The following is a 42,238-nucleotide window of genomic DNA, read 5'->3' on the forward strand; positions in this document are numbered from 1 at the left end:
AAACATCTACAACAGATTCACAAATGAACCGTATGGAATTCGGCGGGATTGACTTCGCTCCAGGAGCAGACTTCAATTTACTTAAGAAAGCATATGAAGTCGGCGAAACTCGTGGTTTAAACTTAAGAGTCGGTAACGTCTTTACAAGTGACAGTTTCTATCGTGAAAATGCGATGGACTTATTCCAAAAGCTTGCAGATTACAATGTGCTTGCAGTTGAAATGGAAACAACAGCACTATACACATTAGCTGCTAAATATGACCGTAACGCTTTATCTGTCTTAACGGTTAGTGACCACATCTTAACTGGTGAAGAAACAACTTCTGAAGAACGTCAAACAACATTTAACGATATGATTGAAGTGGCACTAGAAGCTACGACGAAATAATGAATAGTTGAGGAGGGCACCGAACGTGATCGGTGCTCTTTTTTATGGGTCGATAAATGGCGAAAAAGCTCCGTCATTCTATGGCGTTAGATAAATCCATTTAAGGGGTAGATAAAATAACTTTTTTTACCCCGTCGACCAATTTCGGGGTAGATATTTTCCGAAATGGGGTAGATATATTGGAATCTGGGGTTGATAAATCCCCACCAAGTTTATTCCGAAGCGATGATTGTCCGTAATGGTACTTCTTCACCATTTTCAAACACTATATCCTGTCATATGCCTAATCAATCCATAAAGTAGAATTCAGGCTCTGCGTTCTCTAAATCAAAACCCATCTTTCCATTACGAAAGTTTACAAAAGGATCCTCACTTTCTATAATCCACGCCTTGCCATTCCACTCATCTATGGTTTCGCTTACTTCATGCTCTTGACCGTCCACCTCAAACGTAAGGATCATCTCAGCAAATGACGTGTGTCCATCTTCTTTTCTAATGTTAATGATGTCGTAATCTTTTAATTTATAATGATATTCTTTTAACTTATTGATTTTTTCTAGATAAAATGATTTGGCTTCCTCTTCCTTCAAAACTGTACCTTCTGTTGGAGTTTTTTCATCATATTTGTACAAAAGTTCAAAAGCTTCCTCGTAATCTTGATCCATCATCGCCTTATAATAATCTACTGCAATACGTTTTACCTTTTGTTCTGGACTATTAGTAAAAATATAATAAAAGCCGATGCCAACGGCTATTAATGCCAATAAGGCCATGATATTTTTATATGTTTCTGACATTCAAATCACCCTTTTAAATACTTCTACATTTTTATCATCTACCCTCTAAATAATTGTTCACTTTTTTAAAATGATAGTTGACAATACTATTTTAATTGTTTACCATATTTTCAGAAAGGGGCGACAATTGATGAATTCAAAATTTAAAACACTTGATTTAACATTAGGCGCAGTATTCGTTGTACTGATGATGATCGGAGCGAACATCGCTTTTTGGTTCCCAGCATTTAAAATTACATATGCGAGCGGAGAGGTTCCAATTACATTACAAACTCTTTTCGCGATTTTAGCAGGATTGATTTTAGGTAAAAAATTAGGCGCTTTTTCCATGATTGTCTATTTACTCGTTGGGATTGCAGGTGTTCCGGTGTTTGCTGAGATGAGTGCTGGAGCAACAGCGTTAATTTCACCAACTGGCGGATTTTTACTTTCATTTATTTTCGTTGCATTTATTTCTGGTCTTATTATTGAAAAAGCAAAAGAACCCAAGGTCGGAGTTTATTTAATCGCAACTTTTGCGGGACTTATGACTAATTATGTAATTGGCACGCCTATTATGTATTTATCACTTAATTATATAGCTGAGATTGCCATCTCAATGAAGGCATCAGTCATTACGATGATTCCTTTCTTTATTAAGGATTTTATTATTACAATGGGAGTCGCCATTGTTTTACCACAGTTTATGATTAGATTGTTTAAAGCTGTCCCAACTTTAGCATCTAGAACATAGTATAGATTTTCCTTTTCACAAATTACAGTTACCTTAAGCCATTTCGATCTCTCGAAATGGCTTTTACTTTGTAATCAGATTTAGAGCCCTGCTGTTAGATTCAGGTGTATACTATTTACGTTCATACTCGTTCTATTTTCATTTTCTTGATTTCTAACGATGTTAAACAAGTATCTAACGACATTCAGTACCATTCAAACGTAAAAAAAGCCGATGGGATCTTGATCTCCATCGGCTTGCCAAAAGCAAAAGCTACATTATTTCAAATTCATAATTGTTTTAGCTAATGTGCGGGACATGACGCCTGTTGGACCTTTAGGGCCGAGGTCATGCTCACTTTCTGCCATGGCGGTTCCTGCGATATCTAAATGAACCCATGGTGTGTCTTCTACAAACTCGCCGATAAAGCATCCGGCAAGCACAGCGTGTCCTTTTCGCCCAGGGGAGTTATTTAAGTCAGCAATATGACTTGAGCGCACTTTATTTTTGAACACGTCATGATATGGTAATTCCCAAACGAGCTCTCCCTCTTCCTCTGATGCTTCAAATACCTGATCAAACCATTCCCCATTATTGGTCATGGCGCCTGTCATTTCATCACCTAAAGCGACCACAACACCGCCTGTTAACGTTGCAACATCAATAATTTTTGATGCGCCTTGTTGATTCGCATATGTGACGGCATCCGCAAGGGCTAAGCGACCTTCTGCATCGGTATTACGTACTTCAATCGTTTTCCCGCTCATCGATACAATCACATCGTCAGGTTTAAATGCATCTCCGCTGATCATGTTATCAGTTGACGGCACCAAGCATAATACGTTTTCTTCAGGTTTTATTTGTCCAATCGCGTCCATTGCGCCTAATACGGCTGCAGCACCGCCCATATCCATTTTCATGCCGATGATACCTTCTTTACCTTTCAGTGAATAACCACCTGTATCAAAGGTGATGCCTTTCCCAACTAAGGCTACGGGATTGCTCCATTCTGCTTTTCCTTGATACTTCATAACGATAAAACGAGGTGGTTCCTTAGACCCTTGGTTCACTGCTAATAAAGCACCCATGCCAAGTTCTTCAATTTGGTCTTTATCGAAAATGTCAATCTCCATTCCATGTTTTTCGGCGATATTCTCAGCATAAGATGCGAGCTCAGTGGCCGTTAATAAGTTACCTGGCATGTTGACAAAATGTCTAGCCGAATTCGTTCCTTGTCCAAGTGCTACTCCAACTTCTACAGCTCCCTGGATGCCCTCTTCATCTGCGATTAGTGATAGATTTGTTAAATAAGTCTCATTCTCTCTCGATGTATGATACGTCTCTAATTGATAAGTTGCCATAACAAAAGCTTCACCCAGTGCTTCAGCAAATGTTAAATCTTCCGTGAAACTTTTTAGTGCAAGTGTCACTTCCCTTATTTTGTCTTTATTTAATTGCTTAAACGATTTGCCGATTACATTTCGGAATTTATTAACCGTTAATTCATCTTTTTTACCTAAACCAACAAAATAAATTCTTTTAGCATTAACTTGTCCAAATGTATGTACTTTCGAAATTGCTCCAAAACTGTTTTTCACATCATCCTGTTTAACTAATTCGTCTAGATGATGATTCAGTTCATCATTTAATGATTGATAAACATCTTGGTTTTCTTTGTTCTCTTCGTATAGACCGACTACTAGTGCTTCAGCTTCTACTTGTGTTACTTCTTGATTGATTACGTTTACCATTTCGACACCTCCATTTATTATCATTATCTTATCAAACATTCTCTTAATTCGTAAATTTAATTGTAAGTTTTTTATCATTCATATTTAGGGTATGATGTATATAGATTAGATAAAGAACACAACTAAAGGTGGCGTCTCAATGGATATTCTTCACAACACACCGTTAATTTTAGCTCTATTTGCAGTTGTATTCGCTCAAGTTGTTAAAATTCCTATTCACTTTATTGCGGATCGAAAGTTAGTTTTAGGACTCGCATTTAGTACTGGCGGGATGCCGAGCAGTCACTCTGCAGCCGTAACAGCTTTAACCACTTCGGTTGGCATTGAACACGGTCTTGATTCCCCTTACTTCGCCATTGCCTGTGTGCTCAGTATTATTGTCATGTATGATGCTACTGGTATTAGAAGACATGCCGGACAGCATGCAACGATTCTAAATCAGTTAGTAAAAGATTTTCATCGTTTCGTTGATGAGGCTAAACAGTGGCAGGAAAAAGAAGAACGTGAAAAACAACGAGAGTTAAAAGAATTACTTGGGCATCAGCCTATTGAAGTTTTCTTCGGTGCTTTAACTGGAATTATTATTGCTGTTATATATTATTCAATATAAGAAAGAGCCGCTGCAATCTGCAAGCGGCTCTTTTACTTGTCCACTATTTTTGATTAAAAGCAGGAAGTGCTTGGGAGCTAATTTGGTCTTCCCAATAAGCTAAATCCTTTTTCGAAACGGATCCGTCTCCCTCTTCAATAACGTACACATCTGTGCTTTTTTTACCCCAATCGTTATAAACTTCATCAACGGTTTCATAATATAAATCTATTTTATGGCCTTTAATAGCGCCTCCTGTATCCATTACGATTCCATAACCGTAGTCCGGTACGTACAAAACGGTACCAAGCGGAAAGACACTTGGATCAGCGGCAATGGTTGATAAAATACCTCTTTGAACCGTTAAACCTGAAAATGTAATCCCGTATAGCGGATGATCCTTCGTTTTGCCAGTCGATTCGTACCCAGCTGTGTAGCCAGTTGCGACAACCGTTCTAACAGGATACTGTTTAAACGCAACTTCAGCAGTCATAGATACCTGTTCAACATTTTTAGCTTTCGTAGACTGTTGTTCGTCATTTGATTTTTTCTCAGTTTCCTTTTCCTTCACTTCATCTCTAACGCCTGCTACTAAAATTTGTTCCCCATCTTCCAAATTCCCTTCTGCCTCTCCCCATTTATTAGATTTATGAGTTAAAGAGATCTGATGCCCTTCATAGTTTTCAGTTTGAATAGATGGTGCGCCATCATCCGCTGCCTTCATAGTCAGGTTAACGGTTAGCAGCAGTGAAGTCATGCTTACTAATAAAATAGCAAAAAAGAAAAAGCTCCTTAATTGATTACGCATGTTTAACACCTCTTTGTCATGAAGCGTAACCAAATTAAGAAGCTTTTATACATTTAACTGAATTTTTTGAATAAACCTTAAAACATTTGATAGCCTTTATTTCTGAGGATTTTAATAACATATCCTGCCACAATCGTTCCAGCTAGCCCGGCCAATAAAACGATTAAGTCAAAAGGCTCTAGGCTCGTAATGCGATCTGGTAACCTAGAAAATGAATCAATCGGAGATGAGAAATAACTCCAAAAAGAGACATCGTCAATAATTAAAATCACGACAACCGGATAAACCAGCGCCATTAACCAGGTCGATCTAAGTAACATGTTTAAGATAAATGCTATTCCAAAAAACAAGACAAAAAATAATAGCGATGCAACAAAGCCAAATAATATACCCACAATTGTTCCCTACCTTTTTCTCGTTCGTTAAACCTCTATCAGTTTAACATAAAAGAAAAGCAAAGACCTATGCCTTTGCTTTTCAAATCTTTACAATTTAGTGATACATGTCAAGTTTACCTTTTTTAAGTAGAAGGCCAACGCCGCCAAGCTTCATAAGGTAACGGTTGTCGATAGCTTTTTTCATAATGGATGCTGAACGTCCGAATAGTTTTTTATCATCAAATACAACACCAATGGCATCTGTGTGACCAAGTGAAGCGACTGTCCCTTGAATGTGTGGTTCAAATGACTGTAGCTTTTCCCCGCCGCTAACCATTTGTTTCAAGTTGTGAGCCACCGTGTCTGCCATTTGAATCGCAATTTGAGCTGTTGGTGGATAAGGACGTTCTGTATCAGGGTTCATAATCACAGCACAATCCCCAACTACAAATACATCATCATAATCTGGTGTACGTAGGTCCGGTCTAACTGGAACGCGGCCACGGTTCGTCTCGAAACCAGATTCTTGAACGATTGAGTTACCTGTCACACCTGCAGCCCAGATGAAGTTTTTCGTTTTAATTTCTTCACGTTCTTCATCTTTTTCAACAATAATGCTATCTTCAGTTACTTTCTTAATCATCGTACCTAATTTGAATTCAACGCCTTTTTCCTCAAGACGATTCATCGCGTATTCAACAAGTTCAGGGTCAAATCCAGCAAGTGCAGTAGGACCTGCCTCAACGTTGATTAAGCGAACTTTCTCTCTTGGGACATCGTATTCTTGGCAAAGTTCAGGAATACGGTTAGCTAGTTCTGCTACGAATTCAATTCCTGTAAAACCAGCTCCACCTACACCGATTGTAATAAGGTCCTCACGCTCTCCACGCTCAAGATTATACTGAGCAAAATTATACTCAATATGATCACGAATCTTACGTGCACTATTAATGTTTTGGATCGTTAAGGCATGCTCTTCAATACCATCAATTCCAAATGTTGCCGATTCAAAACCTAAGCCGATCACTAAATAATCGTAATTAAGTTCTCCGTCCTCAAGTTTCACTGTTTTCGATTTAGGATCAATCGATTTAACTGTATCTTGTACGAAATTTATTTTGTTAAAATCGACGACATCATTAATCGCGAGTCTTGTGCGATCATGATGTAACGTACCTGCTGCATTTTCGTGTAGCCAAGTTGTTTGATAGTGATAGTCATGCTTATTAACCAATGTAATTTTGGCCTCTTCAGATGACATGCTCTTTTGGAGGTTTACCGCTGTCATGATTCCACCGTAACCTGCACCCAAAATGACAATGTTTGGTCTGTTCATATTAATCCCTTCCATCCTTAAAATTTTTACCTAGGAAAATGCTCACAAACAACTTTGTGATTTTTTTCACAGATTAAAATAAAATATTGTCATAATTTCGTAAAACATTACCTAAAGTCAATCATAGAACTTTTTATGTCCATTTTCAACCCTCATAATATTTTCTAATGTTTCTGATAATTTATAAGGAAAAAAAGTTCTCATAAAACCCTGTATAATGTTATAATGTTCAATGGTGCGTATTGAAATTCATAAAAGGTGGGGAAAATTTATGAGTGATCATGTTAGAGACATAACGATCATTGGCGCCGGTCCGGTTGGCCTATTCACTGCATTTTACGGTGGCTTACGTCAGGCTGATGTACAAATCATTGAAAGCCTTCCTCACATCGGTGGTCAATTATCTGCATTATATCCTGAAAAATATATATTCGATGTTGCCGGTTTTCCAAAAATCCGAGCACAAGAATTAGTTGATAACTTATATGAGCAGGTTAAACCTTTCAATCCTGAAATCACATTAGATCATGCGGTTCAAGAGGTTGAAAAAGTAGACGAAAACTTATTTAAGTTAACAACAGATAAAGATACGTTCTATACTAAAACGATCATTATCACTGCGGGTAATGGCGCATTCGAACCACGGAAGCTTAAAGTCGAAGGTTGCGATAAATATGAAAGTACCAACCTTCATTATTACATCAAAGACTTAGAAGCTTTTAGAGATAAAAAAGTACTCGTTTGCGGTGGTGGTGACTCTGCTGTCGATTGGTCATTAATGTTAGAACCAATTGCGGAAAAAGTAACGATTGTTCACCGCCGCGATCAGTTCAGAGCTCACGAACATAGCGTTGAGCAATTAAAAGATTCTTCAGTTGATATATTAACACCTTATGTTCCTTATGACCTAGAAGGCGAAGACGATATCAACAAGGTTATACTACAAAAAACAAAATCTGAAGAAACAGTTGAAGTGGATGTTGATGATGTCATTATTAACTACGGTTTCATCTCTTCACTAGGTCCGATTAAGGATTGGGGTTTAGAGCTTGAGAAAAACAATATTGTCGTGAACTCCAGAATGGAAACAAACATTCCTGGTATTTACTCAGCTGGTGACATTTGCACCTACCCAGGTAAAGTTAAACTCATCGCATCAGGTTTCGGCGAGGGACCAACAGCTGTAAACAATGCGAAAGTTCGCATCGACCCAGATTCGAAAGTACAACCAAAACACTCAACTTCGATGAAAATCTTTGAAGACAAGTAATGGATTCAAAGGGGAGTAGCTTTTACAATAAAAGTCGTCATTTCAGAGGGGTATCCTCTCGGCTTTATTGGCAATGATTAAATTGTTAGCGAGACCTTTGCTTACCTATTTTAGGTGGGCATTGGTCTCTTTTTTTATCTTAAAAGGGGGAATTAGAAAATGGATTTTTTCACAGTAGAATTTTTTACAGCACTTATTTCGATCATTCTAATTGATTTAGTACTTGCAGGTGATAATGCCGTAGTAATAGCACTCGCCTCTAGAAATTTACCGAAACACCTTCAAAAAAGAGCGATTATATGGGGGACAGCTGGGGCAATCTTCATTCGAATTATTGCGACGATCTTCGTTGTTTGGTTACTGAAGGTCCCTGGTCTTTTACTCATCGGTGGTGTGGTATTAGTTTGGATTGCTTATAAGTTATTAACTGAGGAAGAAGAAGTAAATGTTGCAGCTGGCGGAAGCTTATGGGCTGCAATTAAAACAATTATCATAGCAGATGCTATGATGGGTCTAGATAACGTCCTTGCAGTCGCTGGTGCTGCTCATGGTAGTATCTTACTTGTTGTCATTGGATTATTAATCTCGATTCCAATCATTGTATTCGGAAGTCAGCTCGTTTTAAAATTAATGGAACGCTTCCCAATCATCATCTATATCGGTGGTGGTGTTCTAGCTTGGACGGCTTCTAAGATGATTGTAAAAGAGCCATTTGTTGCGGACTTTTTTGCAAATGAGTGGCTGAAATACGGATTTGAAATTGTAGTCGTTGCAGCTGTCATCGGCCTTGGTGTTATGAAAAAACGAGCTACCCACACTGAAGCAACTGGACAAGCATAGGAAATCCCCCTTCTCACTTTTCGTGAGGAGGGGAATTGATTTTTTACGGCCGGTTTTGGAATTCTTTCGGCCTCTTTTTAAAATCTTTCGGCCCGTTTTCTAAGTTTTACGGCCTCTTTCAGAAATTTATCGGCCTGTTTTTGAATTTTATCGGCCCCTTTTTAAAAGTTTTCGGCCGGTTTATTCCATCTTACTAATTGATTCAATAAAAAGCTCTAACCTCGGTCCGACTCCGTCTCCGCCTTCAATTCCGTATTCATACTGTACATATAAAACATCATCATTAACCTGATAAGCATAATAACCTGTTACTTGCTCACCACTTTGATGGCTCTGAATCCCTTCAAATGGATTTTTATTAGGATCTACTGGTGTTTGATCCCCTTCTAATCCTTCAGCAAATTCCTCTAATTGAGTATCATTAATCACTTCTACTATAACCGTGGCAAAGCCAGTATCGGTTGTATGTGTAATCTTATTTTCATTAATATCATAATTTCCTAAAAATTGATCCATTTGATAACTGATTTGATGGGGTGTGATTAGAAATTCCATGACTTGTGTCGGTTCTTCCATCCCTTCTAACATAATCGTCTCGTCAAATGGTCCTTCTACCTCAACATTAAATTCAGGCTGCTCTTCTGAGTTATTTTCCGGATCCTCAACTGGATCATTTTCTGGATCTTCACCTTGAACTGGCTGCTCGTCTGCTGGAGTCGGATTAGGATCGTCGACGGTTTCTGTTTGTTGATTCATAATACTCATTACGATAACACCGAACAATACTACGGCGGCTGCAGTTGAAGCCCAAATAAATTGCTGTTTACGTTTCCGCTGTGCTTTTTTCTTTTTGGCGAATTTGGCTATATTTAATCTCATTTCATCTTTTTTCTCTGGACTTATGGACTTATTCATTTTTAACTCCTTTAGTTCATCCAAGAATTGATCGTCATGTTTACTCATAGTTGACCCTCCCTACCTGTGTCTTCAGCGCTTTTAATGCTCTGTAAAATGTCACCCTTACTTTGTTTTCTGTCCAATTTAAAATATCAGCCGCTTCTGCATTCGTTAATTCTTCAATTCCTCTTAAAATAATGACGTCTCGGTAGTTTGGTTTTAATTCATGAATAGCCTCATGTAATTGTGCCTTCGATTCCGTCACTTGATAGACGTCTTCTGGCGACTCCTCGTTTTCCGTTTGATAAGTATCGATTAGCTTGCGCCAGTCTTGACGTTTTCTCTTTCTAGCTTCATCAATTGCTAAGTTTCTAGCTATTGAAATCAACCATGTTTTCGGGCTAGAATTTCCTTTGAATTTATCAAAATTATTGATCGCTTTGATAAATACATCCTGAACCATATCTTCTACATCTGGTGAAGATGTGTAATAAGCTAAAAATCGGTATATGTCATCAGCATAGCGATCGAACCATTCTGTGATGAGTTCTTCATCCATGGCTTTACCCCCTAAGTTGTTTTCTAATTAATAGACGTTAATAGTTTTATCTTATTACAAAAATCTTTAAAAAGGGCAAAAAAATAGCTTTTGCGTGTGTTACGCAAAAGCTACTTATTAATTATTAACAATTCTCTGGAGTTCCTTCACGGTCTTTTGCTTTAAACGAAGACCCACAGCCACATGATACAATCGCGTTCGGGTTATCAATCGTAAACCCGCCGCCCATCATGTTCTGTTTAAAATCAATCGTCGTTCCTTCGATAATTGGACGGTCCATCTTTGCGATGATCACAGGAACATCATAATCTTCATATAATTCATCGGTTTCTTTCACTTCGTAATCAAAACCTAATTTATAAGAAAGACCGCTGCATCCTCCACCTTTTACACCAAATCGTAAGTACACAGTGTCTGCCGAATCACCTTTACGCATTTCATTAATTTGATACTGCGCTTGTTCTGTTATATTAATCGTCATACCGAACTACCTCCTTAACCACATTATACTGATGAATACATTGTCATTCAAATTTTCTGCCAATAATATTCACCTGAAGCGACTGTAACAGCCGGCCCTTTCATCATCACATGGCCATCTTCTTTCCAAGTGATCATTAAATCACCGCCATCAAGATGTACGGTCACTTCATCACCTTTTGGTACATAGTCATTTAACACGGATGAAACAACAGCTGCACAAGCCCCAGTCCCGCAAGCTTGAGTAATACCAGAACCTCTCTCCCAAACGCGGAAGTTAATTTCGCTGTCGTTAACCACTTCAACAAACTCAACGTTTACCCCTTCAGGAAAGCGCTGATCATCTGTTACGGCCGGGCCTACTGTTTGAATTGGCGCATCCGCAATATCATCAACATAAAAGACTACATGAGGATTCCCCATCGAAACCGCCGTCGCATACAAGTCTTCTTCTCCAACTAAAAACGGTTCCTGTATGACATGATCTTCTTCAGCACCTGTTAAAGTTTTCATAGGAATTTGACTGCGTTCTAAAATAGGTTGCCCCATATCAATGGTCACGTTTTTAACAAGTCCTTGTTCAAGTTCAACCTCAGCATCCACAACACCTGATTTGGCTTCCACTTTAAACGTTTGAGTTTTAACATAACCAAGATCGTAAGCGAGCTTTGCCACACAGCGAAGTCCGTTTCCACAGTTCATTGCTTCCGAACCATCTTTATTAAAAATTCTCATGCGAACATCTGCAAAATCTGACGGCAACATTAAAATAAGTCCATCAGAGCCAATTCCGGTAAACACGTTGGAGACGTCCTTTGCTAGATTAGGAAGATGTTCCTCTTTTAAGTCCACTTTAAAACCATCTATATAAATGTAATTATTGCCTAAGCCATGCATTTTTGTAAATGGAATGTTCATATACTTAACTCCTATATACTTGGTTCGTCTTCTTCTAGTTGTTTATATATATTATCAACGAGCTGCTCAGGTGATGATGCTGTCACACAAACGCCCTCAACCAAAGCAAATAGCGTCATGGAACATAATGCGCAGTGGCTTGTACACCCAAGCTCCACAACATCGATATCAGGATCTCTAGAAAGCTTATCAAAAGCTTCTTGCGACCCGCTCATCAAGTTATTAATACAGAACTCAACAATTGGGTTCATACATACACTCCCTTAATTCTCAGTTGATTGAACCCGTTTTAGTTTAAGCTTGAGGTTCTAATCCTCTTTCTTCAAGCGCTTTATAAACGGTTTTTAATTTAGGGTTGCCTTCCCCAACAATTTCATCATCAATCAATACAACTGGATAAAACATGTCTTCTTCAACCACCCGCTCAGCGAACTCCTTATATTGACTTTCTTCAGGCGGTTTAAAAATATCTATATATTTATATTGAATGGCATCTTCCCCAAATTTTCGGCCAATCGCAGCTTGTAGCCATTCATATTGTTCCTTTGAACTCGGCAAATTTACACAGCTTGGGCACAATACTTCTGCTCCATAGACTGTAAGTTGTATATTTTTCCCCATAGTTCCCCTCCTAGTCGAATCGTTCAGTTATTTTTATTTTACACCATAAGATTTTCTAGGTACAATGATAATGATTCTCAATAATTTTGTATTAACGGTTAGAAAAATATCCAATTCGTGATATAATATGATTAAGAAAGGGGAAGATGAACGATGTTTGAACAAGTACAAGAAGTCATTGGAAAACTACGCCCTTTTTTACTTCGTGACGGAGGCGACGTAGAGTTAGTCGATGTGGATGATGAAGGCATTGTCTTACTACGTTTGAAAGGCGCTTGCGGCAACTGCCCAAGTTCAGCGATCACATTAAAAGCCGGCATTGAACGTGCTCTACGTGCAGAAGTACCTGGCGTTAGAGAAGTAGAACAAATTTTCTAAGACTATTAATAAAAGCGCATGCGTCCGTTTAACCACGCAGTGATAGACCGAGATAAAGGAAACACGATGAGTACAGCGAATCGATGTTGACTTATCGTAGATTTAGACGAGAAGTCACCCAGTGGTTGGACGCATTGCGCTAGATAACTCTGTACAAAAACAACAATCAACGTTTAAAAGATAATTTTATACGTTCTCAGCTATTCAATTATAGAAATCGCATGTGATTCACCTTGATCACATGCGATTTTTTTGTTTGTCATATTAGATTTAATATACAGGCGTGACTGGCTCTTCTCCATTCAACACGCGCGAGATATTATCAACCGCAAGCTCAATCATTTTCATGCGTGTATCGACGCTGGCTGATCCGATATGTGGAAGAGCCACTACCTGACTAAGCTCCAGTAATGGATGGTCGCTACTGATTGGCTCATCCTTAAATACATCAAGTCCTGCCGCTTTAATATCCCCATTTATTAACGCTTGGTAAAGATCTTCTTCCACCACTACGCCGCCTCGAGACGAATTGATAAATATCGCCGCATCTTTCATCTTTTTAAAAACATCATCATTAAACATATTCTTCGTCTCATCGGTCAGCGGGGTCATGCAAACAACAAAATCTGATTGCTTAATCAGGTCATCAAATTCTGCGTACTGGACGCCTAGTTCTTGCTCTGCTTCTCTTTTCCTTGAACGATTGTGATATAAAATATTCATATTAAATCCTGTCGCTCGCTTAGCAACCGCCTGTCCGATATTCCCCATCCCCACGATTCCAAGTGTTTTATGGTGAACATCTGATCCAGCCATTAAAAACGGTGACCACGTGGACCACTTGTTTTCTTTAACAAAATCCACAGCTTCTGGAATCCTTCTTGCTGTTGCCAAAAGCAGCGCAAACGTTAAATCTGCCGTTGTTTCATTTAAGACTTCTGGTGTATTCGTCACGATGACATTATGTTTTTTAGCCGCTTCAACATCAATATTATCGAAGCCAACCGCCATATTGGCAACAACCTTTAATTGCTTTCCTTTAAGAAAGACTTCTTCATCAATGGTTTCTGTTAACATACTTAAGATCGCATCAGCAGACTCTACTCTATTCAAAAGCTCACCCTTTGGGATAGGCTGATCTTCATATGGCCACATATCCACTTCAAATGAATCCCTTAGTTTAGCAATTGCTGATTCGGGTAATTGACGAGTGATAAATATTTTTGGCATGAATAGCCAACCTCCTTTATATTATTTAATCAATGAAGTAAAATAAAGAAAACAAAATTGGGTAGGTGTATTGAAATGGATTTAGAAAAAATGGCATTAAAAGCACTCGAAGTTCGAAATGTCGACTTAGATGAAATTGCTGATCTTGTTTATTATTTACAAGAAAAATATCATGATGACTTATCAAGAGAAGAATGCCTTTCAAATGTGAAAAAGGTATTGCAAAAACGCGAGGTTCAAAACGCGATTTTAACAGGCATTCAATTAGATAAATTGGCAGAGCAAAACAAGCTTGATGAGCCCTTACAACAAATCGTCGAACAAGATGAAGGATTATATGGCATTGATGAAATCATTGCCTTATCCATTGTCAACGTGTACGGCTCGATTGGATTTACCAACTATGGTTATATCGACAAAGTTAAACCTGGTGTGTTAAATCGTCTAAATGATAAACGTTATGGCTGTAACACCTTCTTAGATGATATCGTTGGTGCCATAGCCGCAGCTGCGTCTAGTCGATTAGCTCACAGTCAATCAGATGGTATGAGCTCTATCGATGATTAATTAATAAAATCCTATCATAGATGAGTTAAACTTTCATTTAAACATCAAAGATTTCAAAAAGCCGAATGTTAGAGCTTAACATTCGGCTTTATTATTCTAAAACCAATCCTTCAACGTTTCGATTGTGTAAGTTGGCTTTATTCCAAATTGAGTTAATTCATCTTTGGTTGTAACACCCGTTTGTACGTGCAAAGTATCCATCCCTGCATGAATGCCAGCTAGTATATCAGTATGGTAATTATCCCCCACCATTATAGCCTCTTCCTGACTAATCCCTAAATAGTCTAAAGCAATTTGTAGCATCAGGCCAGATGGTTTTCCAACAATTTCAGGCTTGACCCCTGTTACATTTTCAACTAAATTAACGTAAGCACCGTTTCCAGGAACCAACCCTTTTTCAGTTGGCACTTTTATATCAGGGTTAGTCGCGACAAACTTAGCTCCTTCTTGCACATAAAGACAAGCATCTCTAAGCTTACGGTATGTATTCTCACGGTCAATTCCCATGACGACATAGTCAGCATCACCATCAACAACCTGCACGCCTTTTTCTTTAAGCGCCTCAGTTAAGCCGACTTCACCAATGACATAAGCCGTCGCATTCGGCTTTTCGTCGTGAATATGAATGGCTGTTGCAAGTGATGCTGTCATCACTTGATGAGACTCTGCTTCAATGCCGAACTGTTTTAATTTCTCAGCTGTTGCTCCTGGTGTGCGAGATGAATTATTCGTCACGAACATGAAAGGGATATTTCGCAACTGTAATTCTCGAATAAATTCTTTTGCTTCTGGAATTTCCGATTTCCCTTTATACATCGTTCCGTCTAGGTCAATTAAGTACCCTTTGTAATCTGTTTTCATGATGACTACTCCTCACGTTTTGTAAAAGTTGTGACAGGCCCCATCTCTTTTTCTAGATAGTCCAAAACATTGGGTCTGAAATTTTCTAACGTTTTAACGTGTTTTGACAGAATATCATCGATTTCTTTATGGTTAATATTTGTGTATTCGCGAACTAGCATTTTTCTAAGTTCAATCGTTTCTTTATAAGCTTGTTCATCTTCTTTTGGAATGACTTGCTCGTCCACTAAAATATCAATAATATCTTCATAACTACCTGGGTCACGCATAATGAAGCCATCAATCATCATATTGCCTACATCAATGATGGATTCAATGACCATTTGAGCTAATCGCTCCGTTCCCAATTTTTCTAAAAAGGATTCACTTGTCTTCTGTTCATATGTTTCTAATAATCCACTCATATATAGTAAGGTTTGTTCAATTTGATCTCGGTCAACAAAATACACAATTAACACTCCTTAATTATTTGTTCTTAAGCTATATTATCACATTATAAACATGAATCGTATTCACATACAGTTATATTATGACATAAGGAAAAAGTTTTGCTAAAATAATGGCAACACAAGTTGAGGGGGCTGTAATGTTGGATTTTGAAATTATCTCGGATAAAAAAGAATCAGCTGGAATCCGTTACGTTTGTGCTAAAACTAACACACGACGTTATGATTTAATCATCCTAACTAGCGAAAGCTTAGAAGAAAAAGGGGAAGTTGTCATTATCGATGATCAAGGCTCACGATATACAAAAGTACGGAAAAATAAAATTCAAGATAGTGAATATTTAGCTCATGCTTTTAATGTTAATGAGTACGAATCAGATGAGATCTATCAGTTTCTAAAACAGGTTCTAGAATAAGATGTCGCCTCCTGCACAAACTATACATACAGGAGGCGTTTGAATGAAAAAAAACCGACGAATTAAAGACCAACAAGATGATTTTACACCTGTTGAAGTGCAAGATAATTATCAAGTGCCGGAAGAGTTTCCTGAGGGTAATTATGGTAATCCGATTAATAAAGACGAACCACTTAAACCTTATCCAGAAAAAGAATCTAAACGACACCATTCAGCTTTTGCCTATGAAAATAAAGAGCTTCACGCAGACTTACCTAGACAATTCCCAGGAGCTCATGTTCCGCAGGATTACCCGAATGATGAAGGAATTACAAGAGACGAAAAAGAATGACCTCAAGTTTGTGAGGTCATTCTTTTTATGTATCGACACGTTTCATTACAAAATAAGCACAACCGAAGTTGCAGTACTCATATAGATAATCTTCTAACGTTGAAATTTTCGTATCAAATGTTGCTTTTTGATTCTGATCATCGTAAAAACCTTTTAAACGGAGTTGTCCAAATCCCCAATCTCCTACTATAAAATCATATTTTGTCAGTATATCACTAAAACGTTCACTAATCGCTTCTTCTTGAAAACCTTCTTTATGATCAACGATTACTTCGTACTGTTGTCCTAAGAATTCCATTTCGATCACCTCTGATACAAATAGTGTACCATATTTTCCTATTACAAAGAGTACATTTTTTTCAAATAAATGAACAGTATAACAAGCAAGTACAACTAACTAAAGGAGATTTTAACATGGAACGTCTACATAGGCGAATAGTTGCAATTATATTACTAACAATCATTTTTACTCCAATTACTCTGGCCTCTGCAGCCGAAAAGAACGAAGAGAATGAAGAAAATAAAGAGCTTGATGAAGCGACCCTTCGTAAAGGTCTCTATCAAAAGACCGAGGCATTAACACAAGTGCCCTGGTATCTTATCGCTGCGATGGATCAATATGAACGAAATATTAAAAAGACGAATGATGAAGACCGGATAACGGGTATACAAATACCAAATGAAGAATGGTACGGAATTCTACCACCACATGCGAACCATAATGAGAAAGAATCCACATTAAACCTTTTCGAAGGCATTGGAAAGGATGGAAACGGTGATGACATTGCAGATCCGACAAATGATGAAGATGTTCTTTATACGCTTGCTATGGAAATACAGCAAAATCTCGCCGAGGATCAAAAATTGGAATCGGCGCTTACTTCTTATTACGAACGAGAAAAAGCCTCTCAAATCATTACAAAAATAGCAAGGATGTTTAAACACTTTAACACGGTTGATTTAAGTGAGCGCGCTTTTCCGATTCCGAAATGGAATAACTACAGTTATCGTTCAACTTGGGGAGATACCCGAGGTTATGGTGGACGCAGAATTCATGAAGGCACCGATATATTTGCAGGATATGGGACTCCTGTTCGTAGTACTTCTTATGGCGTTGTTGAAATTAAGGGATGGAACCGTTTTGGTGGCTGGCGAATTGGTATTCGTGACTCGTACAATATCTATCATTATTATGCGCACTTAAATGCGTTTGCTGAAGACATTAAAGAAGGAGACATTGTAGAGCCAGGTGATGTCATTGGGTATGTTGGTGCATCAGGGTATGGGCCAGAAGGTACATCAGGTAAATTCCCTCCCCACCTTCATTATGGAATGTATAAAGATAACGGGAAAAATGAATGGGCATACGACCCATATCCGTATTTAAAACGCTGGGAACGTAATCGGTAACTTGATTTTCCGCTTCATTACTGAAAAAATATAAGGAGAGATTATTTTTGGAGTGGAAAACCGTGAAGAAAATTGTAGGAAGCAGGGTGTTAAAAACAGGAGTCGCCATCTTTATTACAGCTTTGATTTGTGAATGGTTAGATTGGCCTCCTGTTTTTGCCGTCATCACAGCTATCGTGACCATTGAACCAACTGTATCACAGTCGATTAAAAAGGGAATCGTTCGCTTTCCAGCATCAGCGATCGGTTCTTTTTATGCTGTCTTATTCATTTCGTTGTTTGGTCATGCACCAATCACCTATGCATTAGCAGCAGTTTTTACGATTATCACAACTTATCGGCTTAAATTATATGCAGGCTTACTAGTCGCAACCCTTACGGCCGTTGCCATGATTGAGGTTATTCACACGAATGTCTTTTTATCGTTTTTCATTAGGTTAGGAACAACGACGATTGGACTAGTTGTATCAACATTGATTAATTTATTTGTTCTACCACCTGATTATACAAAAGATATTTACACTAAATTAAGAACGATCACTCAGCGCACTGGTGAAGCTGTCGAAATGGTATTTTGTCAATATTTATTAAATCGAACGAATCAGCCAAAATGCCAAAATGAATTAGATGAACTTGACGAAGACGTACATAAAATCGAATCTCTTATTCAATTTCAAAAAGATGAAACTCAATATCATCCATTAACCGCTTCAGAACAAAAAGCTTTTCAACATGCCCAAAGACAACTCGTGCGCGTTAAATTAATGATTTATCACTTAGATAATGTGTTAAACACGCCATTATCGGAGCTTCAATTAAGCGATCAAGAACGAGAAAAGATCCTAGAATCCGTTCATGAACTGGCCTATGCTATGAAAACTAACACGAAGTTCGATCTAGTTCAACATCATCAGAAATTAAAAGAACTGATGGCACTCTACTGGGAAGATAGTGATAAAGTTCGAAAAAACAAACAAGAATACCCAACAGCCTTCCCAGCAGAACTGATTGTATTGTATGAGCTAGTTTCGATTTTTACAGTTGTTGAGAACTACTATACAGAAGAAGGCGTTTGATTTATACCTAAAGGTTTGTCGGCAAGTTTAGCTTTCCTTCCATGGAAATTCAATCACAAATCTCGCCCCACCTAATGAGGATTGTTCGACTTTAATTTGGCCTTGTGATTGCTCGATTATCGTTCTTGCAATTGCAAGGCCTAAACCTGTCTCCCCTCCTTTGCCTTTTACAAAACGGTTAAAGATATGCGGAATTAGATCTTCTGGTATTCCGTTTCCATCATCTTCAATGACAATCTCAGTCCCTTTCACATAAACACTTACTCTCGATCGAGCATGCCTAATAGCATTAACCACAATGTTAGAAATAGCCTGCAAGAATTTTTCACGATCAACTCGCATTTCAAAATGAGACCTTTCTACAACATCAAATTGTACTTGTTCTTGTTCTGCTAACGGTATCATGCGGCTTTCAACATCTTTGAGCAACTCATCAGACCTCACCCACTCTGCTTCATACGGAAGCTCCTCACTTTCAAGCTTGGCAAGCCAAATCATCTCATTAATGATTTTCTTAAGACGATTGATTTCAACAACCATCGTCTCAAGGCCTTGATCGCGCTCTTTCCCTTCAAATACGCCTTCCTTAATCCCTTCTGCATAACCTTGTATCGTCATTAGAGGTGTTTTAAGTTCGTGACTCGCATTTTGGAAGAAAGCCTGCTGGGACTGCATGTAATTTTTTAATTCTTGAGCCATATCAAATAAACTCTGTTCAACCTCTTTTATCTCACCACTTGCTTGAACCCGCTTCAGGTCGTCAAAGCGTCGTTTTTCAACCTTTTTTAATTCTTGTTTAAGTAACGTTAGTGGCTTTACTAAACGGTTGGTCAAAAGGTAACTTAGAAAGACGGCTAAAGCTCCTCCAATTAAAAACACAACTAATAATCGGTTAAAAAACTGCCCCTGAACATTTTGAAGATCCTTAATCGGGGTTAACAATACTAGCTCAAGGCCACTTTGGTTCGTTTTCACGATACGGGAGGTGACGTATTTTTGCGACGTTCCTTCCCATAATTGATTAGAGTAATCGTTAAAATAACCTTGATTGTAAAACTGGCGTGTATCTTCTACAGGCATCGTTGAATACAAGACCGCGTTTTCTTTTGAATTATATAAAATCAATTCACCATCTTGAGAATTTAAAAAATCCTGAAACTCATTAGCTGATTGGACGGAACCATATTCTCTATTTAAGATGTCAATTAGGATTTCACCTTTTTGTCTAAGCTGAACCTCTTCTTTTTCAATAAGCATGTCCATTATGAGTGAATAGGTCACAAAGCCCGTGACGGTTAAAATAACGATTAGTAATGTCGTAAAAGCTAAGTTCAGCTGCGTTCTTAATCTCATTTAAGATCCCTCATCAATTTTCAATCGGTACCCATATCCCCATACCGTTTCTAATGGAATGTTCGGTAATTTTTTTCTGAGTCTTTTAATTAGATCATCGACAGCTCGATCACTTCCAAAATAATCATCTCCCCATACCCTGTCAAGTAGCTCTTCTCTTGAGTATGCACGGTTAGGATGCTCGGCAAACAGCGTTAGCATATCAAATTCTTTTGATGTTAGCTCAGTTTCTTGATCGCCCCAAAACACACGTCGCTCATTAATATCGACCTTAAGCTGGTTGACCTCGATTGCTTTATATGACTTAGTTTCAGGCGTATGGTCAATACGCTTAAACAATCGTTTGACTCTTGCTACTAACTCTCCAGGGCTAAACGGTTTAGTTAAATAATCATCCGAGCCTAACTCAAGTCCTAATATTTTATCAATATCTTCATCTTTAGCGGAAATAATGATAATTGGTACATCACTGGTTTCTCTAATCTTTTTACAAAAATCAAATCCATCCATACCAGGTAACATAATATCTAAAATCCACATATCAGGTGGAGTGGTAGTATGTAGTGTCATCGCTTCTTCAGCACGGTCAAATATAATTGTCTCAAAATTTGACTTCTTCAAATAAGCTGAGACGATTTGCTGGATATGTGGGTCATCTTCTACAATGGCGATTTGTTTCATCTGTGTCACCTCCACTACTTATATACCCTATGTTACAACTATTTTATAAAAAATGAGAAGAATCCTTTATGAATTACACACTTTTTATACATTTTTCTTAAATGATTGCCACAAAAATATTCCATAATATTAATTGAAAACTATTTGGATGAGGTGATGAAACATGGGTTTTGAAGAAAATCAAATACAAGAACAACAAGACCACCAACATCATGAACATAAACCGAAACGAAAGAATGGCATAGGTAAGATTTTAACGGCAGGAATTGTAGGCGGACTCATCGCAACCTTTTTAACCGCCTTCTTGCTATCTAGTAATATATTAACGAGCGCACAAGATGAACCAAATGAAGAATCACAAAAGCAAACTGAAATCTCAGATCAAATATTTAAAGATGCATCGATTTCAGCCGATTTAAACGAATTATCTGAAGCAATCGTTGGCGTCGTTAATATTCAAAAGCAAAACGTATTTGACAAAGGATCAGAAGCCGGTACTGGTTCAGGTATTATTTATAAAAAAGACGGAGAATCAGCTTACGTGGTGACGAACCAGCACGTAATTAATGGAGCCAAAGAAGTTGAAGTTGTCTTAAATAAAGATCAGCGAATTGATGCAGAAGTATTAGGAGAAGATTCTTTAACAGACCTTGCTATTTTAAAAATTGACGGTAAGCATGTAGATACGGTGGCTAAACTAGGAAGCTCTAGCAATGTTAAAACCGGGGACCCAGTTGTAGCAATTGGGAACCCGTTAGGATTAGAGTTTTCAAACTCGGTTACTAAAGGTATTATTAGTGGTAAAAACCGTTCGTTAAGCGTTGATACAAACGGTGACAGACAGCCTGATTGGGTAACAGACGTTCTTCAAACTGATGCAGCGATCAATCCTGGTAACAGTGGCGGTGCGCTTGTTAACTCTAAAGGCGAAGTGATAGGCATTAACTCTATGAAAATCGCAAAACAACGCGTCGAGGGTATGGGTTTTGCCATTCCTATCGATCAAGCGAAGAAAATTATGTCTGACCTTGAGAAGCACGGCGAAGTGAAAAGACCATTAGTCGGCGTTAGTGTTGTGAAAATGAACCAAGTACCTCAGCCATATGTACAAAATATTGAAGTACCAGAAGGCGTTGAAAATGGTATTGTCGTTGCTCAAATTGAAGATGGATCACCAGCTGATAAAGCAGGTTTAAAACAATATGACGTCATTACCAAAATTAATGATCAAGAGATTAAGAACTTACTTGATTTAAAAGTATATCTGTATAACAAAGTCAAAATTGGTGACGAAGTAGAGTTAACGTATTATAGAAATGGCGAAAAACAAACCGCAACGTTAACATTAGATCAGACGATATAATAAGTGAAGCGCAGGAGGCTAAGAATAGCCCCTGCGCTTTTTTCATTTAATAGCTTGTGAAAAGTGCAAGTTTAAAACTGTTCTGCTTCCGTTGAACCCGCTAGTGCTACGGTTGAGGACGTCCCGCCTGATATGACTTGTGCGACTTCATCAAAATAGCCAGTTCCAACTTCACGCTGGTGCCTAGTTGCTGTATAGCCGTCTTTTTCACTAGCAAATTCAGCTTGCTGAAGCTCGGAATAGGCTGCCATACCATGATCTTTATAGTTTTTAGCTAAATCGAACATACTGTGGTTGAGTGCATGGAACCCTGCAAGCGTGACAAACTGGAATTTATATCCCATTTGGCCTAATTTATTTTGGAACTCTTTAATCTCAGCGTCTGATAACTTACGCTTCCAGTTAAATGATGGTGAGCAGTTATAGGCTAATAGTTTACCAGGGTATTTCTCATGAATCGCATCAGCAAAGCGCTGCGCTTCTTCTAAATTCGGTTCAGCTGTTTCGCACCAGACTAAGTCAGCATAAGGCGCATAAGCTAACCCGCGAGAGATCGCTTGACCTAGACCTGCTTTTGTTCGGTAAAAACCTTCTGCGGTACGTTCCCCTGTAATAAATGGCTCATCGTAAGGGTCCAGATCACTTGTTATTAGATCTGCTGCATTCGCATCCGTACGTGCGATGATGAGTGTAGGTGTTCCCATTACATCTGCTGCTAGTCGTGCTGATACTAAGTTACGAACCGCTGTTTGAGTTGGAAGTAAAACTTTCCCACCCATATGTCCGCATTTTTTCTCAGATGCTAATTGGTCCTCGAAATGGACCGCTGATGCTCCAGCTTCGATCATCCCTTTCATGAGTTCAAACACATTGAGCTGTCCGCCAAAACCAGCTTCAGCATCCGCAACAATTGGGGCAAACCAATCAACCGAGTCGTCACCTTCCGCGTGATGAACTTGATCAGCTCGTTGTAATGCCTGATTGATTCGCTTAACAACATGCGGAACACTATTAGCCGGATACAAACTTTGGTCAGGATACATGTGACCAGATAAATTAGCATCAGCTGCAACCTGCCAACCACTTAAATAAATCGCTTTAAGCCCGGCTTTAACCTGTTGAACTGCCTGATTACCGGTCAGCGCACCTAATGAATGCACGTAATCCTCTTCATGCAGAAGCTTCCAAAGCTTTTCTGCCCCTTTTGTCGCCAGCGTATAGTCAATATCGATGGACCCTTTTAAACGTTCAACATCCTCAGGAGCATAAGGTCGCTCAACATTTTTCCATCTTTCATGATGATCCCAATCATTTCTTAACTTTTCGATTCGATTAAAGTTCATTATCGTCTCCCCCTTGAACTAATAATTGATATGCTGGAATCGTTAAAAATGCTTCAAAATCATCTGATGTCACTAGACTCATAAATAACCGGCAAGCTTTCGGTTCCTGCTCTTTTAAATCTTCCGGTAATAAAGATTCCACTAAGTCTATGGTGACCTGTCTACCATCTTCTAATTTAACTTCGTGCTGAATCCACTGCCAGACCTGAGCCCTGGAGATTTCTGCGGTTGCTGCATCTTCCATTAAGTTGTTTAATGGTACAGCCCCACGACCTTTTAACCATGCTGCAATATACTGAATCCCAACGACAATATTGGTTTTTAACCCTTGTTCCGTTACTTTTCCGTTTGGCACTTCAAGCAGATCTCCAGCTGTTATATGAACATCATCTCTTTGGCGGCTTATCTGATTCGTACCATCCATAAATTTAGTGAAGACATCGAGCGCTAAGTTGACCATGCCAGGGTGCGCGACCCACGTCCCATCATGACCATCCCGAACCTCACGCTCTTTATCCATCCGTACCTTTTCAAAGGCTGCTTCGTTAGCCTTAGGATCATTTTTAACTGGAATTTGCGCAGCCATTCCGCCAATCGCAGGTGCGTTTCGCTTATGACAAGTCTGGATAGCCAGCAGAGAATACGCTCTCATAAATGGCGATTCCATTGTGACAGTAGCTCTGTCAGGTAGCACATAGTTAGGATCATGATGAAATTTTTTAATATAGCTGAAAATGTAATCCCACCGTCCGCAGTTTAGCCCAGCAGAATGATCTTTTAATTCGTATAAAATTTCATCCATTTCAAATGCAGCTGTAATCGTTTCAATTAAAACCGTTGCCTTAATGGTCCCTTGAGGAATTCCTAAGTAATCTTGAGCAAATATAAAGACATCATTCCACAATCTAGCTTCTAGGTAGTTTTCTAACTTCGGTAAATAAAAATATGGGCCTGAACCACGGCTGATTAATTCTTTTGCATTATGGAAAAAGTAAAGTCCGAAATCTACTAGGCTCCCAGACATTGGCTCACCATCAACTACTAGATGCTGTTCATCTAAGTGCCAACCTCTAGGTCTGACAATTAGGACAGCTGGGTCTTCATTTAATTTATACTCTTTTCCGTTCTCTGAAGTAAAATCGATTTGACGTCTTATGGCATCCTTAAGGTTGATCTGCCCATTCATCATGCTTTCAAAAGTAGGTGATGAGGCATCTTCAAAATCAGCCATAAACGTTTTAGCACCTGAATTAAGTGCGTTAATAATCATCTTGCGATCAACTGGACCCGTAATTTCAACCCTTCTGTCTAATAAATCATCCGGTAATGGTGCAACCGTCCAGTCACCCGCTCGAATATCTTCCGTGTCTTTTAAGAAATTAAGTTGCTCTCCGTTTTGCAATCTCTCCGTTTGTAACTGACGATTTTGTAACAATCCAATACGACGGTTGTTAAAACGATTATGAAGCTCATACAAGAAGTCTAGTGCTTCATTTGTTAGTACGTCATCTAAATGATCCACTTGACTCTTAATATTTACTTGCTTAACATTCTCAATCAATCCATTACCCTCCTACTGTTTTAATACATAAATTACATTTAGTTATTGTTATATAACAACTACAGCAAAAAAATTAATCTTCCTTTTTTGAAAGACAGTAATCACATTCTAAAAGTGCTACACCCTCATCTACTGGCTTACCACACTCTTGGCAAATGTGTTTCATCTGCAAAACTCCTTTCTGTTACATTACAATATATTATTATTTGTTCTGTTATAAAACAGTTTATTCTTATATTCAGAAAAATGCAACACTTTTTGATAAAATTAATTTTAACTAATTCACTAAGTCCGTTGATATCAGCCTTCGTCAATTTAAAATAGTTCTTTTTGACTAAATAGCTACAATTCATCTTAATCATTTTGCTCCTATAAACGGATTTCAGCGCTTTATGAACGGAACTTTCTCGTTTATAAACGTAAATTCCTCTTCTATGAACGGCTTTTCTAATTCTATGAACGGAACTTTCTCGTTTATAAACGTAAATTCCTCTTCTATGAACGGCTTTTCTAATTCTATGAACAGAACTTCACATTTTATAAACGTAACTCCCATTTCTATTAAATGAACCTCATCTATGAAGCAATTTAATTCACTCACTTCAAGTTAATTCTTTGCAAACAAAAAAAGTGAGCAGACCTGAATCTGCTCACTTCATTTATTAATTTTCTTTTGATCGTTTAACAGCTGTTATAATACTTGCTGCTAAGCCTCCCCAAATAATCACCATACCAATAACCATGACTACAATTGCTTCTAATGTCATACGGCTTTATCCTCCTTTGATGAATATGCAGACTCACCTAAGAGCTCCGGGTTCCACTTTTTAAGTGTTAATAGTAAACCTAATATTAGCGCGCCAGCTGCTACGAACCAGCCACCGTATAAAATAAAGGCATCCGCATAACCTTCATAGTTACCATTTTCCGTATCAAACTGTTTTAATAAGTTTAACTCGAACAGTTTATACATTTGGTAACCTAAGATGATTGGTGTAATGAAGCCTAGCGAGACCTTCCACCATAATCCTAGTTTTATAGAAGATACGCTGTTTGCGTGTTCTTGGATTTTTCCAAGTTTGCGTAAAACCCACACAACCATTACAACTTCAACTAAGCCGATAAACGCGACACCAAACTGGTTAATGAAATAGTCAGCTGCGTCTAAGAAGAACAGGCCGCCTTGAGTTGCAAATAGTAGTGACACTAATGTCGCAAGACCACCACCGATTAAAACAGCTTTATTTCTAGAGACATTAAACTTCTCAGAGAAACCTGCTACATAAGTTTCTACAATCGAAATGAGTGATGACAATCCTGCGAGTACTAATGACGCAAAGAATAGGAAACCGAAGAATCCATTCATCCCTGGCAGTTCATTAATAATCGTCGGGAAGACAGCGAATGCTAAACCTACACCACCATCTACAACTTCACTAACAGCTACACCTGATACATTAGCTAAATAACCTAATGTTGCAAATACACCAATACCTGCAAGTAGCTCAAAACTTGAGTTACCAAAACCTACGATAAATGCGTTACCCGTAATATCAGAATCCTTCTTAAGGTAACTTGCATAAGTAATCATAATCGCAAAGGCGATTGATAAACTAAAGAAGATCTGGCCGTAAGCAGCTACCCAAACTTCAGCACTCCAAATTTTTGAAAAATCAGGTGTGAAGAATGCATTTAAACCTTGCGCTGCCCCATCAAGTGTGATGGCACGAATAACGATAACTAAGAATACTAAGACAAGTGTTGGAATAAAGATTCGGTTTGCAACTTCAATACCTCTACGTACACCTTTAAATAAAACGAATAGTACAATAGCCCAAACAAAGAGTAAAGGTATTAAGACACCTGGTACAAACGAACCTGTCTGACCAGCACTTACTAGAAATTCACCACTACTATCAGTTAGTCCTAAATATTCATACAAGAACGCCCCAGGTGAATCTCCCCACTTTTGTCCAAATGAGAAATAAGCATACATGATTGACCAAGCAATAATTGCACCGTAATAAGTTGAGATTACAAACGACACAAATACGGCCCACCAACCTAGCCATTCTGTTTTCTTATTCATACGAGAAAATGTTAACGGTGCAGATCCGCGAAATCTATGACCTAATGAAAATTCCATAATTAATAGTGGGATCCCCGCCGTTAATAGAGCGATAAGGTAGGGAATGAAGAAGGCACCTCCACCACTGTCATACGCTGTTGCTGGGAAACGCCAGATGTTACCTAGTCCAACAGCTGAACCAACTGCTGCTAGGATAAACCCTAGCCTTGTACCCCATTGAGCACGATTTTCCATCTCTTACTCCCCTTTCAGTTTGTTTATAAAAGTTTATGCCCAGGCCTTAATTTTAATGAATTTTATATATATTCAGACTATTAAGACCATAAGTGTATATAAAGTATTGTAACCAATGGCCTAGAGCATGTCAAAGTTTTTTTCAGAAATTTCAATTAACATATTTATACAATAAAAAAGCACAATGACGGTTGTCATTGCGCTTCCTTCATTATATTAGTTAGTTGATATTCTCCTGTAAACCAGGTACGCCATTAAGACTAAAGTACCAACCGTTACAAGTAGACCTAGAATCATAGAGCTTGTAAAAGCAAACATTAGATAGCCAAAGATTGAAGCTAAAGCTGCTAGAATCGCATAAGGAATTTGAGTTAACACGTGATCAATATGGTTCGATCCTGCACCTGTCGATGATAGTACAGACGTATCTGAAATTGGTGAGCAGTGATCCCCGAATACTGATCCTGCTAAGACAGCACCTAATGCAGGAACAAAGAAGCTTGGGTCAGTCGTTGCCGCGATTTGACCAGCAATTGGAAGCATGACACCAAATGTTCCCCATGATGTACCAGTTGCGAATGCCATTAGTCCTGCTACTATAAAGATAATGAGCGGTAAGAAAGCAACATTAAACTCCGCTTCTTTAACTTTTTCAGCTATAAACTCACCTGTTCCAATGCCATCAATTACACCAACAATCATCCATGCTAGCACTAGAATATAAATTGCAGGCAACATCGCCTTAATACCTTCCCAAACGACTCTGATGAAATTCGACTTTTCTCCAGATTGAATTAAGAAGAATAAGATTCCAACGACAACTGCTGATAAACCACCCATCACAAGTGAATAGTTAACGTTTGTATTGGCAAATGTTGAAACCACCGATACTTCACCTTCAGTTGCTTGAATCCCTGTGTAAATCATTAACGAGACAGTCACAGCTACTAACACTAAAATTGGTAGTACTAAATGATATATTTTTCCATGATCATTTTCTTTAACATCATCCTGAAGGTCACCTGGTACATCCGAACGCAATGGATCAATTAGTTCACCAGACTGCTGCGCACGCACCTCGTGTTCTCTCATCAGACCAAAATCTAGCTTCATTTTAATAACTAAGAATACTAGGATAATAGCTGCAATGGCGTAAAAGTTATAACCAATCGTTCCAATAAATGAATTGAACGCGGTGTAGTTATTTAGGGATTGATCAGCGATAATCGTGCCGATAATCCCAATAATGTAAGCACCCCAACTAGATATAGGCGATAGCACTGTAACAGGTGCAGACGTTGAATCAATTAAGTAAGCTAACTTTGCACGCGAAACCTTTTGTCTGTCCGTTATTGGGCGGGAAACCTGTCCAATGGTTAAACTATTAAAATAGTCATCTATAAAAATTCCGAGACCTAATAAACCAGCTGTGTACTGTGAACCTTCTCTTGTCTTAATTTTCTGGATAGCCCAATTACCAAATGCTCTTGCACCACCAGTTGCGGTTAAGAAGGCGATTAAAATTCCTAACAATAGTAAGAACAAGACGAGCTGAACACTCCACATATCCCATTCCCCTAATGAGAAAGAGCCATTTGGAGATAAATTCATGCCACCTAAGTAAAATAAATCTCTAAATGATGCCCAAATGGTGACGATTGTGTCTTTAATGTTGAAGCTTTCAATCATTAAAGCACCGACAACAATTCCAGCTCCAAGTGATAATAATACTTTTCTCGTTAACAGAACAAGTAAAATCATCACAATCGGCGGAATCAGTGAATACCAAGTGCCGACAAAGTCCATCTTTACATTCCTCCTAAAAAATATGATTAGTACAAGTTTATTCCAAATAAAAAAAGTAATGATAGAGAAATCTACCATTACTTCACACAGACTGGTTATTTCTCGATCAGTAGCTCCCCGCTAAGTGCGAGAGTATATACCTTTTTCAGATATACACCAACACCCATTTCTTGACGAAAATGAAATGCTTCGGCAAATAACCCTTTCATGTACAGTCATCGTTGTCATCCTCATGCACATTACTCTTGTTAGTTGCGCCTCTACCTCATCGATTGATAAGGTTTATCTAGTTGTTTTAAAATTTTACTTTGTTAATATAGCACAGAATTATTAATTTTGTAAACCACCAAATTGTTCTCCTTCTTTAAATTCACTATATGGAATTGAAATACTCGGTGGGTTACTATTACTACCACCTTTACTATAAAAATCAGGAACTAAGCCCTGAATCACGCCAACATAAACAGGAATCGTCGTCACTACTTCAGTCGTTTTAGTAGAAAATGGAATAACAATTTGAACATTGACTTTAATTTCAATTTCTAATCTAACTAAAGCATTATTAATACCATATTCTTCGAGTGTTGTGATAAAATCTGGCTGCACATCACCAATGACACTAAAGTTAACTGGAACTTTGGGTCCTAGATTGGCCAAAAGTGTATTACCAGTCGCCTGACCAATAGGGATCTCAACTAAAGCTGGGTCCTTTTTCGTTTCATCTGGCTCAATCACTTCATCCTCTTCTTCCTCAATGTCAAAATCAAGTGAGTTCCCAATCGGATTTTCCCCACGCTCTAATCGTTTTAAATAATTTTGCACTCTAAAAGTCGCGTTTCTTAAAACGGTGTTGACGACAACTGAATTCCAGCTCATGGACACAATGTTTCCATCATTATTCGTCTCAAATTGAACTAAGTCTTCAGCACTTAAATCCTTAGCAATCCTCTGACTAACAGCTTCATTGATGGCTTCACGAGCATACTGGCCTGTTCGAGTCTCGGCTATATCAATTAACGTCGGTTCAATCCCACGATTAATTATATATATAGAAAAAACGAGAGAGATGACTAAAGTGACGAATGTAAACATGATAATCTGTCCAAATGTTTTAGGTTTTCGTTTTTTAAAAGGTTTAGATCGGTGTGTGATGCGCATGAAGAAAACCCCCTCGAAACATTTTATGTCCGAGAGGGTTCTGATATGTACAAATTAAGATGGTGTTGTATTGCACTCCGTAATGACGACTGATGGATTAAAAGCTAAATTCAAATCATACACCTGACTTGTATGTATTTCATGCTCTTGTTCTTCCAAAATCCTTATAACAGGTCGATCAGGTACTTTCGTTTGGTGTGCAATAATTCCTTTGCGTCCATCACTTAAGGCTACGTAGGAACCATTAGGATAAATTGAAATATGCCGCTTAAATAATTCGATATACTCCTGCGAATACTGAGTTCCGCTTCCAGAGTACAAAATCTCAAGACCTTCATGAGGCAAAAACGCATTTCGGTAAACACGATTGGATGTGACCGCATCGAAAACATCTGATACGGCCATGATTTTAGCATACTCATGTATATTAGATTCTTTAAGACCTAGTGGATAACCACTACCATCCAACCGTTCATGATGCTGATAAGCGCAATTAGCCACTGCCTGAGGAATCTGTTTAAACTGTTTAAGAATCTCATACCCGTATGTTGTATGTTCTTTTACGACTTCAAATTCCATGTCCGTTAATTTTCCTGGCTTATCAATAATTGACTTTGGAACGTGCATTTTACCGATATCATGCAGCATCGCACCAATTCCAATTTCTTCAATCTGTCGCTCTGAAAAGTTAAGTTCCCTCGCTAATACAAGGGTATACACGGTTACATTGACAGAATGGTTATATAAGTAATCATCAAACATAAAAATATCTGACATAATGGAAAGTATTTCATCATGTTCATTAACAACGTTAATAATTTCATTAACCGTCTCTTGAACTTCTTTAACAGAGCGCTCTAATACATATTGTTTATGTTCTTTCTCGTTGTACTGATCAAAAATTTTAAACGTCTGTCTTATTTTAGAAATCGCTTCCACACGAAGCTGTTCATCTATAATATTTTGAGGCATAATATCCTCTGATAAGGCATCCTCTATATAAACATAGCGGAAATTAAACTCTTTTAACCGCTTTATTAGTTTTTGGGTAAAAATAACTTCTTTTTGTAATAATATGCGACCATAAGCGTCAATAATTGGTTTTGCAAGCTGATCTCCTGGCCTGAGTGCATCAATTGTTACAGCTTTCATAGTTTTCCCCTTAAATAGACATCTTTTTAACTATCATAAGCTTTTATGACAATTTTTTCAATGACTTATTTTAACCGAAGGAGTGCCTGCTTCCCAATCATACCTTCTTCCCAGCCAAAAGTTTCTTTTGCGTAGTTTGTCACTTTTTGTAAAGGGGCGTACAGTAGTTCATCCCTCGATCTGACACCGACTGCTCTACCTGCTACTATTTTTCGATCGGCTAACTTTGCATTTAATAGGTCAACATCTAAAGCCCCGCACATAATGTAACCAATATCATTTGAGATCACTAATAAATCTGTTTTCGGTAATTCAACATGAACAAATGTGAAAGGAACGTCATCTATCCAAATCGGTTCTACATGTACCATTTATTATCCTCCTCCTCCTTCTCATATACCGTATGAAGACAAAAAAAAGAAGTGCCTGTCAGACCTCTAATTTAAGGTAGATAGGCACTCTTCTAAAATATCGCGTAAAAACTCTGGCAAAAAATAATGTTTATCTTTTACCGATGAGATTGGAGGAACTAACCAAGGAAAAGAAAAAGTATCCGCAGTTGCGACAGTGAACGTCTCGTGGGGATCTACTTTCTCACCATTTACATAGACTGTCTCCACATAATTCGTGTCATGATGGTAATCGAGTTCAATATTTGAATAGACCATTTTACCAATTTGTTTGCCTCTAAAACCTAACCCTTTTAGTTCAAACTCAATAAAGCGGTCTTGTTCAAACATTCTAACCGTTTCAATTAATTCGCGGCCAGTTAAGACCATCGTACAAGGGTTCATAGGATGTGGACAGCTTTGATGCACATCGCCTCTGGTGACTGTTCCCTTTTCAAAACCATTTAATAAAACACCCGAATTTAGCATAGCACAATCAGATTTTGTCCATTTTCTTAAGGTGTTCACAAATGCTTTCATAAGTGGTGTTTCTTGTAACCAATTGATTGGATAAGGCCTGCTTAGATTCGCAATTTCTCGATTAAGTTTAGACTTTGCGCTATCATTAAGTTCTTGTAGTAAATGAAGTGATGCTTGGTCATCCGCCTCATTTTCGATTTTTACAGCATGGCCATCAGAATTGATGACTTTCTGCGCTTGATGATCAAATGTTAACGAAATAGCTCCGTAGTAATACCCATGTTTTCCGACGGCGGTAATTAACGTTCCAAAATGATGTTGACCTTGTCTTAATAAATGATGCGTATGTCCACCCATAATCACGTCAATATCAAACTGTTCTGCGATAGATTCGTCTGAATTAATCCCTAAATGAGACAAAAGCACGAACACATCTGTTTGCTTACGAATTTCGTTATAATATTCTTTTAACATATCAAATGGATCATGCGTTTGCCATCCCAACTTTTCGTAAAAGGCTTGAAATGGTGCAGTTAGCCCCAAAACACCAATTTTAATACCAGATGGTGTTTCATAGATTTTATATGGCTTAAGCCATTTAGGGTTTGCCTCATATTTAGGTTCTACATTGGCGCAAACGACATCAAACTGTGCTTCGTCATAAAGGTGATAAAGTTTGTCACTAGGTAAAGTAATACCTTCATTGTTTCCAAGTGTTGCAACATTGAACTTAGCTTCGTTTAATAGTGTTACATTATCACTGCCTAAAGATGCTTCCGTAATGGGGTGCGATCGATCCAAATGATCGCCATTATCGAATAGCATATAAAACTCTTGATCAAACTGATGCTTATAAGTTCTCTCTTTTATGTCATGCATAATTTTAGGCCAGTTTTCAAAATGGCTATGTAGATCGCTAGTAAAATATAAATGTAGCGTTTCCTTCATACTCCATCTCCTTCATTGGCAATTACATAATGAGCCGTATACCAATTATAATCATTAACAAACGTAATATCCATTCAAGCACCTGACTGTTTAACCGTTGATTTGCCTTTGCTCCTAGTACTCCGCCTACCCATGCTCCAGGCACAGCTAATACTGCGTACTCCCAAATCACATTACCAGCGACTACGTGTGCACTAGAGGAAACAATGCTTGAAACAAAAATCATAAACATAGACGTCGGTGCCGCAATATGCGCTGGAAAACTAAAGAATAAAATCATGGCCGTCACCATCAGCGACCCGCCACCTATGCCAAACAAACCAGAAATCATACCGACGAAAAATGAGATGATGATGCCAAAAATGATTGAATAAGAATACTCAACTTTTTTACCAGCCAAATTAAACTCGCGGTGAACATAAAACTTTTTCCCCTTAACATCACGGGCCTTTGCAAATTGAAGTAAATAATCTTTTACAAAAAATAAACTTGCTAGAATTAGCATTAGAATTCCAAAATAAAGCTCGAAGGAATCAATATTAACATAACTATTTAACCAAACGCCAACTAAAGCCCCGGGGATACTTCCGGTTAGAAAAACAAGTCCACTATAAATGTCTACCCGTTTACTTTTTAAATATGTAAGAGTGGATGATAACCCGGTAAAGATCATAATTAATAAAGACATCGCCACCACATTTTGCGGTGTTACCCAACTGAATGACTCAGAGAACTTAGATAGGAACAGTAAGGATGGTACAAAAATTAATCCGCCGCCTAAACCAACTAAACTCCCCATAAACGCACTTGCAAGCCCAATAACAAGCATGACTATAAACATCATATGCAATCCCTCTTTCTAATATAAGATTAGCATAGATTAATGAGAATAAAAATAAAACACCCATCGCAAGAATGTAACATGACATGGATAGGTGTTTCGTTTTTATCGACCCCATTTTGGAAAATATCGACCCTGAATTTTTCCGAACGGGGAAAAGAAATGATATATCGACCCTTAAACTAATTTTATCGACTTTTTGCGATTAAAAATTCATGATGATCATTAACAATCAAACGTTCATTCGTATCTAACGTCATTTCAATAGGGTGGATTTCGGATTGTTTATCAGAGAAAATCCATCTTCTACCTGGTTGTATTAATAATAAAAATGGACCATTAGAATTCTCACCCATAAAATTCAATGACGAACCACTTATTGGGTCACCATCACGTTCGTTAAGTCCTAGTTCCATTAGTTGATGGCCAGTTGTAACGGCATTCCCAACCGTTAAGCTCATCTCACTAATATTTAAAATACTATTTGCAGAAAACGGAACTTCACTTTTTTCAGCATAAGAATGCCTGCAAATAAACTCAACAATGTTTCCCGCAGGATCATAAAAGTAAATGGAATGCGCAGATAAATGAGAGAAATCTGCTTCATCCTCTCCATCTTCTAAATTTAGTTTTACTTTAGATTTTGCCCATGCTTTAGCTTCACTAAACTTATTAGATGGGATATCTAATGCAAAATGGTAATAGGGATTGCCTTTAACATTATGGGATGTAAATTCCAATAGACTAGCACCTGCTAAAACTTGAAACCTGTTTTCGGATTCTTCGTTCAAAGTCATTCCAAGAGTCTTTGTGTAAAACTGTTTCATACTTTCAATGTTCCTAGTTCTTAATATAACCTTCTTAATGTGCAAAAAAATTCTCTCCCTGTTGTTTTGTTTAATCTATAAATAGATAATATCACTTTGATAGCGCAATTTTGATATGAGCTAAATGATGCTCTTCGTGCCAGGCTAACTTTGCTACTTTAGTTGCGACTGTTATTTCACCATTTACCTCATGAGTAAATGCTCGATCTAATTGCTCTTCAGTTAAACTGGATCCTAAAGATACAATGCGTTCATTAATGCCTTCTAACATCTTAATCGAGCTTTCAACAGGAAGCTTTGTATCTGGTTGAATGGCCCATTTATCCTGATCAAAAGCTGGTACGGTAGGATTATTATCTGTTAAAGCCAGCTTCAAACGCTGAAACATGTTTAACTGAGAATCTGCAATGTGATGAACGAGCTCACGAACTGTATAACTACCGTCACGATAAGTTTTGCTTAATTCTTCTTCACTTAATGAATCAACCGTTTCTCTTAATCGTTCTGTGTAAGTTTCGATTTCTTTTAGCCATTCTTGAACATGTTCTAATGTAACGTTATTAGGAACTTGTAATTCCCCTATTGGAAATTTAACATCCATTATGAATCCTCCTCTTTATTATTCACCTTTTAGATTTCATAGCTTTTAATTTTTTGATATCTTCTCTATCTTTAAGTGTTTGATACCTCTTAGACTCTACCGGGATTAATTCTGCTTTCCCATTAGAGTCAAAATAAATCCCCCAGCCAAAACGTTTTGGCAATGCAGAAGTCCTCATACATGCACGGCTTTTAGCTAAGAAACGTGCCTTTTCTTCTTTACGCCGATCTTCAGGAATTCTTTTGTGTTTCATATGCACTTCAAATTGCAATTCATCCTGAGTATAGATACCTGGTCCCTCATTAAGAAGTTGATACTCGATTTCAGCTATTGTTTGCTTCTTTCGTTTGGATTCTGGAACCTTGCTTTCAGAAACGGAACAATCATCAGAAATTAAAATGAACGTATCATAGTAATTCACGTACTTTCCTCCTTAATTTTAAAACTTACTAACCCAAAACTATAATGCATGACTTGTAAAAGAAATAACCTATAAACTATTTTCTATGATTAATTAGTGGTTTCCTTTAAACTAAGCGAAAAATAAAAAATAACCCTTGATATAAGCTGAGTTATATCAAGAGTTATTAAATCTTAACCGATTGACCCTTCCATTTCAAACTTAATTAAACGGTTCATTTCTACCGCATATTCCATTGGAAGTTCTTTTGTAAATGGCTCGATGAAGCCCATGACGATCATTTCTGTCGCTTCTTCTTCAGAAATACCGCGGCTCATGAGATAGAATAACTGTTCTTCAGATACTTTCGATACTTTCGCTTCGTGTTCTAATGAGATGTTTTCATTTAGAACTTCGTTGTAAGGGATTGTATCTGATGTTGATTCATTATCTAAGATTAACGTGTCACACTCAATGTTAGAGCGTGCGCCGTCAGCGTTTTTACCAAAGTGTACGATACCACGATACGTTACTTTACCACCTTGCTTCGAGATGGATTTAGAAACGATTGTCGATGAGGTATTTGGTGCCAAGTGGTGCATTTTTGCACCTGCATCTTGGTGCTGACCTTTACCGGCTAACGCGATTGATAATGTCATACCACGAGCGCCTTCTCCTTTAAGAAGAACAGCTGGGTATTTCATTGTTAATTTAGAACCTAAGTTACCGTCTACCCATTCCATTGTTGCGTTCGCATCTGCTGAAGCACGTTTTGTAACTAAGTTATAAACGTTGTTTGCCCAGTTTTGGATGGTTGTATAACGGCAGTATGCGTCTTTCTTAACGAAAATTTCAACGACCGCACTGTGTAGTGAGTTAGTTGAATAAACAGGTGCTGTACAACCTTCAACATAGTGTACAGAAGAACCTTCATCTACAATGATTAACGTACGTTCGAACTGACCCATGTTTTCTGAGTTAATACGGAAGTACGCTTGTAGAGGCGTTTCAACCTTCGTGTTCTTCGGTACGTAGATGAATGAACCACCTGACCAAACAGCTGTATTTAGTGCTGAGAATTTGTTATCAGAAGCTGGAATTAGTTTACCGAAGTACTCTTTGAAAAGTTCTTCGTTTTCCTTAAGTGCTGTATCTGTATCCTTGAATACAACACCCATTTCTTCTAATTCTTTCTCCATGTTGTGGTATACAACTTCTGATTCATACTGTGCAGATACACCTGCAAGGTATTTTTGCTCTGCTTCTGGAATCCCTAAACGATCAAACGTCTGCTTAATCTCATCAGGTACCTCATCCCATGAACGTTGAGTACGTTCAGAAGGTTTAACATAGTACGTAATTTCGTCAAAGTCTAATTCGTTTAAGTCTCCGCCCCACTGTGGCATTGGCTTGCTATAGAATTTTTCTAAAGCTTTTAAACGATACTCTAACATCCACTCAGGTTCATCTTTTCTCGCTGAAATCTCACGAACCACTTTTTCAGTAAGACCACGCTCAGTACGGAAAACAGACACGTCACGGTCATGGAAACCATACTTGTAATCGCCTACTTCTGGTGCCTTTTTAGCCATGTAGTACCCCTCCTTTAAATAATTAGGTGGTGAGAAGAACGACCTTATTCGTCTTCTTTTTCAACACCTTGTTCCATAGCTTTCCAAGCTAATGTTGCACATTTTATTCTTGCTGGGAATTTAGAGACCCCTTGTAAAGCTTGAATGTCTCCCAAATCCTCTAATTTATAATCTGCTGTATCAACTTCTTCACCAAGCATCATATCAGAGAACATTTTTGAAATTTTAACTGCATCTTCAACGTTTTTCCCGATAATGACTTGAGTCATCATTGAAGCTGACGACATTGAAATTGAACAACCTTCACCTTCGAATTTTGCATCTTCTACGATACCGTCATTGACTTTAAGTTGTAAATCAATTCGATCACCGCAAGTCGGGTTATTCAGTTCAACTGTGATGTGATCACCTTCAAGTTTCCCGCGATTACGTGGATTCTTGTAGTGATCCATAATCACCTGTCTGTAAAGTGTATCTAAGTTATTAAAAGACATCACCGAAATACTCCTTTGTTTTGCGTAATCCTTCAACTAGTAAATCTACATCCTGCTTACTATTATACAGATAAAAGCTAGCTCTTGCAGTCGCAGCAACTTGTAATTCTTTCATTAGTGGCTGTGCGCAGTGATGACCTGCGCGAACCGCGATACCTAATGAATCAAGTGCCGTTGCCGAATCATGTGGGTGAACATCATCTAAATTAAATGTTACTAAGCCAGCTCGTTCTCTAGGACCGTAGATTGTGATGCCATCTATTTGTTCCATTTGCTCTAGTGCGTATTTTGCTAATTCTTGTTCGTGTTCTTCAATGGCTTCCATGCCCACTTCATTTAAGAAGTCTATAGCTGCTCCAAGTCCAATGGCTCCAGCAATAATAGGTGTTCCACCTTCAAACTTCCACGGAAGCTCTTTCCAAGTTGAATCATATAGGTTAACGAAATCAATCATTTCCCCGCCAAATTCAACTGGCTCCATGTTTTCAAGTAAGTGCTGCTTACCATATAGAACACCTACACCTGTTGGACCACACATTTTATGAGCTGAAAATGCATAGAAATCAGCATCTAAGTCTTGAACATCGACACTCATGTGCGGAACGCTTTGTGCGCCATCAACAACAATGACAGCACCATTGTCGTGAGCAATTTTCGCGACTTCTTTAATCGGATTAATTGTTCCTAGTACATTGGAAACATGAGACATCGCAACTATTTTAGTTCGATCTGTCACCATTTCACGTACATCATCTAACGAGATCGTACCATCTTTTTGAAGTGGTAAATATTTTAATGTTGCACCAGTTACTTTCGCCACTTGCTGCCAAGGGATGATATTACTATGGTGCTCCATTTTGGTTAAAACAATTTCATCACCTTCAGATAGGTTCTCACGTCCATAACTGTGGGCGACTGTATTAATCGCCGTTGTCGTACCTCTAGCGAAGATGACTTCCTTTATGCTTTTAGCATTAATAAATTCTCTTACTTTTTCACGTGCGCCTTCATAACCTTCAGTTGCTCTCGAACCAAGGGTGTGTACCCCACGGTGAACATTTGAGTTATAAAGCTCATAATAATTTTTCACCGTGTCGATGACAGTTTGAGGTTTTTGAGACGTCGCAGCACTATCTAAATAAACTAATGAATGTTCGTTAACCTTCTGATCTAAAATCGGAAACTGTTTGCGAACTGTTTCATTTAACATTAATAAACTTTCCCTTCGATGACCTCACGTAGCTGATTTTGAACCGTTTCAATTGGAATCTCATTTACAACAGGGCTTAAGAAACCGTGAATGACTAAGCGCTCGGCTTCTTGTTGAGAGATACCACGGCTCATTAGATAGTACAACTGAACTGGATCAACGCGTCCGACTGATGCTGCGTGACCAGCTGTTACATCATCCTCATCAATTAATAGAATTGGGTTCGCATCTCCGCGAGCTCCAGGGCTTAGCATTAACACGCGTGATTCTTGCTCAGCGTTAGCCTTAGTACCGCCGTGTTCAATTTTACCAATTCCATTAAAAATAGATGATGCATTATCTTTCATAACACCATGCTGTAAGATATAACCGTCTGTTTCCTTACCATGGTTAACAATTTTAGCTGTAAAGTCTTGTTTTTGATCGCCACGACCAACTGATACTGACTTAGCATTACATACACCGTTATCACCTAATAAGTGAGTTAGGTTTTCTGAAATTGTGTTACCATCATTCATTTGACCTAATGCCCATTCTAATGTTGCATCACGACCAACAGTACCACGACGGTTTACATAAGTTGTCGTACCTTTTTCGAAGTTATCAACTGCACCGTAAGATACTTTAGCGTTATCTAAAGCAAAAACTTCACTTACAATATTCGCAACTGATTGTTCAGTTTTATTTTGAGATACGTAGTTCTCAACATACGTCACTTCACTATTTTGATCTGCAACTAATAATACATGGTTAAACAGTGCTGCTTCTGGGTCTTCTTGCCAGAATACAACTTGAACTGGTTTTTCTATTTTTACGTTTTTAGGAACGTATAGGAAAACTCCACTGTTTAATAAAGCTGCATGACGCGCTGTTAACTTATTTTCATCAACAGATACGCCTTCTTGCATGAAATATTTCTTAACAAGATCTTCATTCTCACTCATGGCAGTGAAAATATCTTTGAAAATAACACCTTGATCTTCTAATTCTTTAGATAATGAGGCATATGCCACATCATTATTACGAACGATAATTAAGTTATCGTTTGTTGACTTTTCGCCGAGTAAAACACGAACTTTTTCAGGTAGCTCTTCATAATTCTCAACTTTAGCTCCTTCAACGTCATGCTTGAAACTTGTGAAGTTCCAATCACGAATACGTGTTTTTTCTAGTTTTGGCATCGGTAAGTCTTCAGCTAATTCCGCTGCTTTAAGACGTAGATCGCGGAACCACTGAGGTTCATTACGACGCTCGGAATACTGCGTGATATATTCTTTATCATAAGGTAGCTGTGTTTCCACTGTCATCCTTTTACCTCCTATCTCTAGTTACGCGTTTTGACCTACAGTTTCATCTTCAATTCCTAGTTCTTCTTTAATCCAGTCGTAACCTTCAGCTTCTAAGCGTTGAGCTAGTTCTGGACCACCAGATTTCACAACGCGACCTTGCATCATTACGTGTACTTGATCTGGAGTAATGTAGTCTAATAGACGCTGATAGTGAGTAATGATTAAGCAACCAAACTCTTCGTTACGCATTTTATTAATACCTTTTGATACAACTTTTAATGCATCGATATCTAGACCAGAGTCAATTTCATCTAAAATTGCAATCGCTGGTTCTAGCATCATTAATTGTAAGATTTCGTTACGTTTTTTCTCACCGCCTGAGAAACCTTCATTTAAGTAACGTTGTGCCATGTTTTTATCAATCTCTAAATAATCCATTGTGTCATCCATTTTCTTAATGAATTGCATTAATGGAATTTCATCGCCTTCTTCACGCTGTGCGTTAATAGAAGAACGTAAGAAGTCAGAGTTTGTTACACCGCTAATTTCACTTGGGTACTGCATAGCTAGGAATAAACCTGCTTGTGCACGCTCGTCAACTTCCATTTCTAATACGTCTTCTCCGTCTAAAAGGACTTGACCTTTCGTCACCTCGTATTTTGGATGACCCATAATTGCACTAGCTAATGTTGATTTACCAGTACCATTTGGTCCCATCACTGCGTGGAATTCTCCACCTTTAATGGTTAAGTTAACTCCTTTTAAGATTTCTTGCCCTTCAATTTCGACATGAAGATCTTTAATTTCTAAAGTTGATGCTGCCATTAATAATACCTCCATTTTCTATATTAAAAATTGATGGTCATTCTCAATTTATTCTCATTATCAGTTTATAACATTTATAATTTATATTCAACTTTTATAATAAGAATAACCACACGATTCATACCTATACCATTATATAAGAAATTTTGTCAGATTTAAACGAAAAAGGCATGTTTGGTGTTATTAACTGTATTATTACCTGTTTCTCAATAGTAGATCGTATGATACGCTAACAGGCGACGCTTTCCTGGGGGCACGGACTCAACTTCCCGAAACTTGCTCAGCTCGTTTCGCGTGATTTTCGTCTCGTGCTTATTCCCCTAGGAGTCTTCGCCTTTTCGCTATTCTGAATAAATTGAATATAAAATAGAAAATGAGGCTGGGACATAACTAGCTTAAAATAACGTAAAAAAGGCACCAACCATGAAAAGTTTATGTTTTGGCGCCTTTTTTTGCTAGGACTATAATATTTTAAACTTGTTTTAGTGTTCATGGCGGTGTACTTTCTTAAGTTCACCGCCATGAACGCAAATCCTAATTCGT

49 protein-coding genes and 1 riboswitch (1 of these 50 running past the window's edge) are annotated in these 42,238 nt (G+C 38.1%); of the genes, 13 read left to right on the plus strand and 36 right to left on the minus strand.

The annotated features are described in order from the left end of the window. Positions 1-389, plus strand: partial view of a purine-nucleoside phosphorylase gene (gene deoD, locus ACFSW4_RS02465; protein WP_054753629.1) — the 3' portion only. 319 nt of this gene lie to the left of the window's left edge; only the last 389 of its 708 coding nucleotides appear in the window; its start codon lies beyond the left edge, outside the window; the stop codon is at positions 387-389. A gap of 287 nt (positions 390-676) precedes the next feature. On the opposite strand, the gene ACFSW4_RS02470 is transcribed toward deoD, so the two are convergent. Further along, a complete protein-coding gene (locus tag ACFSW4_RS02470; protein WP_377327239.1) occupies positions 677-1,186 on the minus strand; it encodes a hypothetical protein in 510 nt (169 codons plus the stop codon). Between the two features lie 130 nt (positions 1,187-1,316). On the opposite strand from ACFSW4_RS02470, the gene ACFSW4_RS02475 reads away from it, so the two are divergent. Further along, a complete protein-coding gene (locus tag ACFSW4_RS02475) occupies positions 1,317-1,919 on the plus strand; it encodes a biotin transporter BioY (RefSeq protein WP_054753634.1) in 603 nt (200 codons plus the stop codon). Between the two features lie 257 nt (positions 1,920-2,176). Here the strand turns inward: ACFSW4_RS02475 and ACFSW4_RS02480 are convergent, their stop codons facing one another. Continuing rightward, on the minus strand, positions 2,177-3,649 hold the full coding sequence (locus tag ACFSW4_RS02480; RefSeq protein ID WP_377327241.1) for a leucyl aminopeptidase: 1,473 nt from the start codon (positions 3,647-3,649) through the stop codon (positions 2,177-2,179). A 139-nt stretch (positions 3,650-3,788) separates the two neighbouring features. Between ACFSW4_RS02480 and ACFSW4_RS02485 the strand changes: the two genes are divergently transcribed. After that, positions 3,789-4,259, plus strand: a complete 471-nt coding sequence (locus tag ACFSW4_RS02485; protein ID WP_054753636.1) for a divergent PAP2 family protein — start codon at positions 3,789-3,791, stop codon at positions 4,257-4,259. A 43-nt stretch (positions 4,260-4,302) separates the two neighbouring features. On the opposite strand, the gene ACFSW4_RS02490 is transcribed toward ACFSW4_RS02485, so the two are convergent. The 3 genes from ACFSW4_RS02490 to ACFSW4_RS02500 form a co-directional block, all read right to left on the minus strand. Next, positions 4,303-5,046 carry a 3D domain-containing protein gene (locus ACFSW4_RS02490; protein WP_377327243.1) on the minus strand — a complete coding sequence of 248 codons (744 nt, stop codon included), beginning with the start codon at positions 5,044-5,046 and terminating at the stop codon, positions 4,303-4,305. A gap of 77 nt (positions 5,047-5,123) precedes the next feature. Then, the gene (locus ACFSW4_RS02495; protein ID WP_377327245.1) at positions 5,124-5,441 is read right to left on the minus strand and encodes a YuiB family protein; all 318 of its coding nucleotides are present in this window, start codon (positions 5,439-5,441) and stop codon (positions 5,124-5,126) included. A gap of 97 nt (positions 5,442-5,538) precedes the next feature. After that, positions 5,539-6,759 (minus strand): NAD(P)/FAD-dependent oxidoreductase, encoded by a 1,221-nt coding sequence (locus tag ACFSW4_RS02500; protein WP_377327247.1) that lies wholly within the window; start codon positions 6,757-6,759, stop codon positions 5,539-5,541. A gap of 78 nt (positions 6,760-6,837) precedes the next feature. Between ACFSW4_RS02500 and ACFSW4_RS02505 the strand changes: the two genes are divergently transcribed. From ACFSW4_RS02505 to ACFSW4_RS02515, 3 genes are all read left to right on the plus strand, one after another. Next, on the plus strand, positions 6,838-6,927 hold the full coding sequence (locus ACFSW4_RS02505; protein WP_377327299.1) for a hypothetical protein: 90 nt from the start codon (positions 6,838-6,840) through the stop codon (positions 6,925-6,927). A 103-nt stretch (positions 6,928-7,030) separates the two neighbouring features. After that, on the plus strand, positions 7,031-8,029 hold the full coding sequence (locus ACFSW4_RS02510) for an NAD(P)/FAD-dependent oxidoreductase (protein ID WP_377327249.1): 999 nt from the start codon (positions 7,031-7,033) through the stop codon (positions 8,027-8,029). A gap of 159 nt (positions 8,030-8,188) precedes the next feature. Next, complete coding sequence (locus tag ACFSW4_RS02515; RefSeq protein ID WP_054753641.1) at positions 8,189-8,869, plus strand: TerC family protein; 681 nt, start codon at positions 8,189-8,191, stop codon at positions 8,867-8,869. Positions 8,870-9,049: 180 nt separating this feature from the next. Here the strand turns inward: ACFSW4_RS02515 and ACFSW4_RS02520 are convergent, their stop codons facing one another. The 6 genes from ACFSW4_RS02520 to ACFSW4_RS02545 form a co-directional block, all read right to left on the minus strand. After that, positions 9,050-9,832, minus strand: coding sequence for a hypothetical protein (locus ACFSW4_RS02520; protein WP_054753643.1), 783 nt, complete (start codon positions 9,830-9,832; stop codon positions 9,050-9,052). Further along, the gene (locus ACFSW4_RS02525; RefSeq protein ID WP_054753645.1) at positions 9,825-10,325 is read right to left on the minus strand and encodes an RNA polymerase sigma factor; all 501 of its coding nucleotides are present in this window, start codon (positions 10,323-10,325) and stop codon (positions 9,825-9,827) included. The genes ACFSW4_RS02520 and ACFSW4_RS02525 overlap by 8 nt, the downstream gene beginning before the upstream one ends. Before the next feature lie 124 nt (positions 10,326-10,449). Continuing rightward, entirely contained in the window at positions 10,450-10,806 is a 357-nt protein-coding gene (locus ACFSW4_RS02530) for a HesB/IscA family protein (RefSeq protein ID WP_054753646.1), read from the minus strand. A 47-nt stretch (positions 10,807-10,853) separates the two neighbouring features. Next, positions 10,854-11,723 carry a diaminopimelate epimerase gene (gene dapF / locus ACFSW4_RS02535; protein WP_377327252.1) on the minus strand — a complete coding sequence of 290 codons (870 nt, stop codon included), beginning with the start codon at positions 11,721-11,723 and terminating at the stop codon, positions 10,854-10,856. A gap of 11 nt (positions 11,724-11,734) precedes the next feature. Further along, on the minus strand, positions 11,735-11,974 hold the full coding sequence (locus ACFSW4_RS02540; protein WP_054753648.1) for a DUF1450 domain-containing protein: 240 nt from the start codon (positions 11,972-11,974) through the stop codon (positions 11,735-11,737). 43 nt (positions 11,975-12,017) lie between these two features. Then, entirely contained in the window at positions 12,018-12,344 is a 327-nt protein-coding gene (locus ACFSW4_RS02545; RefSeq protein ID WP_054753650.1) for a YuzD family protein, read from the minus strand. Between the two features lie 153 nt (positions 12,345-12,497). Between ACFSW4_RS02545 and ACFSW4_RS02550 the strand changes: the two genes are divergently transcribed. Then, a complete protein-coding gene (locus tag ACFSW4_RS02550; RefSeq protein WP_054753652.1) occupies positions 12,498-12,722 on the plus strand; it encodes an iron-sulfur cluster biogenesis protein NfuA in 225 nt (74 codons plus the stop codon). A gap of 270 nt (positions 12,723-12,992) precedes the next feature. On the opposite strand, the gene ACFSW4_RS02555 is transcribed toward ACFSW4_RS02550, so the two are convergent. Next, entirely contained in the window at positions 12,993-13,952 is a 960-nt protein-coding gene (locus tag ACFSW4_RS02555; protein WP_377327255.1) for a 2-hydroxyacid dehydrogenase, read from the minus strand. 75 nt (positions 13,953-14,027) lie between these two features. Between ACFSW4_RS02555 and ACFSW4_RS02560 the strand changes: the two genes are divergently transcribed. Further along, positions 14,028-14,519: a phosphatidylglycerophosphatase A family protein gene (locus tag ACFSW4_RS02560; RefSeq protein WP_054753654.1), complete on the plus strand. Its 492-nt coding sequence runs from the start codon at positions 14,028-14,030 to the stop codon at positions 14,517-14,519. Between the two features lie 96 nt (positions 14,520-14,615). Here ACFSW4_RS02560 and ACFSW4_RS02565 read toward each other — a convergent pair whose 3' ends face one another. Both ACFSW4_RS02565 and hepT read right to left on the minus strand, forming a co-directional pair. Then, on the minus strand, positions 14,616-15,380 hold the full coding sequence (locus ACFSW4_RS02565) for a TIGR01457 family HAD-type hydrolase (protein WP_377327257.1): 765 nt from the start codon (positions 15,378-15,380) through the stop codon (positions 14,616-14,618). 5 nt (positions 15,381-15,385) lie between these two features. Beyond that, entirely contained in the window at positions 15,386-15,829 is a 444-nt protein-coding gene (gene hepT, locus ACFSW4_RS02570; RefSeq protein ID WP_377327259.1) for a type VII toxin-antitoxin system HepT family RNase toxin, read from the minus strand. Between the two features lie 140 nt (positions 15,830-15,969). Between hepT and ACFSW4_RS02575 the strand changes: the two genes are divergently transcribed. Both ACFSW4_RS02575 and ACFSW4_RS02580 read left to right on the plus strand, forming a co-directional pair. Then, positions 15,970-16,242, plus strand: a complete 273-nt coding sequence (locus ACFSW4_RS02575) for an SAV0927 family protein (RefSeq protein ID WP_377327261.1) — start codon at positions 15,970-15,972, stop codon at positions 16,240-16,242. 43 nt (positions 16,243-16,285) lie between these two features. Then, positions 16,286-16,573 carry a cytosolic protein gene (locus ACFSW4_RS02580; protein WP_377327263.1) on the plus strand — a complete coding sequence of 96 codons (288 nt, stop codon included), beginning with the start codon at positions 16,286-16,288 and terminating at the stop codon, positions 16,571-16,573. Between the two features lie 25 nt (positions 16,574-16,598). Here ACFSW4_RS02580 and ACFSW4_RS02585 read toward each other — a convergent pair whose 3' ends face one another. Then, entirely contained in the window at positions 16,599-16,871 is a 273-nt protein-coding gene (locus ACFSW4_RS02585) for a YutD family protein (RefSeq protein WP_054753659.1), read from the minus strand. A 116-nt stretch (positions 16,872-16,987) separates the two neighbouring features. Here ACFSW4_RS02585 and ACFSW4_RS02590 point away from each other — a divergent pair, with 116 nt between their 5' ends. Together ACFSW4_RS02590 and ACFSW4_RS02595 are read left to right on the plus strand one after the other, a co-directional pair. Further along, complete coding sequence (locus ACFSW4_RS02590) at positions 16,988-17,983, plus strand: M23 family metallopeptidase (RefSeq protein WP_377327265.1); 996 nt, start codon at positions 16,988-16,990, stop codon at positions 17,981-17,983. A 62-nt stretch (positions 17,984-18,045) separates the two neighbouring features. Continuing rightward, entirely contained in the window at positions 18,046-19,059 is a 1,014-nt protein-coding gene (locus ACFSW4_RS02595; RefSeq protein WP_054753694.1) for an aromatic acid exporter family protein, read from the plus strand. A 27-nt stretch (positions 19,060-19,086) separates the two neighbouring features. Here ACFSW4_RS02595 and ACFSW4_RS02600 read toward each other — a convergent pair whose 3' ends face one another. Then, positions 19,087-20,412: a sensor histidine kinase gene (locus ACFSW4_RS02600; RefSeq protein ID WP_377327267.1), complete on the minus strand. Its 1,326-nt coding sequence runs from the start codon at positions 20,410-20,412 to the stop codon at positions 19,087-19,089. Further along, the gene (locus ACFSW4_RS02605; protein ID WP_377327269.1) at positions 20,413-21,093 is read right to left on the minus strand and encodes a response regulator transcription factor; all 681 of its coding nucleotides are present in this window, start codon (positions 21,091-21,093) and stop codon (positions 20,413-20,415) included. Between the two features lie 163 nt (positions 21,094-21,256). Between ACFSW4_RS02605 and ACFSW4_RS02610 the strand changes: the two genes are divergently transcribed. After that, positions 21,257-22,456, plus strand: coding sequence for a S1C family serine protease (locus ACFSW4_RS02610; RefSeq protein ID WP_279401642.1), 1,200 nt, complete (start codon positions 21,257-21,259; stop codon positions 22,454-22,456). Positions 22,457-22,527: 71 nt separating this feature from the next. On the opposite strand, the gene aceA is transcribed toward ACFSW4_RS02610, so the two are convergent. The 19 genes from aceA to sufC form a co-directional block, all read right to left on the minus strand. After that, the gene (gene aceA / locus ACFSW4_RS02615; RefSeq protein WP_377327272.1) at positions 22,528-23,799 is read right to left on the minus strand and encodes an isocitrate lyase; all 1,272 of its coding nucleotides are present in this window, start codon (positions 23,797-23,799) and stop codon (positions 22,528-22,530) included. Next, positions 23,789-25,360, minus strand: a complete 1,572-nt coding sequence (aceB, locus tag ACFSW4_RS02620; RefSeq protein ID WP_377327274.1) for a malate synthase A — start codon at positions 25,358-25,360, stop codon at positions 23,789-23,791. Before aceB ends, aceA begins: the two co-directional genes overlap by 11 nt. A gap of 382 nt (positions 25,361-25,742) precedes the next feature. Beyond that, positions 25,743-25,961, minus strand: a complete 219-nt coding sequence (locus tag ACFSW4_RS02625; protein WP_377327276.1) for a hypothetical protein — start codon at positions 25,959-25,961, stop codon at positions 25,743-25,745. 61 nt (positions 25,962-26,022) lie between these two features. Then, complete coding sequence (locus ACFSW4_RS02630; RefSeq protein ID WP_279401644.1) at positions 26,023-26,127, minus strand: methionine/alanine import family NSS transporter small subunit; 105 nt, start codon at positions 26,125-26,127, stop codon at positions 26,023-26,025. Continuing rightward, positions 26,124-27,683, minus strand: coding sequence for a sodium-dependent transporter (locus tag ACFSW4_RS02635; RefSeq protein WP_377327278.1), 1,560 nt, complete (start codon positions 27,681-27,683; stop codon positions 26,124-26,126). Before ACFSW4_RS02635 ends, ACFSW4_RS02630 begins: the two co-directional genes overlap by 4 nt. Before the next feature lie 216 nt (positions 27,684-27,899). Then, on the minus strand, positions 27,900-29,489 hold the full coding sequence (locus ACFSW4_RS02640) for a Na+/H+ antiporter NhaC family protein (RefSeq protein WP_054753661.1): 1,590 nt from the start codon (positions 29,487-29,489) through the stop codon (positions 27,900-27,902). A 102-nt stretch (positions 29,490-29,591) separates the two neighbouring features. Continuing rightward, positions 29,592-29,760, minus strand: a riboswitch (Lysine riboswitch). A gap of 59 nt (positions 29,761-29,819) precedes the next feature. Further along, a complete protein-coding gene (gene yunB / locus ACFSW4_RS02645; RefSeq protein ID WP_054753663.1) occupies positions 29,820-30,647 on the minus strand; it encodes a sporulation protein YunB in 828 nt (275 codons plus the stop codon). A 54-nt stretch (positions 30,648-30,701) separates the two neighbouring features. After that, positions 30,702-31,799 (minus strand): HD-GYP domain-containing protein, encoded by a 1,098-nt coding sequence (locus ACFSW4_RS02650; protein ID WP_377327281.1) that lies wholly within the window; start codon positions 31,797-31,799, stop codon positions 30,702-30,704. 65 nt (positions 31,800-31,864) lie between these two features. Continuing rightward, the gene (locus ACFSW4_RS02655; protein ID WP_054753671.1) at positions 31,865-32,170 is read right to left on the minus strand and encodes a YunC family protein; all 306 of its coding nucleotides are present in this window, start codon (positions 32,168-32,170) and stop codon (positions 31,865-31,867) included. Between the two features lie 66 nt (positions 32,171-32,236). Next, a complete protein-coding gene (locus ACFSW4_RS02660; RefSeq protein WP_377327283.1) occupies positions 32,237-33,616 on the minus strand; it encodes a bifunctional metallophosphatase/5'-nucleotidase in 1,380 nt (459 codons plus the stop codon). Positions 33,617-33,638: 22 nt separating this feature from the next. Beyond that, complete coding sequence (locus tag ACFSW4_RS02665; protein WP_377327285.1) at positions 33,639-34,460, minus strand: sulfite exporter TauE/SafE family protein; 822 nt, start codon at positions 34,458-34,460, stop codon at positions 33,639-33,641. A gap of 185 nt (positions 34,461-34,645) precedes the next feature. After that, positions 34,646-35,329, minus strand: a complete 684-nt coding sequence (locus ACFSW4_RS02670) for a VOC family protein (protein ID WP_054753675.1) — start codon at positions 35,327-35,329, stop codon at positions 34,646-34,648. Positions 35,330-35,375: 46 nt separating this feature from the next. Further along, a complete protein-coding gene (locus ACFSW4_RS02675) occupies positions 35,376-35,885 on the minus strand; it encodes a YfiT family bacillithiol transferase (RefSeq protein ID WP_377327287.1) in 510 nt (169 codons plus the stop codon). A 22-nt stretch (positions 35,886-35,907) separates the two neighbouring features. After that, on the minus strand, positions 35,908-36,306 hold the full coding sequence (locus ACFSW4_RS02680) for a DUF6157 family protein (protein WP_377327289.1): 399 nt from the start codon (positions 36,304-36,306) through the stop codon (positions 35,908-35,910). Positions 36,307-36,479: 173 nt separating this feature from the next. Continuing rightward, the gene (gene sufB, locus ACFSW4_RS02685) at positions 36,480-37,877 is read right to left on the minus strand and encodes a Fe-S cluster assembly protein SufB (protein WP_054753681.1); all 1,398 of its coding nucleotides are present in this window, start codon (positions 37,875-37,877) and stop codon (positions 36,480-36,482) included. 44 nt (positions 37,878-37,921) lie between these two features. Further along, positions 37,922-38,371, minus strand: a complete 450-nt coding sequence (gene sufU / locus ACFSW4_RS02690) for a Fe-S cluster assembly sulfur transfer protein SufU (protein ID WP_054753684.1) — start codon at positions 38,369-38,371, stop codon at positions 37,922-37,924. Further along, the gene (locus ACFSW4_RS02695; RefSeq protein ID WP_377327291.1) at positions 38,361-39,581 is read right to left on the minus strand and encodes a cysteine desulfurase; all 1,221 of its coding nucleotides are present in this window, start codon (positions 39,579-39,581) and stop codon (positions 38,361-38,363) included. The genes sufU and ACFSW4_RS02695 overlap by 11 nt, the downstream gene beginning before the upstream one ends. Beyond that, the gene (gene sufD / locus ACFSW4_RS02700) at positions 39,581-40,888 is read right to left on the minus strand and encodes a Fe-S cluster assembly protein SufD (RefSeq protein WP_377327293.1); all 1,308 of its coding nucleotides are present in this window, start codon (positions 40,886-40,888) and stop codon (positions 39,581-39,583) included. The genes ACFSW4_RS02695 and sufD overlap by 1 nt, the downstream gene beginning before the upstream one ends. A gap of 21 nt (positions 40,889-40,909) precedes the next feature. Then, on the minus strand, positions 40,910-41,695 hold the full coding sequence (gene sufC / locus ACFSW4_RS02705) for a Fe-S cluster assembly ATPase SufC (protein ID WP_054753686.1): 786 nt from the start codon (positions 41,693-41,695) through the stop codon (positions 40,910-40,912). Positions 41,696-42,238 lie beyond the last annotated feature (543 nt).

Source organism: Piscibacillus salipiscarius, from assembly GCF_042685285.1.
GTDB classification, from domain to species: domain Bacteria; phylum Bacillota; class Bacilli; order Bacillales; family Alkalibacillaceae; genus Piscibacillus; species Piscibacillus salipiscarius.

Excerpts from the sequence above, each read along its gene's own strand:
- ACFSW4_RS02475 (WP_054753634.1), top strand. The coding sequence starts at position 1,317 with ATGAATTCAAAATTTAAAACACTTGATTTAACATTAGGCGCAGTATTC.
- ACFSW4_RS02530 (WP_054753646.1), bottom strand. The coding sequence starts at position 10,806 with ATGACGATTAATATAACAGAACAAGCGCAGTATCAAATTAATGAAATG.
- ACFSW4_RS02600 (WP_377327267.1), bottom strand. The coding sequence starts at position 20,412 with ATGAGATTAAGAACGCAGCTGAACTTAGCTTTTACGACATTACTAATC.
- ACFSW4_RS02560 (WP_054753654.1), top strand. The coding sequence starts at position 14,028 with ATGGATTTAGAAAAAATGGCATTAAAAGCACTCGAAGTTCGAAATGTC.
- ACFSW4_RS02480 (WP_377327241.1), bottom strand. The coding sequence starts at position 3,649 with ATGGTAAACGTAATCAATCAAGAAGTAACACAAGTAGAAGCTGAAGCA.
- ACFSW4_RS02590 (WP_377327265.1), top strand. The coding sequence starts at position 16,988 with ATGGAACGTCTACATAGGCGAATAGTTGCAATTATATTACTAACAATC.
- ACFSW4_RS02545 (WP_054753650.1), bottom strand. The coding sequence starts at position 12,344 with ATGGGGAAAAATATACAACTTACAGTCTATGGAGCAGAAGTATTGTGC.
- ACFSW4_RS02550 (WP_054753652.1), top strand. The coding sequence starts at position 12,498 with ATGTTTGAACAAGTACAAGAAGTCATTGGAAAACTACGCCCTTTTTTA.
- ACFSW4_RS02585 (WP_054753659.1), bottom strand. The coding sequence starts at position 16,871 with ATGGAATTCTTAGGACAACAGTACGAAGTAATCGTTGATCATAAAGAA.
- aceA (WP_377327272.1), bottom strand. The coding sequence starts at position 23,799 with ATGAACTTTAATCGAATCGAAAAGTTAAGAAATGATTGGGATCATCAT.
- yunB (WP_054753663.1), bottom strand. The coding sequence starts at position 30,647 with ATGCGCATCACACACCGATCTAAACCTTTTAAAAAACGAAAACCTAAA.
- ACFSW4_RS02490 (WP_377327243.1), bottom strand. The coding sequence starts at position 5,046 with ATGCGTAATCAATTAAGGAGCTTTTTCTTTTTTGCTATTTTATTAGTA.
- dapF (WP_377327252.1), bottom strand. The coding sequence starts at position 11,723 with ATGAACATTCCATTTACAAAAATGCATGGCTTAGGCAATAATTACATT.
- ACFSW4_RS02695 (WP_377327291.1), bottom strand. The coding sequence starts at position 39,581 with ATGTTAAATGAAACAGTTCGCAAACAGTTTCCGATTTTAGATCAGAAG.
- ACFSW4_RS02555 (WP_377327255.1), bottom strand. The coding sequence starts at position 13,952 with ATGCCAAAAATATTTATCACTCGTCAATTACCCGAATCAGCAATTGCT.
- ACFSW4_RS02630 (WP_279401644.1), bottom strand. The coding sequence starts at position 26,127 with ATGACATTAGAAGCAATTGTAGTCATGGTTATTGGTATGGTGATTATT.
- sufC (WP_054753686.1), bottom strand. The coding sequence starts at position 41,695 with ATGGCAGCATCAACTTTAGAAATTAAAGATCTTCATGTCGAAATTGAA.
- ACFSW4_RS02610 (WP_279401642.1), top strand. The coding sequence starts at position 21,257 with ATGGGTTTTGAAGAAAATCAAATACAAGAACAACAAGACCACCAACAT.
- sufB (WP_054753681.1), bottom strand. The coding sequence starts at position 37,877 with ATGGCTAAAAAGGCACCAGAAGTAGGCGATTACAAGTATGGTTTCCAT.
- ACFSW4_RS02655 (WP_054753671.1), bottom strand. The coding sequence starts at position 32,170 with ATGGTACATGTAGAACCGATTTGGATAGATGACGTTCCTTTCACATTT.
- ACFSW4_RS02580 (WP_377327263.1), top strand. The coding sequence starts at position 16,286 with ATGAAAAAAAACCGACGAATTAAAGACCAACAAGATGATTTTACACCT.
- ACFSW4_RS02500 (WP_377327247.1), bottom strand. The coding sequence starts at position 6,759 with ATGAACAGACCAAACATTGTCATTTTGGGTGCAGGTTACGGTGGAATC.
- ACFSW4_RS02520 (WP_054753643.1), bottom strand. The coding sequence starts at position 9,832 with ATGAGTAAACATGACGATCAATTCTTGGATGAACTAAAGGAGTTAAAA.
- ACFSW4_RS02470 (WP_377327239.1), bottom strand. The coding sequence starts at position 1,186 with ATGTCAGAAACATATAAAAATATCATGGCCTTATTGGCATTAATAGCC.
- ACFSW4_RS02675 (WP_377327287.1), bottom strand. The coding sequence starts at position 35,885 with ATGGATGTTAAATTTCCAATAGGGGAATTACAAGTTCCTAATAACGTT.
- ACFSW4_RS02510 (WP_377327249.1), top strand. The coding sequence starts at position 7,031 with ATGAGTGATCATGTTAGAGACATAACGATCATTGGCGCCGGTCCGGTT.
- ACFSW4_RS02650 (WP_377327281.1), bottom strand. The coding sequence starts at position 31,799 with ATGAAAGCTGTAACAATTGATGCACTCAGGCCAGGAGATCAGCTTGCA.
- ACFSW4_RS02515 (WP_054753641.1), top strand. The coding sequence starts at position 8,189 with ATGGATTTTTTCACAGTAGAATTTTTTACAGCACTTATTTCGATCATT.
- ACFSW4_RS02485 (WP_054753636.1), top strand. The coding sequence starts at position 3,789 with ATGGATATTCTTCACAACACACCGTTAATTTTAGCTCTATTTGCAGTT.
- ACFSW4_RS02640 (WP_054753661.1), bottom strand. The coding sequence starts at position 29,489 with ATGGACTTTGTCGGCACTTGGTATTCACTGATTCCGCCGATTGTGATG.
- ACFSW4_RS02605 (WP_377327269.1), bottom strand. The coding sequence starts at position 21,093 with ATGAAACAAATCGCCATTGTAGAAGATGACCCACATATCCAGCAAATC.
- ACFSW4_RS02660 (WP_377327283.1), bottom strand. The coding sequence starts at position 33,616 with ATGAAGGAAACGCTACATTTATATTTTACTAGCGATCTACATAGCCAT.
- ACFSW4_RS02540 (WP_054753648.1), bottom strand. The coding sequence starts at position 11,974 with ATGAACCCAATTGTTGAGTTCTGTATTAATAACTTGATGAGCGGGTCG.
- sufD (WP_377327293.1), bottom strand. The coding sequence starts at position 40,888 with ATGACAGTGGAAACACAGCTACCTTATGATAAAGAATATATCACGCAG.
- ACFSW4_RS02565 (WP_377327257.1), bottom strand. The coding sequence starts at position 15,380 with ATGAAAACAGATTACAAAGGGTACTTAATTGACCTAGACGGAACGATG.
- ACFSW4_RS02525 (WP_054753645.1), bottom strand. The coding sequence starts at position 10,325 with ATGGATGAAGAACTCATCACAGAATGGTTCGATCGCTATGCTGATGAC.
- ACFSW4_RS02665 (WP_377327285.1), bottom strand. The coding sequence starts at position 34,460 with ATGATGTTTATAGTCATGCTTGTTATTGGGCTTGCAAGTGCGTTTATG.
- sufU (WP_054753684.1), bottom strand. The coding sequence starts at position 38,371 with ATGTCTTTTAATAACTTAGATACACTTTACAGACAGGTGATTATGGAT.
- ACFSW4_RS02635 (WP_377327278.1), bottom strand. The coding sequence starts at position 27,683 with ATGGAAAATCGTGCTCAATGGGGTACAAGGCTAGGGTTTATCCTAGCA.